The following is a 57,671-nucleotide window of genomic DNA, read 5'->3' on the forward strand; positions in this document are numbered from 1 at the left end:
CCAGCAGGAAGACAAAGCCCAGCGCCCAGACCGCATGGCTCACCAGGCCGAAGGCCCAGGGAGCAAGACGCTCACGCGCCAGCAGGCGCACGCCGGCGCGCACCAGTGGCGCTGCCTGTGGCCCACGCCAGAAGGGCAAGCGCAGCGCGAGCCCGGTCAACAGGCGCCCCAATGACAGCGAAGCGCCGGCCGAACTGCTGGCGGCACGCACCAGCCACACAGAACCCAGCCAGAACAGCAGCGTCAGCAGGTGCAGGCCCAGCGTGGAGACCAAGGCACTCGCCGCATTGATGCTGCGCCCATCGGTCAGTACGGCAAAAAGCAGGCCGTTGGCCAAGGCGAGCACGGCCGCTGCCGCCAACACGATCAGCAGCCAGGCGGCCTCGTGCCAGCGCGTCAGTTGCGCCACCAGCCCAAGGCGCTCGCCCAGCAGCCAGGTGCGCTCGTGCAGCTGTTCCCGAGGCGCGGCATGGCAGCGCTGCGCACGGGCCAGCTCCTGGGAATCGTCAAGCGGGCCATCCTGCTCGATCAGTTGCAGCGCCTCGGCCAACCAAGCCGTGGCAAATGGCGAGTGCGCGATCCGTGTCATGCCGAAAAAATGCGGGCGCCGCTGCCTGGCAAGGCAGCGGCCAGGCGATGTCGCGCCTTCGTCTGACAGGCACTGCGCCGCATCCGGTGTGAAATGAAGGCTCCGGTGCGCAACCGCACCCCCCCACCGGGCCCCATTCCCCACGGAGCACGACCATGAAACGCCTCAGCCCACAACGCTTCGCTCCCAAGCATTCGCTCGTAGCATTCGTGGTGGCGGTGGCCCTCGCCCTGGTCGCCTCTCTGACGCAACTGCTGCCCGACATCACCGCCCAGTCGGCAGACGCCATGTCCAACTTGCCCGACGGGTTGGGCTTGGCGATGCCAGACGCCGGCACCAAATAAGCCTGTCCACCCACGCCTAATCAACGCGGGGCTCCTGGGCTGCGATGGCCGCACGGCGGCGAAGGCGTGCGACCTCGTCCACCTGACCGGCACGCTCGGCAAGCCCGATCTGCACTCCCAGCCAGGCCAGCAAAGGCCGACGCCAACCTTGGTGAGATGCCGTCTCCACCGCCAGTTGCACCACTTGTGGCGATGCGGCCCCGCGCACAAAGGCCGCGCCCGCAGCCACCATGCGCGCAAGCGGCTCTTGCTGCGCCGCAATAGCGGCAGCGACCTGCTGGGGCGCCGCAGCCGCCGCCGCGCGCTGCGCCTTGGGCAGCCGCGCCACATCCGCCGGGCCTGCCTGGCCCGAAAGGTAGCGCGCGTACGCTTGCTCATCGGGCGTGGCATCGACTGCCAAAGCCTGAAACGCAGTGCAAGGCCCTGTCACCAGGCTCGCAACCTGCGCCGCACAGCGCAACAGCTCCAGGCGCGCCAATTGGGCCGCATCGCCCGTACGCGATACCTCACTGCGGGCACGCGCGAACTCAGCGCGCTCAACGCGTTGATTGCCTTCGAGGTACGCCTGCACGCCGCGTTCGGCGGCGCCATGGGCATTCAGCTGCCAATCCGGCGTAGGCGGCTTCGAGCTGCACGCGGCGAGCGCCGACAGCAGGCCAGCAGCGGCAGCGCGAATCCACGGTCTGGCCAACGGCACGCACTTCATGGCAGCACCATCTCTTTCTCGCGCGCAAAAGGCCAGCGCCGGTTGATGTCATTGACCAGGCTGTCCACCTTGCGCAGGCTCGCCTCGACGTCGGCGCGCAGCGCCCCCAGGTCGGTCGTACCCTCACGCACGTTCGCGCCCACGGCCTGGGCCTCCACCAGCACCGCATCCACCTTGGTCAGGCTGGTGCGTGCATCGGCCAGGAGCTTGCGCAATTCGACCACCGTGGCGCGCGCCTCGGGCATCACGCCCTCTTTGCCAAAAACCTGCTCATCGGCGTGGGCCGCCATGCGGTCGATGCGGGCGAGCAAAGCGTTGGTGCGGTCCAGCGTTTGCACAATTTTCTTGGCGTCGGCGTCGCCCCCCATCAGCACGCTCAGTGCCCCGCCTGGGCCTTGCAGGCGCTCGGTCAGCGTGCGCACATTCCCAAGACTCGCACCCAGCGCCGCATCGGGGTCGGTCATGGCGGTCAAGTTGCCGAGCAACTCGCGGGCCGACGCCATCAATTGCGGAATTTCCGCCGTCGCGTCGCCACGCAGGACGGGGCGCTCAGCGCCATCCTGCAGCGGCGGGTCGTTCATGATGCCGGTGTAGGCGCGAATGCCGGTGCCCCCCACGATGCCACGCACCAGGGTGAAGACACTGGACTGGCGCAGCCAGTGGGCATCCTTTTGGGGGACGTCGATCAGAATGCGCGCGCTGCCGTCGGTGGCCAGCTCAATGCGGCGCACGCGGCCGATAGGGAAGCCCGAGAAGGTCATGTCCATGCCGACCACCACGCCTTCAGAGTCGTCGGCCTTCAGTACCAGGCGCTGCGTGGGCTCAAATGCGCCGCGCGCATAGAGCAGGTACAGCGCCGACCCCACCACCAGCAGCAGCGTGAAGACCAGCAAGGCAAAGGCCTTCAGACGCAAATGCGCCACCGGGCGAATCAACTCGTCCTGGTGCAATGCGGCATCTAGTGGCGGGGGTGGGTTCTCAGAGGTCATGCAATACGAAAAATCAATAGTAGTTGCCGACCAGCGACACCAGCTCGATCAACAGCAGCACGGCAAACATGCGCGCCAGCCCTCCGAGCTCGGAACGGCGTTCGCTGGCGCCCAGGTCGTACATACCGGCGGTCATAGGGATCACGGCAATCGCCAGGCTGAAAAACACCGTCTTGAGCACAAACACCAGGGTTACTTCCGGTGAAAAGACATGGCCGAACATGCGGGTGAAACTGACCAGTCCAGCCGTACCCAAGCCAAAGACGCTGAAATAGGCCATGGCAAGCGCCACCACACAGGAGAGCGCCGCCAGCGTCACGCTGGCAAAACCGGCAGCGACCACGCGCGGCAGAAGCTCCATGCGCACCGGGTCGGCACCGGTGCGCTCAAGCACCACCAGTCGCCCACTGCGGCGCAGTTGCGCAAGCTGCGCGCCGCTTGGGATGGCGCAGCGCATGGCAACGAACATGGCCGCGGTGAGCGGAATCAGTTCGAGCACCAGCACGCGAATCACCATCTCCAGTGCATAGCGCGAGAGCCCGTAGCTCAGCGCGGTGACGACCACAATCCGGGTGATGATCAGGCTCAGCAGCGCAGCGAGCGCGGTGAACCCCAGCAGAATGGGCAGGGTGTCCAGGTACATGCGCCGCGCCAACAGGTGCCGGCCCACCCGGCTATAGCTTGATGGAGAAAGCACCAGAACCAGCACCACCGCACCCAGGTAGACAATGCGCCACCAAGCCAGCGCCCAGCCCCAGATCAGCTGCGCAAGGCGCTCGGGCAGGGCATGAACAGGTTGGGGCAACCACATGCCCGCATGATAGCGGTGTCCGGAGAAAAATACGTAAAATTCGGCTCTAGCGCTTATTCATATTGCGCCAGCAGCTACAGATAATGTAGCAAATCGTTCACCCTCATCCTGCTCCCTGGGTTTTCCATGGCAGTAGCGCCCTCCATGACCGGCACTCCCTCGCCTCCTCCAGCGTCCCCTGAAGTGGTCCCACACAGCCTCTTGGAGGATGCCATCGCCATTGCCACGGGGGTGCTCCTGATTTCTGTCGGTATCGCCTTCTTCACCAGCGCCGGACTGCTGACCGGCGGCACCGCAGGGCTTGCGTTTTTGCTGCACTACGCTGCCGGCTGGGGCTTCGGCAAGGTGTTCTTCGTGCTGAACCTGCCGTTCTACTGGCTGGCGCTGCGCAAGTTCGGCAAGCGGTTTACCGCCAAGACCTTTGCCGCCGTAGCGCTGCTCTCGCTGCTGACCGAGCTGCAACCACAATTTCTGAAGTTTTCCTACCTGCAGCCGCTGTATGCGGCGCTTGCGGGGGCCTCATCACCGGCACGGGTTTTCTGGTGCTGTTTCGCCACCGCTGCAGCCTGGGCGGGGTCGGCATTCTGGCGCTGTACTTGCAGGATCGCCATGGCTGGCGCGCCGGGAAAATCCAGATGGGACTCGACTGCACCATCGTGTTACTGGCCCTGTGGAGTGTGGAGCCGGCGCGCGTGGCGCTGTCGGTGGTGGGCGCGGTGGCACTGAACCTGGTGCTGGCCATGAACCACCGGCCTGGCCGCTACATGGTGGTGTAGCGGCTTCGGCCTTGGTTCAGACGCGCCACTTTTCCAATAGTTTTTCTGGATTCAGGCTGTCGTAGGTCTCGAACGGCTGGTGAATCCAGGGGTTGGTGGGCAGGAATTCCACCGAATAATCGGCCTTGAAGGTCGATACGCCCTTGGTCCAGATCACGGCGCTGCGCAGCTCGGTGATCGGGCTGTAATTGGTCTTGAGCATGTTGATCACGGCATGCAGCGTGTGACCAGTGTCCGCCAAATCGTCCACCAGCAGCACCCGGCCCGCAATTTCTCCCTTGGGGGTGGTGATGAAGCGCGCAATATCCAGATGCCCTTGCACCGTGCCTGCCTCGGCGCGGTAGGAACTGGTGGACATGATGGCCAGGGGTTTGTCGAAAATCCGGCTCAGAATGTCGCCCGGGCGCAGCCCCCCGCGCGCCAGGCACAGGATGGTGTCGAACTGCCAGCCGGACTGGTGCACGCGCAGCGCCAGTTTTTCGATGAGGTTGTGGTACTCGTCGTAACTGACGTAGAGGTGCTTGCCGTCTTCGGTCAACATGGGTTTGCTCCTGATAAAATAGCAGCTAAATGAAGCCGGTGTTGCGAAAATCGACGTTTCAGCTTGGAAGAAACGGGTGCTGCATCATGATGGTATGGTCCCGGTCCGGACTGGTGGAAATCATCGCCACCGGCACGCCCGTCACCTGCTCTATGCGCTGCAGGTACAGACGCGCGGCGGGTGGCAGGTCTTCATAGCGTGTTACGCCCACGGTCGACTGCGTCCAGCCCTCCATCACTTCGTACACCGGCGTGCACCGCGAAATATCGTCAGCGCCCATGGGCAGGATGTCCACATGCGCGCCATCGAGTTCGTAGCCGGTGCACAGCTTGAGTTCAGATAGGCCGTCCAGCACGTCCAGCTTGGTGATGCACAGGCCGGTCAGGCCATTGACCTGCGCACTGCGCTTGAGCAGCGCGCCATCAAACCATCCGCAACGGCGGCTGCGGCCAGTCACCACGCCTTTTTCAGCCCCCACCGTGGACATGTGGTAGCCCGGTGTGCCTGGCTTTTCCCACTCGAGTTCGGTCGGGAACGGCCCTCCTCCAACACGCGTGCAGTAGGCCTTGGTAATGCCAAGGATGTAGTGCAGCATGCCAGGCCCCACTCCTGAGCCGGCTGCGGCATTGCCCGCAACGCAGTTGCTCGACGTCACGTACGGGTAGGTGCCGTGATCGATGTCAAGCAAGGTGCCTTGGGCACCTTCAAACAGCAGGTTCGCGCCCGCCTGATGGGCGTCATTGAGCTCGCGCGACACGTCGGCCATCATCGGCTTGAGCTGCTCGGCATCTTCCATGGCCTGGTTATAGACAGCATCGAAATCAACAGCCGGGGCGTGCAGGAAGGTGGTCAGGATGTGGTTGTGCAACTCCAGCAAGACACGCAGCTTGGCGGCAAAACGCTCGGGGTGCTTGAGGTCCTGCACCCGCAGGGCGCGCCTGGCGATCTTGTCTTCATAGGCCGGACCGATACCCTTGCCGGTGGTGCCAATTTTCTCGCTGCCGGCGCTCTCACGGACAGTTTCCCGCGCAGCATCCAGTGCTGCGTGGAACGGCAAAATCAGCGGGCAGGCCTCGCTGACGCGCAAGCGCGAACGCACCTCGACACCCATGGCTTCGAGGCGGGCAATTTCTTTGAACAACTGCTCCGTCGACAACACCACGCCGTTGCCGATATAGCACTTGATGCCGGGGCGCATGATGCCGCTGGGGATCAGGTTCAGCGCCGTCTTGACGCCATTGATGACCAGCGTATGGCCTGCGTTGTGCCCACCCTGGAAGCGGACCACGCCCTGCGCGCTCTCGGTCAGCCAATCCACCAGTTTGCCCTTACCTTCGTCACCCCACTGGGTTCCCACGACAACGACGTTCCGCCCTTTGGTACTGTTCATCTCAGATCCGGTTCAAAAATCACACAAGACGTCAGAGCGCAAGCGCCACCCATTCGCCACCAACGCTCACCAGCTCCCTGTCACAAAGAAACTCGTCCACTTCACTTTCTTGGCCGGGCAACACGCACACCACGGTTTCACCTGCTTGGCGCAATGCCGCAACAGCTGCGCGCACGTCTGCCGCATCGGCCCAGGGCGCGCGAATCGCGCCGCGCAGGCCGCGCGCAGGAACAATGCCAACAAGCTGTTTGAGGTCCAGGCCAAAACCCACCGCAGGGCGCCTGCGACCGAACGCGGCGCCCACGGCGTCGTAGCGCCCGCCTTTGGCGACAGCATCGCTCGCACCATGGGCATAGACAGCAAAATGCGCGCCACTGTAATAGGCATAGCCGCGCAAGTCCGCAAGGTCAAAGCTCAGCCGTGCACCGGCCACACGGTTGGCAAGCCATTTCAGATCATCGAGCGCCACGCCAATCGCCGCAGTGGCAGGCAGCACACGGCGCGCCTCGTCGAGCACAGCACCATCACCATAGAGCTGCGGCAGCGCGCGCAAGCCCTCGCGGGAGGCCGCCGGGAAGTCCCGGGACAAGGACGCGAGTTCGCTCGCATCTTTCGCCGCCAAGGCGGCATAGACAGCCCTCTGGCCGCTCTCATCGAGCTGCACGGGTTCGAGCAAACTGCGAACAATGCGAATGTCGGCCATGTCCACGCAGGCGGTGCGCACCTGCGCTACCTCAAGACAAGCCAGCGCCAGCTCCAGCGTTTCCAGATCGGCTTCGCGGCCTGCATGGCCATAGGTTTCAGCGCCGAACTGCAGTGGCTCACGCGAAACATGCGGGCGATCAGGCCAAGTACGCAACACCGGGCCGCAGTAGCACAAACGTGTGACGCCGCGGCGGTTAAGCAGTTGGGCATCGATACGCGCCGCCTGCTGGGTAGTGTCGGCGCGCAACCCCAGCATGCGACCCGACATCTGGTCCACCAGCTTGAAGGTCTGCAGATCAAGCGCTTCGCCAGTCCCCGTCAGCAGGGAGTCGAGATGCTCCAGCAAGGGTGGCATGATCAGCTCATAGCCATACCCTCGCGCGGTATCGAGCAGGCTGCGCCGCAGTTCTTCGATGTGCCGGGCCTCGGAAGGCAGCACATCGGCAATGTGATCCGGAAGGACCCAAGCAGACATGTAAAGAAGGGAAAGCAGAGAAAGGGTTGATTCTACCGGCTGCACCGCAACCGACAGGCCACCAGCGGCACGGCGCAGTGCAATGGCCCCGCGCCACGGGCACGAGCGCCGTGCCCGCAGTGCAGTCGTTTACTTGCGCGCGCCGCCTGCCGCGCCTGGAGCATCTGGCGTTGGAGAGCGCAGCATGCGGAAGAAGTCCGAGGACGCCGGGTCTATCACCACTACATCGCTTTTCTTGTTCATGGTGGCCTTGTAGGCATCCAGACTGCGGTAGAACTTGGCAAATTGCGGGTCACGGCCAAAGGCATCCGCATAGATTTTGGCAGCCGCTGAATCGCCTTCGCCCTTGACCTTCTGCGCATCGCGGTACGCATTGGCAATGGTGATTTCGCGCTGGCGGTCTGCATCGGCGCGGATCTTCTCGCCCTCGGCCGCCCCTGTCGAACGCAGCTCATTGGCAACGCGCTTGCGCTCGGCCTCCATACGGCGGTACACGGACTCAGTGATCGCCTCGACATAGTCAATCCGCGTGATGCGCACATCCACCACGTCGACGCCCCACGGCTTGGCACCGCCCACCGCCTCCAGGACTTCGCGCTTAACGTCCGCCATCAAGTCTTCTCGCTTGAGCGAAAGCAGCTCCTTGACGGTGCGTTTGTTCACTTCCTCCTGAAGGGAGTTGCGCACCACCCGGGTAAGTTGCATAGCGCCCGCGTTTTCGTCCAAGCCAACGTTGCGAATGTATTGCGAAGGTTCGCTAATGCGCCAGCGCACATACCAATCGAGCACCACGCGCTGCTTTTCTGCCGTGAGCATGGGATCTGAGTCGGTACTGTCAAGCGTCAGCAGACGCTTGTCGATGTACGAGACGTTCTGGAACGGTGGCGGAAGCTTGAAATTGAGCCCCGGTTCCGTAATCACTTCCTTGATCTGCCCCAAGGCGTACAGCACGCCGAATTGGCGTTGATCGACAACAAAAATCATAGAGCTGAGCAAGGCCAGCGCCACGAGGATGGAAGTTGCAATAAAACCGACCCTATTCACTCTACTCTCCTAGCGCGATTCGCGCTCACGCGAACGATTCACATCGCGTACGCGGGAATCACTGGGGATGTTGGAAGCGCCCGCTGACAGCGGCGTGGTGCTTGTCGTGTTGGCTGCTGGTGCCTCTGGCACCACCGCGGCAGCGCTGGCACCCGTGCCCGCCAAAATTTTGTCCAACGGCAAATACAGCAGATTGGAGCCGCTACGCGAATCCACCAACACCTTGGTAACATTGCTGTACACCTGCTGCATGGCATCAATGTACATGCGGTCACGGGTGACCTGGGGCGCCTTTTCGTATTCCGCCAGCACTGCCTGGAACCGTTGCGCGTCACCCTGTGCCTGGGCCACGACACGCGCCTTGTACGCGTCGGCTTCTTCCTTGAGACGAGAAGCAGTGCCCACGGCCCGCGGAATCACGTCGTTGGCATAGGCCTGTGCTTCGTTCTTGGCGCGCTCGCGCTCCTGGCCCGCCTTGAGCACATCATCAAACGCTGCCTGGACCTGCTCAGGTGGGCGTACGCCTCCTTGCTGCAAATTGATGGCCAGGACTTCCACCCCCACTTTGTAGCGGTCGAGCATGGTCTGCATCAGCGTGCGTACACGCGGAGCGATCTGGTCGCGTTCGTCGGCAAGCGCCGAATCCATGCGCATCTTGCCCACCACTTCGCGCACGGCCGTCTCTGCAGCCTGCACCACCGCTTCGCCCGGATTGCGGCTCTCGAACAACCAAGCTCGTGCGTCACTCAGGCGGTACTGCACGGCAAATTTGATTTCAACGATGTTCTCGTCTTCCGTCAGCATAGCGGATTCACGCAGACCAGTGGATTTGATGATGCTGTCACGACCAACGTCTACCGAACGAATTTGGGTGACAAAAACCAACTCATGGCGCTGAATCGGGTAAGGCAGCCGCCAATTGAAACCCGCGCCGACAGTGGACTTGTACTTTCCAAATTGCGTGATAACCGCCTGCTGGCCTTCCTGCACGATAAAGAAGCCCGTTCCCAACCAGATCAGCACCACAATGCCGGCAATCAGACCAATCCCGACACCAGCGTTTTTCATGTCGGGTTGAAAGCTTCCGCCGCCAGGGCCCTTGTTGCCGCCCCCTTTGCCGCCAAACAGACCGCCAAGCCGCCTGTTGAAATCGCGCCAGAGCTCGTCCAGATCGGGCGGCTGGCCACCCGCCTTCGGATCGCGCGCGCGCGGGTCAGGGCGCTGCTCGGAAGCAGGCTCACCCTTTGCTCCTTCGTCCCCTCTGCCCCATCGGGGGTCATTGAGGTTGAAAACGCCAAGAAGACGCAAATACCAGGGCGCCGCGCGCCGCGGCGAAGAAGACGAATTCATGCGCAAAATTCTCGGTTTCTGTGAATTTGGTGATAGGTATGAAAACTGGGACTGAAAACGGAAAAATCAATTGTCTTCTGGAACGGTACTGGAAGAAGCTGTGGCCGCCAATACGATCTCGCTGATTTTCGCTCGCAACGGTGCAATACCAACCGATTTCAATGCACTGACAAATACGCGAGGCACTACACGCCCGCCAAGATCGTAGCTGTCCACCAGATCACTAGGTTGCTGCGCTGGGGGAATTTCATCGAGTTTGTTGAACACCAGCAGTTGCGGAATGTCCTGGGCGCCGATTTCAAGCAATACTTTTTGCACCTGCGCAATTTGCTCGGGAAAACCGGCGTGCGAGGCATCCACTACGTGCAGCAACAGATCGGCTTGGACCGCCTCCTGCAATGTGGCTTCAAACGCCTCGATCAGGCCATGCGGCAGGTCGCGGATAAAACCCACGGTGTCAGACAAGGACACCGTAGTTCCGATATCGGCCAGATAAAGTTGCCTTGTGGTGGTATCCAGCGTGGCGAACAACTGGTCTGCCGCGTAGGCACGCGCCTTGACCAAGGTATTGAACAAGGTGGACTTGCCGGCGTTGGTGTAGCCGACAAGCGAAATATTGAAAACGTCGGCCCGCGAGCGGTGGCGCCGCTGGGTGGTGCGGTGGCGCTTGACCTTGACCAACCGCTCCTTGGTCCGCTTGATGGCCTCGCCTATCATCCGGCGATCGAGTTCTATCTGCTTTTCCCCTGGGCCACCCCGCACGCCGGCACCGCCCGTCTGTCGCTCCAGATGCGACCAGCGCCGCACAAGCCGGGTGCTTAAATACTTGAGCCGAGCCAACTCAACTTGCAGCTTCCCCTCGTGGCTTCGTGCGCGTTGCGCAAAAATTCCGAGAATAAGCAATGTGCGGTCATTGACCGGCAGCTCCAAGACACGCTCAAGATTGCGCTGCTGCGCTGGACTGAGGGACTGATCGAAAAGCACCTCTTGCGCTCCATGCATCTGGGCCAGAAGACGCAACTCTTCTGCCTTGCCGGAGCCAATAAACAATGCGGCATCGGGAGCACTGCGCTTGCACGTGATACGCGCAACAGGGTCGAAGCCAGCCGTCTGCGCCAAAAGACCCAGCTCCGCGAGATCAGCATCGAAATCGGGCAAACCGAGGTCTACCCCGACCAAGAGCACCGGGGTGGCAGACGAAGACGAAATTGCGGGAGAACTCAACGGCGCGCGCTTGCCACATGCGCCAGCGGTCGCGCAAAGGCACCAAGAAAAATCATCGCACGTCGCCTGGCTCGTTCTCGCTCTCTACCGATTCCGCAGTAGTAAAGCTCACGGGTCTGCCGGGGACGATCGTCGAAATCGCATGCTTGTAGACCATTTGCGTCACAGTATTGCGAAGCAGCACCACATACTGGTCAAACGACTCAATCTGGCCCTGAAGCTTGATTCCGTTGACAAGGTAAATGGACACCGGTACATGCTCGCGCCGCAAGGCGTTGAGGAAGGGGTCCTGAAGAAGCTGACCTTTGTTGCTCACGATATTCTCCGTGTTCAAGTTTGTTGTTGTAGACGATCTACCTTACCACACTAGCGCCCTGTTGCCAGATGACTTGGCGGTCGTCATGCGAGCCGATGGGGCTTGGTTGCTGCAACGCTGCTCGGAGCCCACAGCAGCGCCACATCACAAGAAATCACGCCAAGGCTTGCCCCCACGGTTCACGCTTCCCCCTTGTCAGCGTAGGGGTTGTGAGACGTTTTCATCTCTATTCGAAGCGGCGTGCCTACGAGATCGAACTCCTTGCGAAAACGCGCTTCCAGGAACCGCTTGTAGGCATCCGTGACATGCTCCAGCGAGTTGCCATGCACCACAATCACAGGAGGGTTCATGCCCCCTTGGTGCGCATAGCGCAGCTTGGGGCGAAACATACCTGCTCGCTTGGGGCTTTGGAACTGTACCGCCTCAAGCAACAAGCGCGTGAGAACCGGCGTACTCATCTTGCAAGTGGCCGACTTGTGCGCTTGCGTCAATGCAGCCCACAGTGGCCCCAGACCCTGCCGCTTTTTCGCAGAAATGAAATGCAGGGAGGCAAATTTGAGGAAAGCCAGCCGACTTTCAATAGAGCGCTCAAGCAACTGGCGCTGGTAGTCGTCCACCGCGTCCCACTTGTTGACCGCGAGGACGACGGCACGGCCGCGCTCCAGGATATAGCCCGCAATGTGAGCATCCTGATCAGTCACACCCTGCGTCGCATCGAGGAGGAGGAGCACAACGTTCGCCGAATCAATGGCCTGCAAGGTCTTGACCACCGAAAATTTCTCGATCGCTTCGAACACCTTGCCTTTTTTCCGCAAACCCGCAGTATCAATCAGCTCAAAACGCTGGCCATTGCGCTCAAAAGGCACAGCAATCGCATCCCGGGTAGTGCCAGGCAGGTCAAAAGCGACGAGGCGCTCTTCGCCCAGCCAGGTATTAATAAGCGTCGACTTTCCTGCATTGGGGCGTCCGGCCACCGCGAGACGAATCACCGATTTATTGTCCGCGGACAGGGGCGATTCTTCCGGCTCGGGAAGCATCCCAAGAGCCAAATCAACCAAACTACGAATACCCTGGCCGTGTGCGGCCGAAACAGCATGTACCTGACCCAGGCCCAACTCATAGAACTCGGACAGTTGAATGCCTTCGAGCATCCCCTCTGCCTTGTTGGCCACCAGCACGCAGTGCTTGCCCAAGCGGCGCAGGTAATTGGCAATATCATGGTCCTGAGCCGATACGCCCGCGCGCGCATCCACCACAAATATGACCACATCGGCCTCAGCCACTGCCTGGCGAGTTTGCTTCGCCATTTCGCTGTAGATGCCGGCTGACGCCTCGGGCTCAAACCCCCCGGTATCGATCACGATAAATTCACGCGAACCTTGCTTGCCATGACCGTAGTGCCGATCACGCGTAAGGCCAGCAAAATCGGCGACGATAGCGTCACGCGACTTGGTCAACCGATTGAAAAGGGTCGATTTCCCAACATTGGGCCTACCGACAAGCGCGATAACTGGGTTCATGGTGCGCAAACAGCCTCAGTTGGGCCTAAAGCCGAACACGCCACCAGCGCGCGTTACAACGACAAGGGTGTCATTCGATACGACAGGAGCAATCTCAATAGGCGATCCGTCGGTCGCCATGCGGTTCAGAGGACTTGCATCATCACGCGACAAAAAGTGCACGGTTCCAGAATCGTCACCCACGACGACCGATCTGCCAAGCAGCAAGGGAGCGGAAAGCCGCCGATAGCGCAGGCGCTCGCTCGCCCAAATGCGCCTGCCATCTTGACGGCTCCAAGCCACCAGATTTCCGTTGCTTTCAGCGCCGACAACAGTGGTCGCATCACCAGAAATTCCATCTCCTCCGTTGGATTTCTGCACCCATTCAACACGCCCACCTGCCAGGTCCGCGCAAGCCACGCTTGCTTGAAATGCGCGGGCGCACAAGCTGGCCTTCACCCTGCTTACCGGGCCCACCAACTCCACCAAGCGCTCCACATCGTTGGTACCGCGGGCGTTCGCCAACGGAGCATCCCAACGCACACTGCCGGTATCGGGATTAATGCCCACCAGCCTTCCGGAAATACCGGCTACCAATGTATCCCCCACAGCAAGCAAAACGCCAGCCTGCCGCAGCACCAATGGCGCTCCAGTACCCGGCAGAGTCCAAAGCGGAGCGCCATTCGCCGCGTCAAAGGCAGCGATGGACCGATCGGCTGCCATCACGAACACGCGCTCCCCTGCCACCAGGGGCGCAGTAAAAACCTGTGAAGCAAGCCGATGGCGCCAAACCTCTTTCCCAGACTGCAGCACAACCAGGTCGTTCTCGCGCGAGACGATCGCACTCGAGTGCCCGTCACTGCCTACGCCTGCTGCGATTCCATCAGCCACCTTGGTGCGCCAAATGTCAGCTCCTGTTTGCGTATTGAGACTCGCGACTGTTCCATCTGAAGAGGCAAGGGTGACCGCACCGCCATCGGCATGCACCTGCAGAGTAAGCCCTGCCGTGCTTCCAATACGCGCGACCCAAGCCTGCCGCACGCCAAGAACAGGAACATTTGGGCCAAGGTCCGCAGGCTTAGGATGCTCAGCGCCACCTTTCCACAACGAACAAGCAGAGAGCAACGAAACGCACACGAACGCAGCAGAAAACCTGACACTGCGGCCAAAACCAGGGAGCAAGGCAGTCATTTCACCGCATCCTTTGTATCTGCAACCGCAAGCAAATCGGGTCGCACACCTAAAGCATTGAGTTTCACTTCCACTAAGCGCCGATAGTCGGTGGCAGGCTCAAGTGTTTGGTAAGCGAGTGTGTATTGCGCAACCGCTTCGTCCCGCTTGCCCAACAGCTTGAGAGCATCCCCTTTTCGATCAGCCGCCACCGCCGCGAATTCTGGTGCGATGCCCGTCTTGAGCTGGGTAAGCGCCTCTTCGTTGGCTCCTTGCGCGATCAATACACTGGCAAGCCGCAAGCGTGCAACAGATTTGTACCCCTCATCGCTGCCATTCGAAGCCAGCCAAACCAGCGCCTCCTTTGCCGCATCCAGCTTGCCCGACTCTTCCTCTATTTTTGCCACCAAGAGCGCCGCCTGAGAAGCTTGGGTCGTACTGCCGTGTTGGCTGCGCATGTCGCCAAAAGCCTGTTCCAGGCGCTTCACATCTTTTTGCGCTGCAGCGGCTTCTATGGCATCGGACAATGCACTGGCTTGGCTCGCCTGTCTTGTTTGCCAAAACTGGTACCCATTCCATCCCGCCAAGGCCAGAAGAATTGCGGTAAGTACACCCGAAATAAGGGTGCCCCAAGATGCCCAGAAATGCTTGAGCTGGTCCAGTTGTTCTTGTTCTTCGAGATCTAGATGATTTGCCATGGGGTGTAGTCAAGATGTTGCAGGAGGAAGCAGGTGTTCCGCCCATAGGGTAGCGTCCGCCAAGCGCTCTTCCCGTTGCGCGCCTTCGCCATCGCGTAGCGATTTAACAAGGCACGTGCCACGTGCAAACTCGTCGGCGCCAAAAATAATCGCACTGTGTGCGCCGCTTGCATCGGCCCGGCGCAACTGAGATTTCATGCTCCCCATGCCTTCCGAGGCGCCGGAGGGGCTGTGCATCTGCACCCGAACGCCGCTCCCTCGCAACTGCTCAAGCACCACCGATGCGGCGGGAATCATATGCGCATCGGGTACCACGGCATATGCATGCGGTTCGTGCCGACCTAAGCCGAGCACTTGCTGCTCATTAAGGAGTTCGAAGACACGCTCCACCCCCATGGCCCAGCCGACTGCAGGTGCGGGTTTGCCACCGATCTCTTCAATGAGGTAGTCGTACCGACCACCACCACAGATGGTCCCTTGGGAGCCCAATTCGCTCGTAACAAACTCAAAAACAGTGCGATTGTAATAATCCAATCCTCGTACCAAGCGAGGATTGAAAGACCAATCCACGCCATTGGCATCCAGAATTTTTGTCACCAAATCAAAATGTTTCAGCGACTCATCATCCACATAATCGCGCAGACGCGGCGCACCATCAATGACGGGTTGCATCAAAGGGTTTTTGCTATCCAAAATTCGCAAAGGATTGCTGTGAAGACGCCTTTTGGCGTCTTCATCCAAAACATCTGCATGTTTTTCAAAATAGGCGATAAGCGCAGCACGATGAGCTGTGCGCTCCGGAGGTTGCCCTAGCGTATTGAGCTCCAAACGGATATTTTTTAACCCAAGCTCTTTCCAAAGAGCATTTGCCAGCAAGATAAGCTCGGCATCAATTTCGGCACCAGAAAATCCAAGTGCCTCTGCTCCAATTTGATGGAATTGACGGTATCGTCCGCGCTGCGGTCGCTCATGCCTAAACATAGGCCCCATGTAATACAACCGCTTACCACCGTCGTGCAGCAGGGAGTTTTCAACAACCGCGCGCACCACGCCAGCGGTATTTTCTGGTCGTAATGTCAAGTGCTCGCCATTTAAACGATCTTCGAAGGAATACATCTCCTTCTCTACAATGTCTGTTACTTCGCCGAGCCCTCGGACAAAAAGCGCCGTATGCTCTACGATAGGCGTTCGAATATTTCGATACGCATAGCGCGCCATCAGATCACGTATTTTTTCCTCAAACCATTCCAAGCCTGCCGAAGTCGGAGGAAGAATGTCATTCATCCCTTTTACCGACGTTATTTTTTCTTTTTTTGGCTGTAGCATTTTTATATCAAATTTTTCACAATACGAAAGAGCTTGTAGATTCTAGAGATTGCTTGCTCTTCCAAAGCGTTCCTCAATATATTTCTCAACAAGCACACGAAACTGCGAAACGATATCGTCTCCGCGCAAGGTCATCCGTTTTTCACCATCTATATACACAGGTGCCGCTGGAGCTTCACCCGTACCCGGTAAACTGATTCCAATGTCGGCGTGCTTGCTTTCCCCGGGTCCGTTGACGATGCAGCCCATGACCGCCACTTTGAGCGACTCGACACCAGGAAACGATTTCTTCCACTCCGGCATGCGTGCACGCAAAAAATCGTCGATATCTTTTGCAAGTTCCTGAAAAGTGGTACTTGTGGTCCGACCACAGCCTGGACAAGCTGTTACGCTGGGAACAAAGCGTCGCAATTCGAGCGCCTGGAGAATTTCCGAAGCCACCACCACCTCCTGATTTCGGCTCTCGCCAGGTTGCGGGGTAAGTGACACCCGAATTGTGTCTCCAATTCCTTCCTGAAGCAAAATAGAAAGCGCCGAGGCAGAAGCCACCGTCCCTTTGGTGCCCATGCCTGCTTCTGTCAAACCAAGATGCAAGGCATAGTTGCATCGTTTGGACAATTCCCGGTAAACAGCAACCAGATCCTGTACTCCGCTGACCTTGCAGGAGAGAATAATTTGCTCGCCTGCAAGACCAATTTGCTCAGCCCGCTGGGCGGATTCAACAGCGGAGGAAATCAACGCCTCATACATCACCTGCCGCACATCCCACGGAGTGGGGCGGCGGCTGTTTTCATCCATCAAATCAGCAAGCAACTCTTGGTCCAAACTCCCCCAATTCACACCAATCCGCACAGCCTTGTTCCACCGTGCTGCAGCCTCAATCATCATGCCGAACTGACGATCCCGTTTTTCGCCTTTCCCTACATTTCCCGGGTTAATACGGTATTTCGACAATGCTTTGGCACATGCAGGGTAGTCTGTCAGCAAGGTGTGCCCATTAAAATGGAAATCTCCAATTAATGGCACATGAACACCCATGCGGTCGAGCTGCTCCCGGATATAAGGAACAGCCAAGGCAGCCTCGGGCGTATTCACCGTAATACGCACAAGCTCAGACCCTGCCAAGGCCAGTTCCTTAACCTGAATTGCAGTCTCCACTGCATCGACAGTATCGGTATTGGTCATCGACTGAATACGCACCGGCGCATTCCCGCCTACCGTCACCACGTGGCCATTGCACTCAATACGTGCCTGGCGCGTAAGTTTTCTCACTGGCTCAGAAAATGAAATGGGTTGTTTGTCGGACATCTTCTGAATCACGGTTGGATCTCAAACCTTGCCACATTTTCCCGTGCCAAGGATGCAATATCGAACTTCTCTCCCATCACACTTACCTCTGTCGCATCAGCACGCCCTACGACCACGCTCAATCGGCCTGGCTGATTGACGGAGGCAGTTTCTCCCGCGCGCAATGTGCGCTCAAGAAGAATTGCCCCCTGCGCGTCTTTCACCTGAACCCAGGTCTCACCACGTGCAGTCATCATCAGCCGCGGTGTGTTCACGGCGACTGGTTGGTCCGGCTCGGATGCGAGTGTGGTGGGAATCGGTTTCATTGCTGGAGTCACTGGCTCCACGGGCGCCACTGGTGCGGTGGCCTGCGGCGTAGCCGCTGCGGCTTCTATCAGTTTGCCAGCTGCAACAGTGCCAGCAGATGACGGCAATGTGTTGACCACCGCAGATGGCTGTGAGTTGGGGGCATTTGCAAAATCCAGTCGGAGCCATGCGCTCGGCATCCACGCAAGAACGCCAGCCCCTAACAAAAGGACGATGACCAACAACCCAAGTGGCCGGGAAACCCGCGCCAATACGCTCCTCGACCCCGAGCGCTCCGAGCCATCTCGAAAAACTGCATTGACGCCAGCATGATTGGCAGGCAAGAACTGAGCAGCAGCCTGTGGCAGCAACGCAAGCACAGGAGCAGGGTCCATTTTCAACGTCCGGCAAACACTGCTCGTCAACGCACGGGCAAAAACAGCATCTGGCAAAGCCTCTAAATCGTCTCGCTCAAGTGCTTCAATCTTGCTGACCGGGACTTTGAGAGAAAACGCAATTGTCTCGATATGAATACCCGCGGACAACCTGGCCTGGCGCAGCAATTGCCCTGCGGAAGAAGCCGAAGTATTGTCACAAACACCCTCCACCGACTCGTCCCACTCGCCCTTACTCATCAAAAGCACCCCGTTGGAAGTCAGCGAGCTGGCGTGAATCAGGAAAACGGCGACGCAGTTGATCGCCAAGTTGGCGCACAGCTACCGAATCGCCGAGGGCTTTTTCAATTTTGATACCCAGCCAAAGCGATTCTGCATTTGCGAGATTGGTATTGTTAATTCGCCGAATATAGAATTGCGCACTCTTATAATCTCCCCGCTGGAATTTCAGCGCGCCAATGTTGTAGCCAATGAATGGATTTCCTGTATCAAGTTCATAAGCCGCCAGGAGCGTTTTTTCAGCAACCGCCGGATTACCCGCGCGTGCCTGACACAACCCCTGCGTCATAAGGGTTTTACTTCTATCGCTGTATTTTGGATTTGCCAATACAGTCGTAAAAATCTGATCTGCTTCAGTATATTTCTTTAACTGGCACAAAAGCCAGCCACGGTTGTGTAGAATATCTGGATCACCTGGACGCAATGCCAGTGCGCGCTGAAAGCTATCATCGGCCTGCACGAGATCATTGAGCTGCATGAAGACAAGCCCCCGCACGTTGTATGCGTCGGGGTAGCTGGGATCAATTGCAAGCGACTGCTTCACTTCATCCAAGGCCACCTTAGTCTGTCCTAGACCCAAATAGCTGACGGCCAGTTCCAGGCGAATACGTGCGCGGCGTCGCACCTCGGGCTCATCTGACGATGTCAGATACTGCCCTTCCTGCGCTCCAGCCGTCGTTTTTCCGAGCCCGGCGCATCCAGTGAGCCCCGCTCCCATACCCAAGAGCAAGCACAGCGTCAAAAGGGTTTCGATCCAAAATCCCCAACGCACGGAAGACTCAGTCAATGTCGGCCTCCTTAAAAGCGGATGCCGCCTTCTCCGCAAAATGAATGGGCGCAGTGCGACGCACTGCCATACGCTGTATGACGCGCGTGCGATCCTTGACTTCCCCTGCAAGCTGCCCGCACGCCGCATCAATGTCGTCTCCCCTCGTTTTCCTGACGGTGGTCACAATGCCTGCATCATTGAGCATCTGTGCAAATTCAGCGATCACACTTTGCTCTGAGCGAACCAATCCTGATGCAGGAAACGGGTTGAACGGAATCAAATTGAATTTGCACCACTGCCCGACAGGCCCAGCATCGCGCACCAGCGCAATTAATTGCCGTGCGTGCTCAGGACTATCGTTAACTCCATGGAGCATGCAGTATTCAAAAGTAATGAAATCTCGCGGAGCATGCTCGAGATAGCGCACACAGGCGCTCATCAATTCTTGCAGCGGGTATTTGCGGTTCAGCGGCACCAAGCTGTCACGCAGCACATCGCCGGGAGCATGCAAGGAAACCGCAAGCGCAACAGGACAATCGACCGAAAGCCTATCCATGAACGGCACGACGCCTGAGGTGGATACGGTGACCCGGCGACGCGAAAGCCCGTAGGCATGGTCATCGAGCATTGTGCGCAAAGCGGGCACCAATGCTGCGTAATTTTGCAAGGGCTCGCCCATGCCCATCATCACCACGTTGGAGATGACCCGATCAGCGCAACCCAGCGTACGGCGCAGGGTGTGTTCGGCAAACCAGAGTTGCCCGATGATTTCACCTGCCGTCAGATTTCGGCTGAAGCCCTGGTGTCCGGTGGAGCAAAACCTGCAACCCACGGCGCAGCCGGCTTGCGAGGAGACACACAAGGTGCCCCGCCCGTCTTCCGGAATAAATACCGCCTCAATTGCGTTACCGCCTCCCACGTTGAAAAGCCATTTCACCGTACCATCGGTCGAGCGATGTTCACTGGCAATGGGAGGGGCCTGAACATAGGCATGCAACGCAAGTTTTTCGCGAAACCCCTTGGCAATATCGGTCATCTTGCCGAAATCGGTTTCTCCCTGCTGATGAATCCAGCGAAACAACTGAGTGGCGCGAAAGCGCTTCTCCCCAAGGTCTTGGCAAAAATCTGCCAGCCCTGCCAGGTCGTATTCGAGAAGATTCTTTTTCATGCCTATGTGCCCCAGTTCTCAACGTACAAATGCCGCAAACCCAGGGCTTACCAAGCTCTCAACGAGAATACACGGCCATGCCGGGAAAGAAGAAGCCAATCTCCACCTGAGCAGTCTCTAGCGCATCAGAGCCATGGACGGCGTTGGCATCGATGCTGTCAGCAAAATCAGCCCGAATCGTGCCCGCATCAGCCTTCTTGGGATCCGTTGCACCCATCAATTCACGATTTTTCAAAATCGCATTTTCGCCTTCCAGCACTTGAATCATGACGGGACCCGAAACCATGAAATCCACCAGATCCTTGAAGAAAGGACGCTCTTTGTGCACGGCGTAGAACTGCTCGGCCTCACGGCGCGAGAGATGCGCCATACGAGCAGCCACAATGCGCAAACCAGCTGCCTCAAAACGTGCGTAGATTTGACCAATGACGTTCTTGGCAACTGCGTCGGGCTTGATGATGGAGAGGGTGCGTTCAGCAGACATTCTTGAAATTCCTGTAGTAGAAAGAAATCATCTTTTGCCAGTGCGACAAAACTCTTGATTCTAGCTGGCGCTGCGGCAGACGCCGCAAGCGAGGCCAGGTACACCTGGCTCTGCCTTAACGCCCACGCCGACGAGCACCTGAAGCGGAACGGGTGTCGCGGCGCTGCTCTTGGCGCTGACGTTTCAGGCTATCCAAGCCAATGTAGCCAACGGAGGTCTTCAACGGATCGGGTTGCGCTCCCGTAGCTGCGCTCTTGGCATTGGCTGGCTTGCGTCCAGAATTGGGCAGCGCCGCAGCGCCGTCGCGAGATCGGGTGCGTGTGTCGCGCCCTCCTGAACTGCCGAATCGCTGCCCAGGCCCGGCCGGCTGTCTGGGCGCAGTTGCCCCCGCTGCCTGCACCAACGCGCGAATGTCTCCTTCTCCGAGTTCAACAAAAGTGCCTCGGCGCAGGCCTTTGGGCAGCACCATGGCGCCGTAGCGAATGCGGATCAAGCGGCTGACCGCGTGTCCCACGCTCTCCAGCATGCGCCGAACTTCGCGATTGCGCCCTTCCGAGATGGTGACGCGGTACCAGCAGTTGGATCCCTCACCGCCACCTTCTTCGATAGTGCCAAATGCAGCCAAACCGTCGTCGAGCTGGACCCCGGCGAGCAGGCGCTCTTTTTCTTCCGCGCTCAACGCCCCCAGAACGCGCACCGCATACTCACGCTCCAGGCCAAAGCGGGGATGCATGAGCTGGTTGGCAAGCTCACCAGAACTGGTGAACAGTAGCAAGCCTTCTGTATTGAGGTCCAGCCTTCCTACGGATTGCCACTTCCCATGTTGCAGGCGCGGAAGTTTGCGAAAGACGGTTGGACGATTTTGTGGATCGTCGTGCGTTACCACCTCGCCAACGGGCTTGTGGTATGCGATGACACGTGCAGGAGGAGGGTCAATGCGGTAGCGTATCGGCTTGCCGTTCACCTTGACCTGATCGCCATATTGAATGCGCTGGCCAATGTGGGCAGGCTCGTTGTTGACCGAGATTCGCCCCTCTAGGATAAGCTGCTCCATTTCCAGGCGCGAGCCCAAACCCGCTTGCGCCAAAACCTTGTGCAGCTTGGGCGTTTCCGTCTGAGGTGGCAAGACACGCTTGAAAACGGTATCTACCGCTTCGGTCGTGTCGGCGTCAAACTGCCCGGACACCACATCGGCAAAGACATAGCCCTCTGAATCAGGCTGTTGCGCATGCCGAGCACGTTGAACGCCACGCGCTACAGCGTTTCCACCCGCCCTTTTTTGCACGCTCTGCTCCTGTCCGGGCTCGGAATTCCCTAGTGCCGAAGCATCGGAAGAGGAAGGAGCGACAAAAGAGTCTGCCGGAAGTGCGCCCCTGGGGGCCTCGGGATGGTTCATATAGGTACGACGTAGATAACGTGCTGCTTACTGACTGATAGCATCAGCTTGCCTAAACTCAGAAAATTCAGGTTGTTCCAAAGACACTCCCACGTGCGACTGCACCGATGCATCCATGGCACTGAATGCATGTGGAAGATCAAGCTCAGGCAATTGGCTGAGCGACTGTAAGCCGAGATCGTCCAAAAACTGCCGTGTGGTGGCAAGCAATGCCGGCCGCCCCACCGTTTCGCGATGGCCAATCGCTTCAATCCATCCCCGATCCTCAAGCTGCTTGAGAATCAGACTGTTGACCGTGACCCCACGCACCTCTTCGATGTCACCACGCGTCACAGGCTGGCGGTAGGCAATGATGGCCAGTATTTCCAATGCTGCCCGAGAATAGCGGGGCGGCTTTTCTGGATGGAGCCGATCAAGAAATTCGCGCATCGCAGGCCGCGACTGGAAGCGCCACCCAGAAGCGATTTGCACCAGTTCCAGACCACGCTGTGCCCATTCAAGTTGCAGGTCCTCAAGCAATTGCTTGATGGTGTCCGCTCCGATCGCATCGTCGAACAAAATACGCAGTTCGCGCACGCTAAGGGGCTGCTGCGCGCAAATCAGGGCGGTTTCGAGAACCCGTTGGGCGTCCACCGTCATCATGGTCGTCGGCGTCTCCGGGAAATGGCTGCGCAGCGGCAGGTCAAAAAACAAATAGGGAATTTTTTTGGGAGGGGTGAGCGTGGTGCGCACGCACAGTGTGCACTGTGTCAAACCCTGACCTCAAACAAAAAAACCGCTGACATGCAGGCTTGAGGCGCTTAATTGTAGTGCAATGCACCCAGGAACCGACGTGTCACATCCCTTGAAGACCCGCTGCACGCAAGGCACTCTGCATATCTGGGGGAAGGCAGGCGTCAAAAGAAAGCGGGCGCCCTTCCACTGGATGGTCGAACCTCAAATGAAAAGCGTGCAGCGCTTGGCGTGAAAGACCAAGGTCTGGTGTACCGCCATAGAGGACGTCGCCCACGAGCGGTAAGCCGATATGCGCCATGTGCACCCGTATCTGGTGGGTTCGGCCTGTATGCAGGGTGCAGCGCACCAGGCAATGCGCCGGGCCTTGCTCCACCAGGCAAAGGTCGGTTCGCGCCGTCTTGCCCGCCTGCCGCGTCAGATCGACCACCGCCATACGCAGGCGGTTGCGCGGATCGCGGCCAATGGCGGCGTTCTCCTCACGCTCCGCCGGCCCTTGCCAGCGTCCCTGTGCGATCGCAAGGTAGTTCCGATGCACTTGGCGCATGCCAATCATGCGCACCAACACGTCCATAGCAGCGCGTGTGCGCGCCACCACCATCAAACCACTGGTGTCCTTGTCAAGGCGATGCACGATACCAGCGCGCGGCACTTGCGCGGCACTGGCATCACGCCCCAACAAGGCATTTAATAGCGTTCCACTCCAATTGCCGGGGGCGGGATGCACCACCAAGCCTGCCGGCTTGTTGACCACCATCAGATGTGGATCCTCGTAGATCACATCAAGCGCGATGTTTTCTGCACGAAACGCTTGGCTTTCCTGCGTGGGCCGCATTTCCAGTTCAATGCAATCACCCACTTTCACACGCAGTGAAGGTTTGCGCAAAATTTGGTGGTTGACGCACACGGCGCCAGCAGCCACCAATTGCTGCAAGTACGAGCGCGAAAACTCGGGCACCTGCTGCGCCAAAGCCCGGTCAAGGCGCTCGCCATGGTGTGCACTGACTATTGCCAACCTGCGGACCTCAATGGAAGCCGGCGTGTCATCTGCTTCGTCGAGGTCTTCTTGCAAAACACTCGACACGAAAGCGCGCTCGTGCGCCGAAGGGGCCATTCGATCAACGGGCCGGCAGGTAGCGCGCGGGATCGACAGGTTTTCCTTGGCGGCGGATTTCGAAATGGAGTTTCACCCGATCAGAATCTGTGCTGCCCATTTCGGCAATTTTCTGGCCCCGGCGCACTGTCTGGTCTTCCTTGACCAGCAGCGTTCGATTGTGGGCATAGGCCGTAAGAAAAGTATTGCTGTGCTTGAGGATGATGAGGTTTCCATAGCCTCGCAAGCCCGCTCCCGCGTACACCACGCGCCCGTCGGCCGCAGCCAGAATGGCGTCGCCACTCTTACCCCCAATATCCAAGCCTTTGTTGTGTGCTTCGTCAAAACCCGCAATCAAGCTACCGCTCGAAGGCCAGATGAAGCTGGTACCGTCTTCAGCGGCGGCTGCGCCCGCCACCGCAGGCGCTGCAGAAGCAGTAGCTACAGCAGGTGCTGCCGATGCCGATGCCGATGCCGATGCCGATGCCGATGCCGAAGGCGGCTGCGACTGCGCGGGCGCTCCTGCGGCCACCGGGGCGACTGAAGGTGGAGCGACAGGGCGCGTGACCACCCCCGGATTGGCTTGCGCAGCATTTGCGACACCTGGGGGCGTTACCCGAAGCACCTGGCCTACTTCGATCAGATTGGTATTTTCTATCTGATTCCAGCGCGCAATATCTTTCCAGCTTTGGCCCGTGTCGAGGCCAATCCGAATGAGGGTATCCCCCGGTTTGACAATATAGGTGCCAGGACGCGCGACGTTGTCTTGTTGAGTGGTGGTCGTAGGCGAAACCACTACTGCAGCCACGGGAGCAGACGCCGCAGCCGTCCCCCTGTCTTCCACCGGGGCACGCGTCATTCGAGTGCTGCATCCTGCGAGCGTCAAACCGGCAATCAACAGGGAAATCCCTAGAACACGAACACGCGAAACCAGCATAAGTATTTTCCTTCAACCAAGACCCGATTTTAGGGGTACGAAATGCACGGGCTCGAGCAAGGTTTGCGTAAAGCCTTGCGCTGAGCGATCAATGACCAGCAGAGACTGAGTTCCAGAAGCGTCGGCAATCGGCGCCACCAATCGCCCACCCACCGCCAGCTGCTCGCACCAGGCAGGCGGCAAGGCCGCTCCACCAGCAGCCACCAAAATGCCGGCATAGGGAGCGCCAGTGGGGAAACCCAAGGTTCCATCCCCCAAGAGCAGATGCACATTGGCAAGGCGCAACGGCCGCAAGTTGGCACGGGCACGCTCATGCAATCCGCGAAGACGCTCGATGCTGTAGACCTCCCGTGCAAGCCTGCTGAGCACCGCAGCTTGATAGCCACAGCCCGTGCCGATTTCAAGTATGCGGCCTAAGCCATTGGTGCGCGCACCAGGCGCCCCAAGAAGAAGCTCCACCATTCTGGCGACTACGCTGGGCTTGGATATGGTTTGTCCAAGGCCAATCGGCAAACTGGTGTCCTCATAGGCCTGGTTGGCCAATGCAGAATCAACAAAGCGGTGTCGTTCCACCGCGCGCATGGCCTTGAGCACTTCAAGGTTGGCCACGCCCCCTGCCGCAAGGCGCTCAATCATGCGCTCACGTACGGCGGACGAATCGAGGCCGACGCCCGCAGGGGCTACCGTTGACGCCCATGAGGCAATGCGGCGCGGAGCCGCAGTCGAACTGTGTGCTGGCACTGAAGCGCCTTTTGGAGACGCCGCGATGCGTGCAGGGAATCCCGGTCGGCGCTGGTTCATGCCGCTTCCGAAGCACCTGCACCATGCGCGCTGGTACCCCACTGCGCGGCACTCTGGGCCCAATACCGAAGATTGTCATGATCGGTAAGGTCAACCTTCAGAGGCGTCAGCGCCACATGGCCGTGCGCAGTGGCATGGAAGTCGGTCCCTTCGGTATCGTCCTTGGCAGCACCGGCACTGCCGATCCAGTACATCGTGTCGCCGCGAGGGCTCTCTTGCACAATCACGCGCTCAGCGGAATGGCGACGCCCCAGCCGACAAATTTTGAGCGAACGCATGGCATCGAGCGGCAAATTGGGCATGTTCACATTGAGCAGCCAGGGCGGCTGACCCGACAGGCTGCCTGCCGTCAGCTGCTGCACGATCTCAGTTGCCTTGGCAGCCGCTGCCTCAATTTCGCCCCAACCTTTATCGACCTGTGAAAACGCAATCGCCGGGATACCAAACAAGTAGCCTTCCATGGCCGCGCCCACCGTGCCTGAATAAATCGTGTCGTCACCCATGTTGGCGCCGTTGTTGATCCCCGAAACGATGAGGTCGGGCCGATAGTCAAGCAGACCTGTCAGCGCGATATGCACGCAATCAGCGGGCGTGCCATTGACGTAGCGAAAACCGTTCGAAGCGGTCTGCACATACAGAGGCGCGTGCAAAGTCAATGCGTTCGATTTGGCGCTGTTGTTGTGCTCGGGCGCCACCACCTCGACTTGCGCTACGCGCGCCAGCGCCGCATGCAGCGCCACGATGCCGGGCGCCTGAAAGCCGTCATCGTTGGAAATCAGTATCTTTAGGGTGCTGGGCATCGGCTGTGGATTGTAGGCTGCGCACCGCGACCAAAGCCCCACCCCAAACGCCGTCGCTACCGAGACATTCACACCCTCAATGCCCACCCTATCATCGCGATTTGTCGAATCAGGAGACATCCCATGCACGCTTGGCTATGCACCCAACCCACCGGCGTCGAAGCCCTCCAATGGACACAATTGCCTACACCGGTGCCAGGTCCCGGTCAGGTGCTCATCGAAATCAAGGCAGCGAGCCTGAACTTCCCTGATCTGCTGATCGTGCAGAACAAGTACCAGATGAAGCCAGCCTTGCCATTTGTACCTGGCTCGGAATACGCAGGTGTGGTGCAGGCCGTGGGGCCGGATGTCACCCATCTCAAACCAGGACAAAGTGTTGCCTGCCTGTCGGGCACCGGTGGCTTCGGGACCCACACGCTGGCGCCCGCGGCGCTGTGCATGCCCCTGCCCGACGGGTTTCCCCACGTGGACGCGGCGGCCTTCATCATGATCTATGCCACCTCCTGGCACGCACTGGTGGACCGCGCAGCGCTCAAAGCGGGCGAGACGGTGCTGGTACTCGGGGCAGCGGGCGGCGTGGGAACCGCCGCCATCCAGATCGCCAAGGCCATGGGCGCGCGGGTGATCGCAGCAGCCTCCACCGATGAAAAATGCGCCTTGTGCCGGTCACTCGGGGCCGACACCACCATCAACTACAGCACCGAGGACTTGCGGGACGCCATCAAAAAAGCGACCGACGGCAAAGGGCCGGACGTGATTTACGACCCGGTGGGCGGCGACTTCGCCGAACCGGCGTTTCGCTCGATTGCCTGGCGCGGCCGTTACCTTGTGGTGGGCTTTGCCTCGGGTCCGATTCCCTCCCTGCCCCTCAACCTCCCCTTGCTCAAGGGCGCATCGCTGGTGGGCGTGTTCTGGGGCGAATTTGCCAAACGCGAGCCCAAGGCCAATGCGGCGATGATGGGGGAGTTGGCACAGTGGTATGCGCAAGGCCGCATCAAGCCCGTGATCGACCGCACCATGCCGATGGCAGAGCTGCCGGCAGCCTTTGCCCGCATGGGTTCGCGCGCGGTTCAGGGGAAGCTGGTACTGGTGAACTGACGCTTTCCTGCTCCAGAAAGCACGTTGCCCCTTGCGGGCATGTCACACTCGCGTGTCTTTTTTCAGGTGATGGTTCATGGCTGAGCGGAATCCTTCGGACCTTGCGCGCGAAACGTTGAAACAACTCGCTGTTCGACGCATGGCGCCTACGCCAGATAATTTTCGCAATATCTACGACGAAATCGCGGGCGTTCGCAGTCCGGCGCCTTTCCCTGAAGGGCCGCTGCGCCAAATTTTGCGTGTGGTCCCTGGGCAAACCCCAGTGCAGCGACGATTGCTGGACCAGTTTGAAAAGGCGGTCGGCGCAAACGACTGGACGGCGCTCCAGGCCGTCATGGTCGGGTACGCCAAACTCGGTTTGGGCGGAGCTTCGATCGCTGAATCGGCACAGGCAGCCCAGCCAGCAATTGTGCTGCCAGACGATCTTGCCGAGCAGATTGCCCGGATGGTGGACAACACGCTTGCCGGGCTGAGCACGGACGACACGCGGGTCCACCTGCTCGGCGATCAGCTGGTGCAGTTCCTGCGCTCCCCCTCTCCTCCCGCCAGTACCCTGCAGTTGATGCTGGCCAACTTCAGCTTCCGGCTCTCCTTTGCCACGGAAGACCAGGCTGCGGTGCGCAATTTGCTGCTCGAACTGCTGCACATGGTGTTCGAAAACATGGCGGCATTGAGCGTGGACGATCGCTGGCTGGCTGGCCAGACCGAGGCCCTGGTACAAGCCACGGCGCAGCCGCTGACGCTGCGCCGGTTGGACGACGTGCAACGCCGCCTCAAAGACGTCATCTTCAAGCAGACCGAGGCCAAGGGCCGGATGGTGGAAGCGCAGGAGCAGATGAAGGAGATGCTGAGCGCCTTCATCGAGCGCCTGGGCACGATGACCGAAGCCAGCAGCATCTACCATGAAACCATGGAGGGTTGCGCAGAGAAAATTGCCCGTGCCAGCACACTCGAAGAGATTGCACCCGTGCTCAAGTTGGTCATGGGCACCACACGCTCGATGGCGCTCGACAGCCGCGCAGCGCACGACGAACTGCACGAGTTGCGCCAGCGCGCCCAGGACAAGCACGACGAATTGGTGCGCCTGCAGCAAACACTCGACCAGGTGAGCCTGCAGGCACGCCACGACCCCCTTACCGGCTCGCTCAACCGCAAGGGGCTGGACGAAGTGCTCGAGCGTGAAATCTCGCGTGGCCGCCGCGCGGAGACGCCGCTGTGCATAGCGCTGCTCGATGTGGACAATTTCAAGCAGATCAACGACCGCCTTGGCCATGCGACGGGCGATGCAGCACTGGTGCACCTGGCCGATGTGGTGCGCTCGGTCATGCGACCGCAAGACATGCTGGCGCGCTACGGCGGAGAGGAATTCGTCCTTGTGCTGCCTGACACGGCGCTGGCGTCCGGGATTGAGGCCATGCAGCGCCTGCAGCGCGAGCTGACCAAGAATTTCTTCCTCAAGGACAACGAAAAGCTCCTCATCACCTTCAGTGCCGGGGTGGCCGAACTGGCGGCCAGCGAAGACAGCGACGGGGCGATCAAGCGGGCCGACCAGGCGATGTACCTGGCCAAGCGCCAGGGCAAGAACCGTGTCGTTGCCGCTTGACCGCCGTGGTGCATACACCCCTTGATCGGCGGTACTTTCTCGCGCTGGCGGCGCAGACGGCCGTGGCAGGAACCCTGCCACGCTCCGCCTGGGGCGCGCGCGCCTTGCACCACGACCCGTTTGGCCTCGGCGTAGCCAGCGGCGACCCAAGCCCTGACGGATTCATTCTCTGGACGCGGCTGCTTGGCGACGGCGCACCGTTGGCGGACACCGCCCTTCCCGTGCGCTGGGAGGTGGCCGAAGACGCCGCCTTTCGCCGCATCGTGCAGCGCGGTTCCGCCATGGCCATGCCCGAGCTTGGGCACAGCGTGCATGTGGAAATCAAGGGCCTGCCTTCTGGTCGCTGGTACCACTACCGCTTCCACCACGGCGCCGCCACCAGTCGCGTGGGGCAGGCGCGCACCGCACCGGCCCTGCAAGACCTGCCAGCGCGCTTGCGGCTGGTATTCGCCTCGTGCCAGCGCTGGGAGCATGGCTACTACGCCGCCTGGGCGAACGTGGCCCGCGAGGCTCCCGATCTCGTGCTTTTCCTGGGCGACTACATCTACGAATACGCCACACCCACAGACCCCATGGGCCTGGCGCGCGTCCACGCCCTGCGCCACGCCAGCACCCTGGCCGATTTTCGCGACCGGTACGCGCTGCACAAGAGCGACCCGCAATTGCAAACCGCGCACGCAGCGTGCCCATGGGTCGTCACCTGGGACGACCATGAGGTTCAAAACGACTGGGCGGGAACCACCGGCCGTTGGGACCGCGCTGGCTTTGCAGATTTGCGCAACGCGGGCTTTCAAGCGTTTTATGAACACATGCCGCTGGGCGCCGCCAGGCTCGCGGGGCCGGGCTTTGCCGCACTGCAGCTCTACAGACGCCTGGCCTGGGGCCAACTCGCCCAGTTGCATGTCCTCGATGGGCGCCAATACCGCGACCGGCAGGCCTGCCGCCGTGCCAACGCATCCGGCGCTGGCGCCGTGCCAGCGGGGCAATGCGCAGAACTTGAACAGGCCACACGCAGTTTTCTTGGTGGCACGCAGGAACGCTGGCTGGATGCGGGCTTGGCACAGGATGCTGCGCGCGGCGCGCGCTGGAGCGTGCTCGCTCAGCAGACGCTGTTCTCACCGCGCCACTACCCTTCTGGCATACAGTCCACCGACACCTGGGACGGCTACCCCGCAGCGCGCGAGCGCCTGACGGCCAGCATCGCGCGGCACACGCCGGCACGCACGGTGGTGCTGGGGGGCGACATTCACCAGAACTACGTCTGCCGGGTGCCCAAGAAGGCGCAAGCGTTGGAGGGGCCGGCGGTAGCGAGCGAGTTTTGCGGCACCTCGATCTCCTCGCGCTCCGGTGCCACGCAGGTAAAGCTCGATGCCATCGTGCGGCGCAATCCGCATATCTTGCTGGCGCGCTGCGGTGAGCGCGGTTACGGCCTGGCCGAGATCACGCCCACGCTCTGGACCACCCACCTGCAGGTGGTGCAGGACCCGATGCGGATGGACAGCACCGTCCACACACTGGCGAGCTTTGTCGTCGAACCCGGCCAGCCTGGGCCGGTTCGAGAGGCGTAGGCTGGGCCGAAAAACTATCGAAATAGTAGCTGCTGGCGCATACTGGATAAGCGCTAGAGGCCAAAAACACCAATATTTTTAGCCTCTTGATTTGGGACTGACAAACAGATCGAGACGTCAGACGTCGATGGCCGCCGCCGACCCAGCTTGCTTGCGCAACTCGAACTTCTGGATTTTTCCGGTACTGGTCTTGGGCAACTCGCCAAACACCACGGCACGTGGCACCTTGAAGCCGGCCAGGTGCCGCTTGCAGTGGGCGACGATGTCCTCCTGCGTGGTCTGGGCGCCCACCTTGAGCTCCACGAAGGCGCACGGCGTTTCACCCCACTTCGGGTCTGGCCGGGCGACCACGGCAGCGGCAAGCACGTCCGGGTGGCGGTAGAGCACGTCTTCGACCTCGATGGACGAGATGTTCTCGCCGCCCGAGATGATGATGTCCTTGCTGCGGTCCTTGATCTTGATGTAGCCGTCGGGGTACTGCACGGCCAGGTCGCCGCTGTGGAACCAGCCACCGGCAAAGGCTTCTTCGGTGGCCTGTGGGTTCTTCAGGTAGCCCTTCATGGCGATGTTGCCCTTGAACATGATCTCGCCCATGGTTTCACCGTCCTGTGGCACGGGCTGCATGGTTTCGGGGTTGAGCACACGCACATCGCGCTCAAGGTGGTAGCGCACGCCCTGGCGGGCGTTGAGGCGGGCGCGCTCGCCGATGTCGAGCCCGTCCCAAGCGGCGTGCTTGGCGCATACCGTCGCGGGGCCGTACACCTCCGTCAGGCCATAGACGTGGGTCAGGTCAAAGCCCATCTTTTCCATGCCCTCGATCATGGAAGCCGGCGGCGCCGCGCCCGCCACCATCGCCTTGATGCCGGAGGGCACGCCAGCCTTCATGGCGTCGGGCGCGTTGACCAGCAGGCTGTGCACGATAGGCGCGCTGCAGTAGTGCGTGACGCCGTGCTCGCGCATGGCATCGAAAATGGACTGCGCATCCACGCGGCGCAGGCACACGTTGACACCCGCGCGCGCCGCCACCGTCCACGGAAAGCACCAGCCGTTGCAATGGAACATCGGCAGCGTCCACAGGTAGACCGCGTGCTTGGGCATGTCCCACTCCAGCACGTTGCTGATGGCGTTGGCCGCCGCACCGCGGTGGTGGTAGACGACGCCCTTGGGGTTGCCCGTGGTGCCGCTGGTGTAGTTCAGCGCAATGGCATCCCATTCGTCGCCCGGCAGTTCCCAGGCGAAATGCGGGTCGCCAGCGGCCAGGAAAGTCTCGTAATCGGTGCCACCCAGCGGGTGCGCAGCCGGTCCGTACAGCGCGTCCTGCACCTCGATCAGGATAAGCGGCTGCTTTGAGCTGCGCAGCGCCAGCGCCTTGGCAAGCACGCCCGTAAATTCCGGGTCCACGATCACCGCCTTGGCTTCGCCGTGGTCCAGCATGAAGGCGATGGTCTCCGGATCGAGCCGGGTGTTGAGCGCGTTGAGCACGGCCCCGGCCATGGGCACACCGAAATGCGCTTCCACCATAGGCGGCGTATTGGGCAGCAGCACCGCCACCGTGTCGTTCTTGCCAATGCCCAGCCGTTGCAGGCTGCTGGCGAACTGGCGGCAACGCGTGTAGGTCTGTGCCCAGGTCTGGCGCAGGTTCCCGTGCACGATGGCAAGCCGGTCTGGGTAGACCTCGGCACTTCGCTCCAAAAACCCAAGTGGCGAGAGCGGGGCGAAATTGGCTGGGGTGCGCGGCAAATGCTGGTCGAATACGGATGTCATGGAACCCCCGGAAAAGTAGGTAAAAAAAGCGCCAAGCGCACACAATTCAATCACAGCATGCCCAGCTTGCGCCGTGCTGTCACGCGCCGCGGGTCCGCTGCTTGGCGCGGTACATGGCGGCATCGGCGGCAGCCATCAGGCCGCCAGCATCCTTGGCATCGCGCGGAAAGAGCGCAAACCCCACACTCGCGCGTATGGGCTGCACCCGCCCATTCAATTCAAGCGGCTGCGCCAGGGCCTGTTCAAGTTTCGCTGCCACCTGGGCAGCCTGCTCTGGTGTGTCGAGGTTCTCGCAGAGCACGGTAAATTCATCTCCCGCAAGCCGTGCCACGGTATCGCTCTGGCGAACAGTCTGCGTTGTCGTCCACGCCACGGCCTTGAGCACGGTGTCGCCAGCAGCATGCCCCAAAGCATCGTTGATCGCCTTGAAGTCATCCAGATCCACGAACAGCAACGCACACAGGTGCCCGGTTCGTTTCGCCATGGCGAGCGCCTGGGCAAGACGCTGCTCGAACATGCGGCGATTGGGTAGGCCCGTGAGCGGATCGTGGTACGCCAGATGCGCCATGTCGTGGTGGCGGGCGCTCAGTTCGTCGAGTTGCCGTCCGATCTGCTGCTCCATATGATTCAGGCTGCGCGCCAACTCACCCAGTTCATCACCCCGATCCACCGGCAACGTCCCGTGGCTGCGGCCTGCCGCAAAAGCCTGGGTCGCACGCACCATGGTCTTGATGGGGCCAGTGGCCACGCGCGAGACCAGCGCCGCCAGCAGCGCGGCTGCCGCACTGAGCACCACCAGCAGCCACAAGATGCGCCGGCCGAAATTCAAAACCTCGTTCTGCACCACGTTCAGCCGCTGCGAGAGGCCCACGACCATGAAGCGCCCATCTTCCTGCCCACCGTAGGGCAAGCGGGCAAAGGCATAGGCCTGGCGCACGGTGCCGCCGTCGTCCTGGCTGAATACCTGCTCACTCTGCTTGCCCTCCAACAGCGCTCGCACCGAGGGAAAGCGCTCCTGAATCAGAATGCGCTCGCCCTGGTTCTCGGCACCCAACACCTGCGCGGCGTCGGGGTGGTCAAGAAAATCACCCCATTGGTTGCTGAGATAGAAATCCAGCCCTTTGGGCAGAGTGGCACGGAAAATAGCAAGAAATGTGGGGGCACTCACATCCACCACCAAAACGCCGAGCAAATGCCCGCCGCTGGTGACAGGCATCGACAAATGGAAAACTGCTTCGGACGAGGTAGCTGCCTCGTCGAATGGCGTCGCCAGATTGATCTCCGATATGTAACTGGCGTCTACCGGCAAGCGCAATGCCTCAAAAAAGAAAGGCCGGTAGGCCTGCTCATGGAGTTCGGCCTGCTTGGCCTGCACGATGGATTCGCCCTGACGGCGCACCCGCACCAGTTCAAGTCCATGGTCGGCAACGCCGATGAGCCGGATCTGGCGATAGGCCGGCCTGGCCCCCAAGGTGGCCTTGAACGCATCGGCTATTGCAACACGCTGCTGCGCGTTCAACGGCTTTGCGCCGTGCGCCAGTGAAGACGCCACCGTTGTCAGCATTTGGGCATCGCGCGTAACGGACCCAAGCCCCGTCTGAAGGTAGCGCACCAACAAGCGTGTGGTGCCAAGCAATGCACTTTCTGCACGTGCCTGCAGCAGACTGCGTCCGGCATCAAAGGTGTAATAGGCAGCAAACGACGCCGCAAGTACGCTGAAGCTGGCAAGCAATAGCCCGAGGCGAAAGGCAATGCTGGTGCGCATGGTCAGAAACGCTCCGGCCGCTCGCCCGAAACGATGCGGCGCCACAGCCGTGAGCGCAGGGCTTCGTCTTCCAGCGGCTCCAGCCACAGAATTTTGGGGCTGGCTGCGCCTGCCTCAAGGCCTGGCGCTGGCTCCAAGGTGTTGGCCAACCCCTGGCGCAGCGTCAACGTATGGCTGACCGAGGGCTCGAGCATGTAGTTGATCCATTGGTGGGCCAGCAGTGGTTCTCGTGCCCCTGCCGGCACCGCCCAGCAATCGAGCCAGGCCAGAGCACCTTCACGGGGAATCACGTAGCCGACATCAATTCCCGCATCGCGCAGGAGCTTCAATTGCTGCTGCCCATAATTGGCAAACAGCAGCGCGGCCTTGTGGTCCCGAAACAATCGTACGGCTTCTTCAGGCAAGTTGTAGAACGCCAGCAGATTGCGGCGCAGTTCCACCAGATCGAGCGCCAGGCCTCGCATCTTCTCTGGAGGGATATGAAACGGCGGCAGGCCACGGTGCAGCGCGGCAAGGGAGAACCCATGGTCTGCGCTGTCAAACTCCAGCACCCGGCCGTGCCATTTCGGGTCCCACAGCGCTGCCCATGAATCCGGCGGAGCAGCCCATTGCGTGCGGTCATAGATCAAGCCCATTTCTGACCAGGTATAGGGCACTGCATAGACCCGCTGGGCATCCGAAATTCCGGCAATGGCCGAGAGCGGGTGAAACCTCGGCAACTGGTGGGCAAGATTGGGAATGGCCTGCACATTCAACGGCTGCAACTTCTTCGCATCCACAAGCCGTGCGATCTCTACCGTATTGGCGGCCACCACGTCAAACGCCGGCCGTGCACTCGCCATCTGGCTGCGCAAGGCTTCATCCGAGCTGACGATGGTCACTTCGACGCGCACACCATGGCGCTTTTCGAATTGCGCCACGACATCCGCGTCGGCATACCCCGGCCAAGCCAGAACACGCAGCAGCGGTGCGGCCTGCGCCGACACCGCAAACGCGCATGTTCCCAGCCAGCAGATCCATACCCATCGGAACTTGGCAAGCAGGTTCCATAGAGCCATTCGACCACCCATTGCCACCACGCATTGCCCTTTCCCTAAAACGTAACAAACAGTTTACGCGGGACAATGGCGTCGTGAGCATCCCCCAAACTTTTATCCAGGAGCTCCTCTCGCGTATCGACGTGGTTGAGGTGGTAGGCCGCTACGTTCCGCTGCGCAAAGCGGGCGCCAATTTCATGGGTCTTTGCCCGTTTCACGGGGAAAAGTCGCCTTCCTTCAGCGTAAGCCCGTCGAAGCAGTTCTTTCACTGCTTTGGCTGCGGCAAAAGCGGCAACGCCATCGGTTTCCTGATGGAGCACGCCGGTATGGGCTTTGTGGATGCTGTGGAAGACCTTGCGCGCCAGGTCGGTCTCACCGTGCCGGACGACCATGCCACTGCGGCAGACAAAGAGCGCGCGGCAGCGGCACGCCAGCACCAGGCTACGCTGAGCGAAGTGCTGGAAAAGGCGGCACAGGACTACCGAAAGCAGCTGCGCCAGTCGTCCAAAGCGATCGATTACCTCAAGGGCCGGGGCGTTTCGGGAGAAGTGGCTCAGCGCTACGGCCTGGGCTATGCACCGGAAGGTTGGCGGCACCTGGCCAGCGTTTTTCCACAGTACGACGAGCCCTTGCTTGCCGAAAGCGGCCTGGTGATCGTGGGCGAAGAAGATGGCAAACGCTACGACCGGTTTCGCGACCGCGTGATGTTCCCGATTCGCAGCGTCAAGGGCGAATGCATCGGCTTCGGCGGCCGGGTGCTCGGCGACGACAAGCCCAAATACCTCAATTCGCCCGAAACCCCAATATTCCACAAAGGCAACGAGCTCTACGGCCTGTTTGAGGCGCGCACCGCCATTCGCGAATCCGGTTTCGCACTCGTCACCGAAGGCTACATGGACGTGGTGGCGCTGGCCCAGCTAGGTTTTGAAAATGCGGTGGCCACGCTGGGCACGGCCTGCACCGCCGAGCACATTGCCAAGCTGCTGCGCTTTACCGACGGCGTGGTGTTCAGCTTCGACGGCGATGCCGCCGGCCGCCGCGCAGCGCGCAAAGCCCTGGACGCAGCCATCGCGCACGCAAGCGACACCCGCAGCATCAAGTTTCTGTTCCTGCCGAGTGAACACGACCCCGATAGTTTTGTGCGTGCGCATGGTGCCAGTGCGTTTTCACGCCACATTGCCGACGCCTTGCCCCTGAGCCGCTTCTTGATCGAAGCCGCCAGCGATCAGTGCGATCTGGGCACGTCAGAAGGCCGTGCCCGCATGTCCAGCAATGCGCGCGCCCTATGGGAGCCCTTGCCGGACGGTGCGCTCAAGCGCCAGTTGCTGGGCGAACTGGCAAGCCTCGCCCAACTCGACCCGCTGGATTTGCAGGAAGTGTGGCAGCAGGCTGCCGCTCGCACACGACCCCCTGCACCAGCGGCGCAGCGCGCGGGCGCTAGCGCTTCGCGCAGCAAAGGGCGCGAGGCCCCTGACATGGCCTTTGCCCCCTCCCCCGGCACACGGCGCGGGCGCGGAGCGCCCGCCAGTCGCAGCGACCATGCGGCGCGCCTGCTGCTCTCGCATATGGATTTCATCGATTCGCTCTCGCATGAAGACAATGCCTTGCTGTGTGCCCAGGCCGCGCCCCACGGCCCCCTGTTTGCCTGGATCGAAATGCAGTTTCACGAGCACGGCGCCTTGCCCTGGGCAGTGCTGCGCGAATCCTTGCGCGGCCATGCCTGCGAGCCCCTCGCAGCGCGCGTAATGACGGGAGCCCATGCGCAGACCGAGGGAGACACCCATGAACTGCAGCAGGAACTGCGCGGCCTGCTCAACCGCATGCTGGTAGACCAGATCAAGCTGCAGGAAAGTGCCGCCATCGCCGATTCAGCAAGCGACCCACAAGCCCTGCAACGCTACCGCGCACTGCAGGCCAGACGTCTCGCACTGGAGCGTCTGGCTCCGTCATCGTCTTGAAAAACGCAATATCGGTATAATGTAAGGTTCACTGGCAAGAGCGACAGCAACACCTCCGGGCCGGGCAACCGTGACAAACGCGCACGACCGCCCCCTTACCGCAAGGATTGCACACCAAATGATCGCCCAGACATCTTGCCTCGGAGCCCCATGGCTCCAAGGGTAAAGCTCAGCTTTTCCCTGTCACCCGCGCCGGGATTTCAGGCGCTTGTGTTGTCTTTGTTTCTTCTTGACCCGAGGTTGTCCATGCCCGCTCAAAAGCCAGCGAAGTTGCCCAAGTCCGCTCCCGCCAAGACCTCGCCCGTTTCTGCCAAGAAACCCGCTACCAAGGCTGCCGCCAAGGCAGCCGAGACGCCGACCGCCAAGAAAGCTCCTTCCGTGCCCATGACTGCCGCCAAGACCTCTGCTCCCGAAAAAAAGAAAACCACTGCCCGCGCAAAGGCCGGCGGCCCTGAGACCGAAGAGCCGGAAGTGACCAAAAAACCCGCGGTCCGCGCGACCAAGGGCGCAAGCTCTGCCAAGGCCGACAAGGCACCCAAGGCAACTGCTCGCAGCAAGAAGGGCAAGGCCGACGCCGACAGCGACGACGCCGACCTGTCGGACATTGAATCGGATCTGGAAGGTGAAGTCGAAGAGACAAGCGACGCAGCAACGACCGAGACCCCGGTCGAAAAGGTCAAGCCCCTGCGCATGAAGATCAGCAAGGCCAAAGAACGCGCCTTGATGAAAGAATTCGGCCTGGACGAAACCGTCCTCTCCGAAGAAGACTTGGCCAAGCGCCGCTCGCGCCTCAAGACCCTGATCAAGCTGGGCAAGACCCGCGGCTACCTCACACACGGTGAAATCAACGACCACCTGCCCGACAAGCTGGTCGATCAGGAGACGCTGGACGTCGTGATCTCCATGCTCAATGACCTGGGCGTGGCCGTCTACGAGCAGACACCCGACGCCGAACAACTGCTGGTCACCAACACGGCCCAGACGGCTGCCACCGAGGAAGAAGCCGAGGAAGCCGCCGAAGCCGCTCTGTCCACCGTGGACAGCGAATTCGGCCGCACCACCGACCCGGTGCGCATGTACATGCGCGAAATGGGCACCGTGGAATTGCTCACGCGCGAGGGCGAAATCGAAATCGCCAAGCGCATCGAAGGCGGCCTGATGGCCATGATGGAGGCCATCAGCGCCTCGCCGGCGACGATCGCCGAAATTCTCAATATGGGTGAGGAGATTCGCGAAGGCAAGGTCGTCATTTCGACCATCGTGGACGGTTTCTCCAACCCCAACGAGGCCGACGACTATGTGGCCGAGGAAGACTTCGACGAATTCGACGAGGACGACGACGACGACGGCAAAGGCGGCAGCAAGGCACTGACCAAGAAGCTCGAAGAACTCAAAAACGAGGCGCTGCGCCGCTTCGACAAAATGCGCGAGCTGTTCGAGAAGGTGCACAAGATCTACGACCGCGACGGCTACGGCACACCTGCGTACGTCAAGGCACAGCACGCCCTGTCGGCCGAGCTGATGACCATCCGCTTCACCGCCAAGACCATTGAAAAGCTGTGCGACATGGTGCGCAGCCAAGTGGACGACGTGCGCAAGAAAGAACGCGAACTGCGCCGCATCATCGTGGACAAGTGCGGCATGCCGCAGGAAGCCTTCATCAAGGAATTTCCGACCCACCTGCTCAACCTGGACTGGGTCGAGAAGCAGGCGCAGGCGGGCAAGCCCTGGAGCGCGGTGATGGCACGCAACATCCCGCCCGTGCAGGACTTGCAGCAAAAGCTGATGGACTTGCAGTCACGTGTGGTAGTGCCGCTCTCTGAGCTCAAACTTATCAACCGCCGCATGAACGAAGGTGAAGCCAGTTCGCGCGACGCCAAGAAGGAAATGATCGAGGCCAACCTGCGCCTGGTCATCTCGATTGCTAAGAAATACACCAACCGCGGCCTGCAGTTCCTCGATTTGATCCAGGAAGGCAACATCGGCCTGATGAAGGCGGTGGACAAGTTCGAATACCGCCGCGGGTACAAGTTTTCGACCTACGCCACCTGGTGGATTCGCCAGGCCATCACGCGTTCGATTGCCGACCAGGCACGCACCATCCGCATTCCGGTGCACATGATCGAGACCATCAACAAGATGAACCGCATCTCGCGCCAGCACCTGCAGGAGTTCGGCTTCGAGCCCGATGCGTCCGTGCTGGCCGAGAAGATGGAGATCCCGGAAGACAAGATCCGCAAGATCATGAAGATCGCCAAGGAGCCGATCTCCATGGAAACCCCCATCGGCGACGACGACGACAGCCACCTGGGCGACTTCATTGAAGACGGCGCCAACACCGCGCCGCTCGAAGCGGCCATGCAGGCCGGCCTGCGCGACGTGGTCAAGGACATCCTCGATGGCCTGACCCCGCGCGAGGCCAAGGTGCTGCGCATGCGTTTCGGCATCGAAATGACCAGCGACCACACGCTGGAAGAAGTGGGCAAACAGTTCGACGTCACGCGCGAGCGCATCCGCCAGATCGAAGCCAAGGCACTGCGCAAACTGAAGCACCCCAGCCGCAGCGACAAACTGCGCAGCTTCATCGACTCGCTCTGAGTCGCCTCTCCTCTCGCAAAGCCCCGGTCCGCATCAGCAGGCCGGGGCTTTTTGCTGGGCGCGCTGCATGGGGGTCGGAAACATCTCGGGACGGCAACAGACAAGCCAGGCGGGAGATTGCCGGCACCCGGACACAATCCGGCCACCTGGAGGCTAAGCGCTCAGGTGGCTTCGCCTTTTCTTGCACTTTCCACGGCTGTAGCGACCGCGCCCTCACCCTCCAGCGCCTTAATCTCTGCCATGGCGTACCCCAAACCTCCCAGCACTTGCACAGTATCTGCGGCAAAGCGCGGCGCATCGGCCCGCACCCCCAGACGCTCGCCACCCATGCGCAGCGGCAGCAGCGCGACCAGGGCATCTTCGCCTGCGCGCTCGCCATCGGGCAGCTTCATGCTCTGCAGGCCGCCCGAGGCCAGGAGGTGCGGATCGTGCAGCAGGTTCTCCGGTTTTTCGATGCGGGCAAACGGCAAACCTTCTGCCTCGAAGCGCGCAGCGAGCGCAGCCGCGTCCAGTTGTCCAAAACGCTCGCGCAACAGCGGAATCATCCGCTCCCGGGCGCGCACGCGGTCGTTGTTGCTGCGCAGGCCTTCGTCCTGCAGCAAATCATCGAATCCGAAGACGGTGCACAGCCGCACCCATTGCGGATCGCTCACGGCCGCAAGAAACACCTGTTCACCATCGCCAGAGGTGAAGATGTCGTACACGCCCCAGGAATGGATGCGCTCCGGCATGGGCGCGGCGGGCTGGCCGGTGACGGCAAATTGCATCATGTGCTGCGCGACCAGGAACACGTTGTTCTCAAACAGCGCCGAATCAATTTCCTGGCCCTGCCCCGTCTGGTTGCGCTGCATCAGCGCCGCAAGCGCCCCAATGGCGCCAAACATGCCGCCCATGATGTCGTTCACGCTCGCACCCGCCCGCAGCGGATCGCCCGAGCGGCCCGTCATGTAGGCCAGGCCGCCCATCATCTGCACCACTTCGTCGAGCGCACTGCGGTGCTCATACGGCCCGGGCAAGAAGCCGGTGTGGTTCACATAAATCAGGCCGGGGTTGGTCTGGCGCAGCGTGGCGTAGTCCAGCCCGAGCTTGGCCAACGAGCCGGGTTTGAAGTTTTGTACCACCACGTCGGCCGAGCCGGCCAACCGCAGGGCCGCTTCCAGCCCGCGCGGGTGGCGCAAATCGAGTGCCACGCTCTTTTTGTTGCGGTTGAACAGCGGGAAGAAACCAGCGCCGGCGCCTAGCAAATGGCGGGTTCTGTCGCCATCCACCGGTTCCACCTTGATCACCTCGGCCCCCAGATCCGCCAGCACCAGGCCGCATGTCGGGCCCATGACCATGTGGGAAAACTCGACCACCCGCAGGCCCGCCAGCGGCAGCTTCGGGCCTTCGGCAGCAGGCGAAACGATGGATTCTGGGGTGGTTTTGGCGGGCATCGGTCAGATTGGGAAGGCGAGGTGGGGCGCGCAGCATGATGCCAGAGCATTTCGTGGTGCACTTGCAACAAATCGGCGCAAAACGCGTTTCTTGCCATCCTCGCATGAAGGGTCTGGTTTTGGAGCTATTAAACTTGTAGCAAATTCGGTTCAGCGCTATATTGGCCTATCCGCCCGGCAGGCGCTGACCCGGCACCGAACCAAGGCCCTAACCACCGCGAGGAGAAAGCCGCATGAGCTCAAAGGAAAACGTCGCCATCAACCAGTTGTTCGAACGGCTTGAATGCCGTTACGCCCTGCGCGTACTCTGGGCACTGCGCGACGGCCACCCGCAAACCTTCCGCCTGCTGCAAGACAGCGTAGGCGGCATCACGCCCAATACCCTGAACACCCGCATCAAGGAAATGCGCGAAGCGGGTTTTCTGGACCACGGCAGCGACGGCTATATTGTCACGCCGTCGGGCGCCGACTTGCTCAAGCGCCTCTCCGACGTGCAGGCCTTCGCCAACCGCTGGGTGGCTGGGCGCAACAAGAAGTGACGCGCCATGGCGTGACGCCTGGCTTTACAAGATATTAGATGAAAATAGCGGTTAACGCTTGATACATAAGCGTTGTAAGCTATTACTTTAGAAGTATTTTCGAGAAATTTTATGGCACTCACCACCACCAGCTCCGGCTTGCAGTACGAAGACACCACCCTGGGCGAAGGCGCCGAAGCTACGAGCGGAACGCCGGTATCGGTCCACTACACGGGTTGGCTCTACAACGATGGCGTCCAGGGCGCAAAGTTTGATTCCAGCCGTGACCGCAACGCCCCCTTCGCCTTCAATCTGGGCGGCGGCATGGTCATCAAGGGCTGGGACGAAGGCGTGCAGGGCATGAAGGTGGGCGGCCAGCGCACACTCATTATTCCGGCCAGCCTGGGCTATGGCGCGCGCGGCGCCGGTGGCGTAATTCCGCCCAACGCCACGCTCAAGTTCGACGTCGAGCTGCTCAAGGTCGGCCACTGATTCCATTTCTCAATCAAACGATTACTTTGTCGGCTTCGCTTCGCCAGTACGCCTGTACTGTCTGCGCTTCGCCTTCGCGTACTCGATTGATTGAGAAACCGAATCAACAGTTCACATTTCTGTTTTGGGCTGCGGGCGCAACGGCGCCGGCCGGGTCATCCAGCTCACGACGATGGCCGCTATCAACCCGGCCGGCACCCCGAATACGCCAGCCGATACCGGCTGAATGCCCCACCATAGACCATCGGCCAGCAGCCAGGCGGGCAAGTTCACCTGAAGGACCGGCACGTGGGACAGCAGGTAGTACGCGGCAATGCCCAAGCCGCTGAGCATGCCGGCAACGGCACCCTGGCGTGTGGTGCCGCGCCAAAAAATACCCAGCACCATCACGGGCACAAAGGCCGAGGCTGCCAGGGAAAACGAGGCCGAGACCAGCGGCAGAATGTCTGCCGGCTTGAGCGCAGCGATGAAGGCCGCCGTCAGCGCCACGGCCAGCAACGCGAACTTGCTGAGAATCACGCGCTGCTCGGGCGAGGACTTGTTCGGCCGCTCGCGGAAGTACAGGTCGCGCACCAAAGCATTGCTGATGGTCAGCAGCAAACCGTCTGCCGTGGAGAGCGCCGCCGCGAGCCCGCCTGCGGCCACCAGGCCCGACACCACATACGGCAGACCGCCGAGTTCGGGCGTTGCCAACATGATCAGATCGGCACCCAGCCGAATTTCACCAAACTGCACAATACCGTCGCCGTTCATGTCCTCGACCGACAGCAGCGAAGCGTCCACCCGCGTCCATTGCGCCATCCAGTTGGGCAGCGCATCGAAATGGCTGCCCACCAAATTGTTCATGACCTCGAATTTCACCAGCACGGCCAGTGCGGGCGCGCTGAGGTACAGGAGTGACACGAAAAACAGCGTCCAGGCGACAGAGCTGCGTGCTCCGGCCACCGTGGGCGAGGTGTAGTAGCGCGTGAGCAGATGCGGCAGGCCGGCCGTTCCGACCATCAGGCAGAACATCAGCGCCAGAAAATTGCGCCGCGAATTGGTGAAGGCCGCCTGCATTTGCGGCGAACCGTTCGGGTCGCCGGCATAGGGCTGGGCATGTGGCGGCAGACCGCCCAGCGGCAGTGCGCGGGCATAGTTTTCCCGCATCTGCCGCTCCCACAGCAGACGGGCCGCTGCGGCATCGCGCGGCAGGGCGGCCAGTTCCCGGCTGGCCGCAACGATGAGGCCGACGTCGGCATTTTGCGCACGCAGGCGGTGTATCCGCTCCTGCAGGTCTGTGCGTTCATCCTCCAACGCCTTGTCCACATTGCCCAGGCGCGCTTCGTATTCCTGGGCGCGGTGCAGATACGCTTGCACCACTTGCTGCTCCAGGGGCGAAGCGAGCAGCCCGGCCTCCAGATCGGCGATCTTGCCAATCTGCTTGCCGTACACCACCAGCGCAACCGGATTGCCAAGCTGCTTGTACGCCAGCCAGGACACCGGGATCAGGAACGCCAGCAGCAGCATCACGTACTGCGCCACTTGCGTCCAGGTGATGGCGCGCATGCCGCCCAGGAATGAGCACAGCAGCACGCCTCCCAGGCCGAGCATGATGCCGATTTCGAACTGAACGCCGGTCAGGCGCGAGGCAATCAGGCCGATGCCATAGATCTGCGCCACCACATAGGTGGACGAACACACCACGGCCGACAATGCCGCGATCACGCGCGGCCAGCGCCCACCAAAGCGTACATGGAAGAAATCGGGCACCGTGTACAGGCCCATGGCGCGCAAATGGGGTGCCACCAGGATGGCCACCAGGCAAAACCCCCCTGTCCAGCCCAGCAGGTAGGCCAAGCCTCCCGCCTGGCCTGGCGTGCCCGAGTAGCCTTGCAAATACAGCGCGCCTGAAAGACTGATGAACGACGCAGCGCTCATCCAGTCGGCCGCAGCCGCCATGCCGTTGTACATGGGCGGAATGCGCCGCCCCGCCACGTAGTACTCAAGAGGATCGGTGGTGCGGCTGTACACCCCAATTGCGGCATACACCATGACCGAGAGAAACAAAAAAATCGGTCCGATCCAGTAGCGCGAGAGGCCATGCTGCTCCGCCCAGGTCATCAGGGCGAGAAAAGCGAGCACGCCGGCCACGTAGAGCGCAAGAATTCGGTGCAAGCGCCGCGCATAGCCGCGCTCGTCGGCCGCCTGCGGGGTCAGTGGCTCAGCCAAGCTCTCGCTCCCCATCCAGCGCCTGGGCCGCGCGCGCATCTTCGCGTTCAAACCGGCTCATGGCCCAGGCATAGACCACGACGATGGCAATGAACACGAACACCGCCCCTTGCGACGCCATCCAGAAACCGACCGGCCAGTCGCCCACGGAAAACAGCAGGTCGCGCGCAAAAAAACAGACGCCAAACGAGGTAAGCGCCCACACAACGAGGAGCGCCGCCTTCAGCCGAAGGTGCCGCACATCGTGAAGATCGGGCGGAAAGGCATGCGGGGCGCCCTCTTCTCCTGGGTCGGGTGCCCCGCGTGGCGGCAGCATGGCCTCAGTGCGCTGCGGCCAGTTGCTGCCAGGTGGCGACCACGCTGTCTGGGTTCAGCGAGATCGACGAAATGCCCTCGTCGGCCAGCCACTGCGCGAAATCTGGGTGGTCGCTGGGCCCCTGGCCACAAATACCGATGTACTTGCCCTGCGCCCGGCAGGCCTTGATGGCCATGTGGATCAGCGCCTCGACGGCCTTGTCGCGCTCGTCGAAATCCTTGGCCAGCAGTTCCAGGCCCGAATCGCGGTCCAGACCCAGGGTGAGCTGCGTCAGGTCGTTGGAGCCAATCGAGAAGCCATCGAAGAAGGCGAGGAACTGCTCGGCAAGCAAGGCGTTGCTGGGTATCTCACACATCATGATGAGCTTGAGCCCATCCTTGCCACGCTGCAGTCCGTGCTGCGCCAGCAACTGCGTGACACGCTCGGCCTGGCCCAGCGTGCGCACAAAGGGCACCATCACCTGCACGTTGGTCAGGCCCATGTCGTTGCGCACGCGCTTGATCGCCTCGCATTCCATGGCGAAGGCTTCACCAAACTCGTCGCTCACATAGCGCGCGGCGCCACGGAAACCCAGCATCGGGTTTTCTTCCTCGGGCTCGTAACGGCTGCCGCCGATCAGCTTGCGGTACTCGTTGCTCTTGAAGTCGGACAGCCGCACGATGACCGGCTTGGGCCAGAAGGCAGCGGCAATCGTGGCCACTCCCTCGGCCACCTTGTCAACATAAAAGGCCCGTGGACTGGCATGGCCACGCGCCACAGATTCGACGGCTTTTTTCAGATCGGAATCGATGTTCGGGTAGTCGAGGATGGCCTTGGGGTGCACGCCGATGTTGTTGTTGATGATGAATTCGAGCCGCGCCAGGCCCACACCCTGGTTGGGCAGTTGGCAGAAGTCAAAGGCGAGCTGCGGGTTGCCCACGTTCATCATGATCTTGGTGGCAATCTCGGGCATCTCGCCACGCTGCACCTCGGTGACTTCAGTTTCCAGCAGGCCGTCGTAGATGTGGCCGGTATCGCCCTCGGCGCAACTCACGGTCACCAGGGTGCCGTCCTTGAGCCGCTCGGTGGCATCCCCGCAGCCCACCACGGCCGGAATGCCCAGCTCGCGCGCAATGATGGCGGCGTGGCAGGTACGCCCACCACGGTTGGTGACGATGGCCGAGGCACGCTTCATCACCGGCTCCCAGTTCGGGTCGGTCATGTCGGTGACCAGTATGTCGCCGGGCTGTACCTTGTCCATCTCGCTGATGCTGTGCACCAGGCGCACCGGGCCGGTGCCGATCTTTTGCCCAATGGCACGGCCTTCGGCCAGCACGGCCCCCCTGCCCTTGAGCTTGTAGCGCATCTCGGCCTGATTGCCCGCCTGGCTCTTCACCGTCTCAGGCCGGGCCTGCAGGATGTAGAGCAGGCCGTCCTGGCCATCCTTGCCCCACTCGATGTCCATGGGGCGGCCGTAGTGCTGCTCGATCACCAAGGCGTACTGCGCGAGCTGCTCGACGTCGGCATCGGTCAGCGAATAGCGGTTGCGCTGCTCGGCCGGCACGTCGATCGTCTTGATGAGTTTGCCCTTGAGCGCGCCTTCGGCCTTTTCTTCCGCTGTGGTGAACACCATCTGAACCAGCTTGGAGCCCAGGTTGCGGCGAATCACGGCCTTGTTGCCGGCGCGCAGCATGGGCTTGTGCACATAGAACTCGTCGGGGTTCACTGCGCCCTGCACCACCGTTTCGCCCAGACCGTAGCTGCTGGTGATGAACACCACCTGGTCGAAGCCCGATTCGGTGTCGATGGTGAACATGACCCCTGCCGCGCCCAGGTCCGAACGCACCATGCGCTGTACCCCGGCCGACAGCGCCACCACGTCGTGCGCAAAACCCTTGTGCACGCGGTAGGAAATCGCCCGGTCGTTGTAGAGGCTGGCAAACACCTCTTTCATCTTGTGCAGCACCTCGTCAATGCCATGCACATTCAAGAAAGTCTCTTGCTGGCCAGCAAAAGAGGCGTCGGGCAGGTCTTCCGCCGTCGCCGACGAGCGCACCGCAAAGGTGGCATCGGCGTTGCCAGCGGAGAGCGTGGCAAACGCGTCGGTAATGGCCTTTTGCAGATCGGCCGGGAAGGGCTGGGCCTCCACCATGGCGCGAATCTCGGCGCCCGCAACCGCCAGGGCGCGCACGTCTTCGGTGTCCAGCGCCGCCAGGCGCTTGCTGATCTTGTCGGACAGGCCATCGTGCGCCAGAAACTGGCGGAAGGCGTGCGCCGTCGTGGCAAAGCCGGTGGGCACGCGCACCCCGTGCGGCAATTGCGAAATCATCTCGCCGAGGCTGGCGTTCTTGCCGCCAACGACCTCGACGTCGCTCATCCTCAGGTTTTCAAACGGTACGACCAAGGCGGTCGCGTCAAAGCGTGCAGACATGGGAGGGCTCCAGAAGTTAAAAGCGGCTCAGTGCACGCGTCGACCTGCGCGGTCGGACGGGCGACCATGCGATGCTGCGTGCGCTGTATTTGTGCTTGTGGGCGGCAGGAAGGCATGGGATGAATTCGGATAATCGGCGACATTGTAGGTCCGCCCTCCTGTCACCCTCCTGTCTAGCTTCCCATGCACACACGCACCGTCTACTTCGTCTCCGACGGAACCGGCATCACCGCCGAAACCTTTGGCAACGCGATCCTCGCGCAATTCGAGCTGACGCCCCGGCGCCTGCGCGCGCCTTTTACCGATACCGTGGACAAAGCGCACCAGGTGGTGCGGCAAATCAACCACACCGCAGACCTGGAGGGCAGCAAGCCCATCGTCTTCACCACGCTGGTCAACATGGAGGTGTTGAAAGTGCTGCAAGAAGGCTGCAAAGGCATGCTGCTGGATATGTTTGGCACCTTTGTGCATCCGCTGGAGCAGGAGCTGGCCCTGAAGTCGCACCACCGTGTCGGGCGCTTCTCGGACATCAGCCGCAGCAAGGAATACACCGACCGCATCGAGGCCATCAACTTCAGCCTGGCGCACGACGACGGCCAGAGCCACCGCGACCTGGCCGGCGCCGACGTCATCCTGGTGGGCGTGAGCCGCAGCGGCAAAACCCCCACCACGCTCTACCTGGCCATGCAGCACGGCCTCAAAGCCGCCAACTACCCGTTGATTCCCGAAGATTTCGAGCGCCACCAACTGCCGCCCGCGCTGATGCCTTACCGCAAGAAAATCTTTGGCCTGACCATCAGCCCCGAGCGCCTGTCGGAAATCCGCAGCGAGCGCCGCCCTGACTCGCGCTACGCCAGCCTGGAAAACTGCCGCATGGAAGTGCACGAGGCCGAGTCCATGATGCGCCGCTCGGGCATCCGCTGGCTTTCGACCACCACCAAGTCGATCGAGGAAATCGCCACCACCATCCTGCAGGAGCTGCAGCCGGAGCGGCTGGTGTATTGAAACGGCAGCGCGGGAGGGGCGCAGACGGTGACGAGGGGCAACGGGTGCGAGACGCGCGCTGCGGGTGTGCAGCGGCCCCAGGTAGTTTCCTGGAAAATTTTAGATAAAAATAGCCTCTGGCGCTTATCCATTAAGCGCTAAAAGCTATCGATATAAGAGCAATTTGGAGATTCCAAGGTGGCATCCTGAAACGGTGTCATCCAGAAGTCTGGCGATGAACGAGGCCTGTCCGTCAATCGGCTGTGGGGCTGGATTCGACCCGCTGGAGCTATTCTGCGTCGGTAAGGCGGTGACTCATTGCAGCGGTTGCGGTCTGTCAGCTATGGTAACGGCTTCAAATCCAGTTCTCTCAGGAAAGCGTTGTGCTTGTCCTTCGCAGCTGCAATCGCTTTTTCGATCTCCAGCAACTCACGGTGGGTGGCAGCAAGGTCAATCTCGGCCTCGCCCACTGCCGTGCTGATGTAGCGCGAGATATTCAGGTTGAAGTCGTTCTTCTCGATCTCGGCCATTTCCACCCGGCGTGAGTAGCGTGCTTCTTCCTCGCGGTACTGGTAGGTCTTGATGATCTTGGCAATGTGCTCATCCGTCAGCTGGTTCTGGCGCTTGCCCTTGGCAAAATGCTCGGCCGCGTTGATGAACAGGACATCGTCCGGCTTCTTGCACTTTTTCAGCACCAGGATGCAGACCGGAATGCCCGTGGAATAGAACAAGTTGGACGGCAAACCAATCACCGTGTCGATGTGGCCGTCCAACAATAGCTTCTTGCGAATGCGCTCTTCCGCCCCACCCCGGAACAACACCCCATGCGGCAGGATGATGGCCATCACGCCTTCGTCCTTCAGGAAGTGAAAGCCATGCAGCAAAAAGGCGAAGTCTGCCGCCGACTTGGGCGCGAGGCCGTGGCTTTTGAAGCGCACATCGTCCGCCATGGCCTCGTTGGGCTCCCAGCGGTAGCTGAACGGCGGGTTGGCCACGATGGCATCAAACGCAGGCTTCTTGGCCGGGTTCAGCTCGCGCAGCATGTCCCAGTCGTTGGTCAGCGTGTCGCCGTGGAAGATTTCAAACTCCGTGTCCTTCACCCCGTGCAGCAGCATGTTCATGCGCGCCAGGTTGTAGGTGGTGATGTTTTTCTCTTGCCCGTAAATCTTGCCAATGCCATGCGGCCCCATGCGCTTGCGCACGTTCAGCAGCAGCGAACCCGAGCCACAGGCAAAGTCCATCACGCTGTCCAGCCGTTGCCGCGCGCCCGTGCGCGGCTCCTGGCTGTCCAGCGTCACGATGGTAGAGAGGATGTCCGAGATTTGCTGCGGCGTGTAAAACTCGCCCGCCTTCTTGCCCGAGCCCGCCGCAAACTGGCCAATCAGGTACTCATACGCATCGCCCAGCGCATCCATCTCCTTGGAGAACTCCGCCAGCCCATCGGCGATCTTCTGGATGATGGAGCACAGTTTGGCATTGCGCTCCGTGTAGTTTTTGCCCAGCTTGGGCGAGGCCAAGTCAATCTCGGAGAACAAGCCCTGAAACGTGCTCTGAAACGATTCGGTTTCGATGTATTTGAAACCCGTTTGCAAGGTGTGCAGCAACTCGGCATCTTGCGTTCGGGCCATGTTGGCAATGCTGCTCCACAGGTGCTGCGGCTCAATCACGTAATGCACCTTGCGGCGCATCTGCTTTTCAAATTCGGGCACATCGTCCAGGTTGCCCTCGTACCAAAGCTGCAAGGGTGTCGATACGGAGCTGTCAATCTGGGTCGGGTAGTCGCTGCCCAACTCCTTCTTTGCTGCAGCCTCGTAGTTGTCCGACAGGTAGCGCAAAAACAGGAACGACAGCATGTAGTCGCGGAAATCGTCCGCGTCCATCGCCCCGCGCAGTTGGTCGGCAATCGCCCACAGGGTATTGCCCAGTTTCTTTTGGCTTTGTTCAGTCATGTTGTTGTTTGTGTGCAGAAGGCTCAGTGCAGCTCAGACGGCGCACCACAGCATTTTTTGAACTTCTTGCCACTGCCGCAGGGGCAGGGCTCGTTGCGGCCCAATTTGATGCTCATGCGTTGTGCCTGCTGGCGCCCTGCCACGGCGTGCCGCAGTGGAAGCCAAAACGCATGAATTTGCTGCACGCTGTGCGCAATCTCCCCCGCAAGGGCTTGGCGTTGCTCAGGGGTACGCGTCAGCGCGTCTTTATCGGGTGAAAAGTCATCTTCGCCCAGCAAACCGATAGGGCGATACCACTGCTTGCCTTGTGGGTCATTCAACAGCGCTTGCCACGCCGTGCGGTTGAGGTTGACGCCCTCAGAAAAACCATAGGCCCACATCTCTGGGTCCTCAAACTCCCCCAACTCCCCATATTGCGTCGTTCCCCACAGCGGCTCCACAAACGGCGGGCGCTGCCCAAAGCCGAAGACGATGCTGTTGAAGTGGCGCATCACCAGACTCAGCACGCGCTCCATTTGGTCGGCGTCCACACCGGGAAGCACCATGCCGCCGTCAGCCTGCCCCCAGACCTTGGGCAACCAACGGCTCGGCATTACCGTTTCCGGCCCAATGGCAATGGCATGCAGAAAGCCGTCGAGCGTATCCAAGGTCATGCTCTCTTCTTCATCCAGGTAGAGCAAAAACTGGTCTAGCTCATCCAGCTCTGCTTCAGACAGAGGCCCAATCATCATGTTGTACTTACCGCCAAGCACCGACTGCTCCAGCTTGCGCAGCAACTCTGGCGCCGCAGCCTTGGCCGCTTGCTGAGCCTGGGTCACGAAGCTCGCGATTCCTTCTTCTTCAATCGCCAAAAAGGCCGCCTCCAGCGCCGCCTTGTCGGTTTCAAACGGGTCGTCCCAAACCGTGGACGTACCGTGCCCGTCCACCACCTCCAGAATCCAGGCGCTGTCAGGGCTGCGGTAAATCTGGATGCTCAGCGTATGCCCGTCGGCGCGGTAGGTTTGCTGCAGCGGGGAGTAAATGATTTCAATGTCTTCCGCCATGGTTCACAAATCCTCGACCCGGTACTCGCTATAGCCTTCGTAGTAGTAGCTCACGTCGATGCCTTTCATGTACAGCTCGCGGTCGTTTATCTTGTCGGTCAATGCATTTTTGAGCAGGTGTTTGATTTCCAAATCCTTGACCACGCTACGCTCCATGGCCGACAAATACTCCGCCTTGTCCACTGCGTTCCAATCAATGACCTGCTGGAGTTCCTTCTTCAGTATCAAGTCCAGCCAGATGCGCGTTGCGCGTCCGTTGCCCTCTCTGAAGGGATGGGCCACATTCATTTCCACGTATTTTTCAATGATCTGATCAAAATTCAGCTGCGGCATGGCGCTGATATGCGCCAGCGCCTGCTGCAAATACATGACCGGGGCAAACCGAAAATTGCCCTTTGCCAAATTGACGTCACGCACTTGCCCCGCAAACGCATACACCTCACCAAACAGATACGCATGGATATACGCCAGCCCGGCAAAGGTGCCCACTTCCACGTGGTCGATATCACCGCTTTCAAACAACTGCTTGGCCTTTTGCTTGCTCAGTTTTTCTTCTGCCCGGTTGAGTTCAACCTGGCTTGTCAGCTGCAGTTTGTTGCCTAAGACCATGGTGTGACCTTTGCGTTAGAAGTTGATCGGGTGTGAAGCGTCATGGTTTAGAGCGATTCTTGAGGGTGTTTTCCAGTGCCTTCAAATCGGCTTCATCCTGCGCGTCCGCTGCGCGGGCTTCCTCAGCCTTGCGGCGTTGGTCAAAGTCCAGATACAGCGGCTCCAGCTTTTGCTCCATGCGGGCGTGGCTTACCATGCCTGCCCCGCTTAGCAGTGGAAAGCCGTTGGCGACGATGATCTGCCCCACGTTCTCGCGCCAAAAGCCCATGCTGGTGATGGTTTGCCGCTTGGCGCGCAGCTCTGCGGTTTCCAAGAAGATCACCACCAGCCGGTTCAGGGTGTCCACTTCGTCTTCGGTCAGGTAGTTTTTGGCCACCAGAATGTCCTGCTTACGCACCTGGGTGCCCTTCCAGGTCAGCAGGCCGAAATGCGGGTCGGCAGGGTTGGCGCGGCTCACGATGAGTTCTGCCGCCGTCTTTTGCGTTACCGCATACAACAGCAGGTTTTGCACCGTGGCAAAAAAGGTCTGCGTGGCCTCATCCGTCTTGTCGTAGTCTGCAGCCAGGGCAAACAGGTCGCGCACCTTTTGATAGAAGCGCTTTTCCGAGGCCCGAATGTCCCGGATGCGCGCCAGCATCTCGTCAAAGTAGTCCGGGCGGCCATCCGGATTCTTCAGCCGCTCGTCGTCCATCACAAAGCCCTTGACCAGGTACTCCTTGAGCACCGTGGACGCCCAGCGGCGGAACTGCACGCCACGCGGCGAGCGCACGCGGTAGCCCACGGCCAGGATGGCGTCGAGGTTATAAAGCGTGACGGGCCGCTGCACCTGGCGCGTGCCCTCGGTTTGAACTACCGAGGATTCCTCGGCAGTTGCCTCCCGACTCAGTTCGCCATCTTCATAAATGTTCTTGAGGTGCAGCCCGACGTTGTCCGCACTGACATCGAACAGCTCGGCCATTTCCCGCTGGGATAGCCAGACGGTTTGATCTTTGGCGCGCAGTTGAATCTGGCTCTTGCCATCATCTGTGGTGTAAAGAATCAAATTATTCATGGCATCTGGGGCACGGCAGCTCTGTGGGCGGGCTGTCCAAACATCTCTGGCAGCGCAAACTCATAGCGCCCCAGAAATGCTTGGAGAATTTCTTTGAACAGCTTCTTGTTGTCGTCCACCATCTCCGAAGGCTGGTAAATGTCGTACTTTCCATGGCTCAGCAAATTGAGCGCGCGGGAGAACAAATCCGCATCGTCCAGCCCGTGGATGCAGGTCGAGAAATCATCCCGCCCAAAAAAGGTGGCCGTCTTCTCCAAAATGCTACGCAGCATATTGAAGTGGTAGGTATAGAGCTTGCCGCTTTGGGCGGCCTTTTGCAGTTCGGCCAACATGGACACATGGTGGAAAAACGGTGTGTCGTCCGTCGCACGCAGCGTGTACACCGTGCCGCGTTCAGGCCGCTGCAACAGGTATTTTTTGTGCGCGTCCTTCTTCAGCTCATTGCACACCACGTTAAAGAAGAGCGAATGGTGGGAAGACACTACGGCTTTGATGGGCGCGGGCACCGAGCGTGGTGCGTTCTCCGCACCCGCAGGGCCATCAACCGCCACGGCATCTTGTCGGGTTCTGCTTTTGGCCTTGCGCAGCAGCTTGGCCAAATCGCTGGCGACTGCAATCGCGTTGTTGTCGTCCAGCGAGGTGATCGGGTCGTCAATGTAGAGGTACTTCACCCACGCATAGGCTTCCAGCCCGTCAATCACCCGCTCGCAAATGGCGATGAACAGGCACCAGATGAAGATATTCTCCTCACCACGAGATACCTTGATATGGCGCTCATCGTCACTTTTGCGGAAGCTGATGGACCACTGGTCGTAATCAATATCGAAAAGAAAATCGGCGTAGCGGCCCAGGTAGTAGCCAATCCGCTCGTCCAACGCCAAATCCTTCAGTCCCTTGAAGAATTTTGAATCTGCATTGATATGTAGCCGCCGCTCTTTGTCTTCCTCCAAGTCGTTGTCCCAAGAGAACAAGTCTTCGGTAAAAGCGTTGAAATACAACGTGTCTGGCTGGCCCTTGTTTTTGCGCTTACCCGCATCCTTGAACTCCATGGACAGCCGAGTTTTACCCGTGCCGTTGTAGGCGTAGAGCAGCACAAACTCTTGATTGCCGCTGTTGAGGTCATCGCGCAATCTAGTTGCAAGCCCCCTCAGGCTGGTGAAGCGATGAATCTTCGGTTTCTCGCTCATGCCTCAACCACCTCTGGCGGAGGGAAAAGCTTCTGCATCAGCCCTTTTTTGTGAGTCTTGAGGATTTCGAGTTCTTGAGAGGCGGTGGTGATGAGGGTGTTGAGGGCGGTGAGGCAGTCGGCTATGCGTTGTTGCTCAGCCAAACTTGGAACATGTATAGGCAGAGTCTTTAGTTCACTCGCCAGAATGTGTTTAATAGTGTTTCCGGTCGTAATCTGGAATATGGCTAATTTTCCGATTGGCGCATAAAAATACTGCCCAAAAAATTCAGAACTTAGCTTCTTCCTCGGAGTAAGAATGACTAATGCGTGGCAATTGGCGCCATCGAAATCAGGACCAACGACTGCACACTCTCCGACATGTCCTGATTGAACCATCAAGATATCACCTGTCTTGAGATGTGACTTGCGTTGCCGGTTGTGGAAGTCATTGGTAATAAAAATGAGGTTGTCGGCATCAATCATCCCCTGCTTAATATTCCGGCCTTGCAAGTATCGGACACCTTCGCTCGTCGTGTAATACGGGGTCGCTGTGCCGACAAAACCATTTCGGATAGGGTCGAAATATGCTCCAAGAGTTGTCTCCTCCCACTCCCCCGCATCCCGAAACTCAGCAAACCTCAAACGCGGTTGGGTTTCGCCTTCACGGGGGAAAAGCTGCTGCATCAGCCCTTTTTTATGGGTCTTGAGCGCATCAAATTTGCGCGCTTGCGCGGCGATCAGCTCGTCCAAGGAACTCAGGCAGTCGGCGATTTTTTGTTGTTCGGCAGGTGACGACACGGGCAAAGGCATTGCCATGAAGTCGTCACTTGAAATGGCCATTCGATCATGCCGTGCGCCTGTGCTGGATGCCTGCCGAATATAGGTGTGCCAGCCTGTCGTCTTAAAGTAATGCTCATAAAACTCGTTGCTATCGTTTTCGAACTTGAATACGGTATACAACGGCGACATGACGCCCGTTTCGATTTTATTTTTCGAAATCGGACCGACGGGTGCCGTTGTAGAAATGCGTGGGTTATAAACATAACTCCCGATCTCAACGATGAAATAGCTTTCGAGGTTTCCTTGTATAGCAATGTCTTTATCAAAGAAGTCCCGTTGATCTACCACTCCAAACTCGGCAGAGTTAGTTAATACGCGGGTAATTTTTTGATCGCGGTTTTTCTTCTTGGTGCGCCTTGCCAATTGACTCAGAGGCACTACCCGCCACCCCTCAGCCGCTAAAAAATCAGGAAATCGCAGCTTAGGCATCAGCGGTTTTGTTTGCTTATTGCTCATACGCACTCAGCCCCGAAATCTCCCGCCCCTGCGCACGCTTTTGCAGCAAGGGCACCAACTCTTTCATCAACGCCGTTTCTGCCTGCGCCCGCGCCTTCCAGCCCAAGTCCAGCGGGGCCATCAAATCACTGAGCGCCTCACCATCAAAAATCATGCGCTGCAAGATACCGTCCACAAAGGCTTGCAGCGCAGCGGGGGCCAGTTGGTGGCGGGCGGCGATGTCGGCAAGCTCGGCGCTGTCTTTTTCCTTCTTGAACTTCGTGTAGCCCTCGCGGATGGCGGCCTCGCTCAGGCCCTCGCCTACCTTCAGGGTGTGGATGTAGGCGGCGATGTCTTCGCGCTCGTTCATGAATTTGGCGTCGGACAAGATCAAGCCCAGCAGCTCCTCCTTGGTCATCTTTTGCTTGCCGCCGCCTTGCAGCCCCTGCTGTGAATAGCGGGACATGAGGCCCATGATGTAGTCGTAGTCGATCACGCTGCTGGCAAACAGCACGAATTCAAAGTCGAGCTGGTCCACCTCATCGGATGCACCGCCCTGCTCCGTGCCGCTTTGGTCGTGCTGGGCTTGTTGCGCTTTGAGGCGCTGGGCGGTTTCCAGGTAGGCACCGCGAAAGGCTTGCAGTCGCTCGGCGGGCAGGATGTGTTCGATGGCTACTGTGTTGTCTGCAGTGAGGTCGGTGTATTGGTCGAGCTGGGTTTTCAGGCGCTGCACTTCTTTGAAGTTTTGGATAAAGGCGGCGCGTGCATCGTCGCCCTTCAGGCTGTGCACGGCCTCGGGCGTGCAGGCCAGGCCCTGGCTTTGCATGAAGTCGGCCAGTTTTTGCACAGCGGCGTCCAGCTTTTGGATGACCACCGGCGCTTTGTCTACCAGCCAAATCTCCCGTGCTTGTTCGCCCGTTTTTTCGCCGGAGAACAGGGCAATGGCGGCGTCCACATTGGCTTGCTGTTGTCGAAAGTCCAGGATATTGCCGTAGGGCTTGGTGCCGTTGAGCACGCGGTTTGTGCGAGAGAACGCCTGTATCAAGCCGTGGTGCTTGAGGTTCTTGTCCACGTACAGGGTGTTGAGGTATTTGCTGTCAAACCCGGTGAGCAGCATGTCCACCACGATGGTGATGTCGATTTTTTTGGCCGCCGGGTAATCCGCATTGGGCCACTGGTGGTCTTTGATGCGCTTTTGTACGTCTTGGTAGTACAGGTCGAACTCGCCGATGCTGTGGTTTGTGTCGTAGCGGGTGTTGTAGCGGGCCAAAATGGCTTTGAGGGCGGCTTTTTTGCCTTCGGGGTCCACCTGGTTGTCTGCTTTTTCTTGGGGCAGGTCTTCTTGAATTTGCCGCACATCGGCATCACCCTCTGCCGGGGGCGAGAACACGCAGGCGATGTTGAGCGGCACAAAGGCGGGGTCTGCCGCTTGTTTGGCTTGTTGAATCTCGTCAAACAGGCGGTGGTATTCAATGGCGTCGTTGATGCTGGCGGTGGCCAGCACGGCGTTGAAGCGGCGGTGGGCAGTGGCGGTGTCGTGCTTGGCCAGTATGGCTTCGATGACGGCCTTTTTGGCCAGGGCCTCGCCGGGCTTGGGTGGATTTTTACCCTCAGGCTTGTAGTAGTCCACATGGAAGCGCAGCACGTTGGCGTCTTCAATGGCGTGGGTGATGGTGTAGGCGTGCAGTTGTTTTTGGAACAGGTCTTCCGTGGTCTTCATGGAAGCCTGCTCGTCCTCAATCTGCGTGCGGCTGGAGTTGGCTTCAAAAATGGGCGTGCCGGTAAAGCCGAACAGTTGCGCCTTGGGGAAGAACTCTTTGATGGCCTGGTGGTTGTCACCAAACTGCGAGCGGTGGCATTCGTCAAAGATAAAGACGATGCGCTTATTGGCCAGCGGTGCCAGTTGCTCTTTGTAGGTGGCCTTGCCGTCTTTCTTTTGCTGCTTGTTGCGCTTGCTGTTCTCATCCAGCGCCAGGCCCAGCTTTTGGATGGTGGTGACGATGACCTTGTCGGCGTAGTCATCCGACAGCAGGCGGCGCACCAGGGTGGCGGTATTGGTGTTTTCTTCGACGCAGCCTTCTTGAAAGCGGTTGAATTCCTCGCGGGTCTGGCGGTCCAGGTCTTTGCGGTCCACCACAAAGAGGCATTTCTCAATATCAGGGTTGTCTTTAAGCAGGGTGGACGCCTTGAAGGACGTGAGCGTTTTGCCGCTGCCCGTGGTGTGCCAGATGTAGCCGTTGCCGCTGTTTTGGTGAATGCACTCGACGATGTGCTTGACGGCATAGACCTGGTAGGGCCGCATCATCAGCAGCTTTTGCTCTGATGCCACCAGCACCATGTAGCGGCTGATGGTCTGGCCCAGGGTGCACTTGCCCAAGAAGTTGTCGGCAAACTCGTCGAGCTGGGTGATCTTGTGGTTGG

General features: G+C 60.1%; 49 protein-coding genes and 1 pseudogene (2 of these 50 only partly in view). 10 read left to right on the forward strand and 40 right to left on the reverse strand.

The window, feature by feature from the left end; translation table 11 throughout:
• A protein-coding gene (locus tag D3F03_RS03570) for a DUF2868 domain-containing protein (RefSeq protein WP_119107954.1) crosses the window boundary here: on the reverse strand, nt 1-589 show its beginning. It extends 836 nt beyond the left edge of the window; only the first 589 of its 1,425 coding nucleotides appear in the window; it begins with the start codon at nt 587-589; the stop codon falls past the left edge of the window.
• Between the two features lie 155 nt (nt 590-744).
• Between D3F03_RS03570 and D3F03_RS03575 the strand changes: the two genes are divergently transcribed.
• On the forward strand, nt 745-933 hold the full coding sequence (locus D3F03_RS03575) for a hypothetical protein (protein ID WP_119107955.1): 189 nt from the start codon (nt 745-747) through the stop codon (nt 931-933).
• A gap of 16 nt (nt 934-949) precedes the next feature.
• Here the strand turns inward: D3F03_RS03575 and D3F03_RS03580 are convergent, their stop codons facing one another.
• The 3 genes from D3F03_RS03580 to D3F03_RS03590 are packed head-to-tail and all read right to left on the reverse strand — an operon-like array spanning nt 950 to nt 3,439.
• Complete coding sequence (locus tag D3F03_RS03580; protein WP_119107956.1) at nt 950-1,639, reverse strand: hypothetical protein; 690 nt, start codon at nt 1,637-1,639, stop codon at nt 950-952.
• Nucleotides 1,636-2,628 (reverse strand): MlaD family protein, encoded by a 993-nt coding sequence (locus tag D3F03_RS03585; RefSeq protein ID WP_119107957.1) that lies wholly within the window; start codon nt 2,626-2,628, stop codon nt 1,636-1,638. Before D3F03_RS03585 ends, D3F03_RS03580 begins: the two co-directional genes overlap by 4 nt.
• A gap of 13 nt (nt 2,629-2,641) precedes the next feature.
• Nucleotides 2,642-3,439 (reverse strand): MlaE family ABC transporter permease, encoded by a 798-nt coding sequence (locus D3F03_RS03590; RefSeq protein WP_119107958.1) that lies wholly within the window; start codon nt 3,437-3,439, stop codon nt 2,642-2,644.
• Between the two features lie 144 nt (nt 3,440-3,583).
• Here D3F03_RS03590 and D3F03_RS03595 point away from each other — a divergent pair.
• Nucleotides 3,584-4,215, forward strand: a pseudogene (locus D3F03_RS03595) (YitT family protein).
• Between the two features lie 16 nt (nt 4,216-4,231).
• On the opposite strand, the gene D3F03_RS03600 reads toward D3F03_RS03595, so the two are convergent.
• From D3F03_RS03600 to surE, 22 genes are all read right to left on the reverse strand, one after another.
• Nucleotides 4,232-4,756 (reverse strand): phosphoribosyltransferase, encoded by a 525-nt coding sequence (locus D3F03_RS03600; protein WP_119107959.1) that lies wholly within the window; start codon nt 4,754-4,756, stop codon nt 4,232-4,234.
• Between the two features lie 58 nt (nt 4,757-4,814).
• Nucleotides 4,815-6,146: an adenylosuccinate synthase gene (locus D3F03_RS03605; RefSeq protein WP_119107960.1), complete on the reverse strand. Its 1,332-nt coding sequence runs from the start codon at nt 6,144-6,146 to the stop codon at nt 4,815-4,817.
• Between the two features lie 31 nt (nt 6,147-6,177).
• Nucleotides 6,178-7,326: an ATP phosphoribosyltransferase regulatory subunit gene (locus tag D3F03_RS03610; RefSeq protein ID WP_119107961.1), complete on the reverse strand. Its 1,149-nt coding sequence runs from the start codon at nt 7,324-7,326 to the stop codon at nt 6,178-6,180.
• 129 nt (nt 7,327-7,455) lie between these two features.
• A complete protein-coding gene (gene hflC / locus D3F03_RS03615) occupies nt 7,456-8,370 on the reverse strand; it encodes a protease modulator HflC (RefSeq protein ID WP_119107962.1) in 915 nt (304 codons plus the stop codon).
• Between the two features lie 9 nt (nt 8,371-8,379).
• Nucleotides 8,380-9,720 (reverse strand): FtsH protease activity modulator HflK, encoded by a 1,341-nt coding sequence (hflK, locus tag D3F03_RS03620; RefSeq protein WP_119107963.1) that lies wholly within the window; start codon nt 9,718-9,720, stop codon nt 8,380-8,382.
• A gap of 66 nt (nt 9,721-9,786) precedes the next feature.
• A complete protein-coding gene (hflX, locus tag D3F03_RS03625) occupies nt 9,787-10,944 on the reverse strand; it encodes a GTPase HflX (RefSeq protein ID WP_119107964.1) in 1,158 nt (385 codons plus the stop codon).
• Between the two features lie 52 nt (nt 10,945-10,996).
• The gene (gene hfq / locus D3F03_RS03630; RefSeq protein ID WP_119107965.1) at nt 10,997-11,260 is read right to left on the reverse strand and encodes an RNA chaperone Hfq; all 264 of its coding nucleotides are present in this window, start codon (nt 11,258-11,260) and stop codon (nt 10,997-10,999) included.
• 179 nt (nt 11,261-11,439) lie between these two features.
• Entirely contained in the window at nt 11,440-12,780 is a 1,341-nt protein-coding gene (gene der / locus D3F03_RS03635) for a ribosome biogenesis GTPase Der (RefSeq protein ID WP_119107966.1), read from the reverse strand.
• A gap of 15 nt (nt 12,781-12,795) precedes the next feature.
• Nucleotides 12,796-13,950, reverse strand: a complete 1,155-nt coding sequence (bamB, locus tag D3F03_RS03640; protein ID WP_119107967.1) for an outer membrane protein assembly factor BamB — start codon at nt 13,948-13,950, stop codon at nt 12,796-12,798.
• The gene (locus tag D3F03_RS03645) at nt 13,947-14,627 is read right to left on the reverse strand and encodes a YfgM family protein (RefSeq protein WP_119107968.1); all 681 of its coding nucleotides are present in this window, start codon (nt 14,625-14,627) and stop codon (nt 13,947-13,949) included. The genes bamB and D3F03_RS03645 overlap by 4 nt, the downstream gene beginning before the upstream one ends.
• Before the next feature lie 9 nt (nt 14,628-14,636).
• Nucleotides 14,637-15,953: a histidine--tRNA ligase gene (hisS, locus tag D3F03_RS03650; protein WP_119107969.1), complete on the reverse strand. Its 1,317-nt coding sequence runs from the start codon at nt 15,951-15,953 to the stop codon at nt 14,637-14,639.
• 42 nt (nt 15,954-15,995) lie between these two features.
• On the reverse strand, nt 15,996-17,261 hold the full coding sequence (gene ispG, locus D3F03_RS03655; RefSeq protein WP_199665417.1) for a flavodoxin-dependent (E)-4-hydroxy-3-methylbut-2-enyl-diphosphate synthase: 1,266 nt from the start codon (nt 17,259-17,261) through the stop codon (nt 15,996-15,998).
• A gap of 8 nt (nt 17,262-17,269) precedes the next feature.
• On the reverse strand, nt 17,270-18,250 hold the full coding sequence (locus tag D3F03_RS03660) for a helix-turn-helix domain-containing protein (RefSeq protein ID WP_158606128.1): 981 nt from the start codon (nt 18,248-18,250) through the stop codon (nt 17,270-17,272).
• Nucleotides 18,174-19,007 carry a type IV pilus biogenesis/stability protein PilW gene (pilW, locus tag D3F03_RS03665; RefSeq protein ID WP_245960483.1) on the reverse strand — a complete coding sequence of 278 codons (834 nt, stop codon included), beginning with the start codon at nt 19,005-19,007 and terminating at the stop codon, nt 18,174-18,176. Before pilW ends, D3F03_RS03660 begins: the two co-directional genes overlap by 77 nt.
• Nucleotides 19,000-20,157 carry a dual-specificity RNA methyltransferase RlmN gene (gene rlmN / locus D3F03_RS03670; protein WP_119107972.1) on the reverse strand — a complete coding sequence of 386 codons (1,158 nt, stop codon included), beginning with the start codon at nt 20,155-20,157 and terminating at the stop codon, nt 19,000-19,002. The genes pilW and rlmN overlap by 8 nt, the downstream gene beginning before the upstream one ends.
• 58 nt (nt 20,158-20,215) lie before the next feature.
• Complete coding sequence (gene ndk / locus D3F03_RS03675) at nt 20,216-20,641, reverse strand: nucleoside-diphosphate kinase (RefSeq protein ID WP_119107973.1); 426 nt, start codon at nt 20,639-20,641, stop codon at nt 20,216-20,218.
• 115 nt (nt 20,642-20,756) lie between these two features.
• A complete protein-coding gene (locus D3F03_RS03680) occupies nt 20,757-22,037 on the reverse strand; it encodes a pseudouridine synthase (RefSeq protein WP_245960484.1) in 1,281 nt (426 codons plus the stop codon).
• 27 nt (nt 22,038-22,064) lie between these two features.
• The gene (scpB, locus tag D3F03_RS03685) at nt 22,065-22,679 is read right to left on the reverse strand and encodes an SMC-Scp complex subunit ScpB (protein WP_119108554.1); all 615 of its coding nucleotides are present in this window, start codon (nt 22,677-22,679) and stop codon (nt 22,065-22,067) included.
• 193 nt (nt 22,680-22,872) lie between these two features.
• Nucleotides 22,873-23,883, reverse strand: coding sequence for an RluA family pseudouridine synthase (locus D3F03_RS03690; RefSeq protein WP_119107975.1), 1,011 nt, complete (start codon nt 23,881-23,883; stop codon nt 22,873-22,875).
• Nucleotides 23,884-23,887: 4 nt separating this feature from the next.
• Nucleotides 23,888-24,799, reverse strand: a complete 912-nt coding sequence (locus D3F03_RS03695; RefSeq protein ID WP_119107976.1) for a peptidoglycan DD-metalloendopeptidase family protein — start codon at nt 24,797-24,799, stop codon at nt 23,888-23,890.
• Nucleotides 24,800-24,811: 12 nt separating this feature from the next.
• Nucleotides 24,812-25,600 (reverse strand): protein-L-isoaspartate(D-aspartate) O-methyltransferase, encoded by a 789-nt coding sequence (locus D3F03_RS03700; RefSeq protein WP_119107977.1) that lies wholly within the window; start codon nt 25,598-25,600, stop codon nt 24,812-24,814.
• On the reverse strand, nt 25,597-26,400 hold the full coding sequence (gene surE / locus D3F03_RS03705; RefSeq protein ID WP_119107978.1) for a 5'/3'-nucleotidase SurE: 804 nt from the start codon (nt 26,398-26,400) through the stop codon (nt 25,597-25,599). Before surE ends, D3F03_RS03700 begins: the two co-directional genes overlap by 4 nt.
• 123 nt (nt 26,401-26,523) lie before the next feature.
• Here surE and D3F03_RS03710 point away from each other — a divergent pair, with 123 nt between their 5' ends.
• From D3F03_RS03710 to D3F03_RS03720, 3 genes are all read left to right on the forward strand, one after another.
• The gene (locus D3F03_RS03710; protein WP_119107979.1) at nt 26,524-27,498 is read left to right on the forward strand and encodes an NADPH:quinone oxidoreductase family protein; all 975 of its coding nucleotides are present in this window, start codon (nt 26,524-26,526) and stop codon (nt 27,496-27,498) included.
• Between the two features lie 76 nt (nt 27,499-27,574).
• On the forward strand, nt 27,575-29,101 hold the full coding sequence (locus tag D3F03_RS03715) for a GGDEF domain-containing protein (protein WP_119107980.1): 1,527 nt from the start codon (nt 27,575-27,577) through the stop codon (nt 29,099-29,101).
• Entirely contained in the window at nt 29,098-30,669 is a 1,572-nt protein-coding gene (locus D3F03_RS03720; RefSeq protein ID WP_425453068.1) for an alkaline phosphatase D family protein, read from the forward strand. Before D3F03_RS03715 ends, D3F03_RS03720 begins: the two co-directional genes overlap by 4 nt.
• 117 nt (nt 30,670-30,786) lie before the next feature.
• Here D3F03_RS03720 and D3F03_RS03725 read toward each other — a convergent pair whose 3' ends face one another.
• The 3 genes from D3F03_RS03725 to D3F03_RS03735 all read right to left on the reverse strand — a co-directional run bounded on the left by D3F03_RS03725 (nt 30,787) and on the right by D3F03_RS03735 (nt 35,256).
• Entirely contained in the window at nt 30,787-32,433 is a 1,647-nt protein-coding gene (locus D3F03_RS03725; RefSeq protein WP_119107981.1) for an acyl-CoA synthetase, read from the reverse strand.
• Nucleotides 32,434-32,512: 79 nt separating this feature from the next.
• Nucleotides 32,513-34,198, reverse strand: a complete 1,686-nt coding sequence (locus D3F03_RS17485) for a GGDEF domain-containing protein (RefSeq protein ID WP_119107982.1) — start codon at nt 34,196-34,198, stop codon at nt 32,513-32,515.
• Between the two features lie 2 nt (nt 34,199-34,200).
• Nucleotides 34,201-35,256 (reverse strand): ABC transporter substrate-binding protein, encoded by a 1,056-nt coding sequence (locus tag D3F03_RS03735; RefSeq protein WP_119108556.1) that lies wholly within the window; start codon nt 35,254-35,256, stop codon nt 34,201-34,203.
• Nucleotides 35,257-35,330: 74 nt separating this feature from the next.
• Here D3F03_RS03735 and dnaG point away from each other — a divergent pair, with 74 nt between their 5' ends.
• Nucleotides 35,331-37,193, forward strand: coding sequence for a DNA primase (gene dnaG, locus D3F03_RS03740; RefSeq protein ID WP_119107983.1), 1,863 nt, complete (start codon nt 35,331-35,333; stop codon nt 37,191-37,193).
• Nucleotides 37,194-37,439: 246 nt separating this feature from the next.
• Nucleotides 37,440-39,791, forward strand: coding sequence for an RNA polymerase sigma factor RpoD (gene rpoD, locus D3F03_RS03745; protein ID WP_119107984.1), 2,352 nt, complete (start codon nt 37,440-37,442; stop codon nt 39,789-39,791).
• Nucleotides 39,792-39,952: 161 nt separating this feature from the next.
• On the opposite strand, the gene D3F03_RS03750 is transcribed toward rpoD, so the two are convergent.
• Entirely contained in the window at nt 39,953-41,224 is a 1,272-nt protein-coding gene (locus D3F03_RS03750) for a CaiB/BaiF CoA transferase family protein (protein WP_119107985.1), read from the reverse strand.
• A gap of 233 nt (nt 41,225-41,457) precedes the next feature.
• Between D3F03_RS03750 and D3F03_RS03755 the strand changes: the two genes are divergently transcribed.
• The gene (locus D3F03_RS03755) at nt 41,458-41,763 is read left to right on the forward strand and encodes a winged helix-turn-helix transcriptional regulator (RefSeq protein ID WP_119107986.1); all 306 of its coding nucleotides are present in this window, start codon (nt 41,458-41,460) and stop codon (nt 41,761-41,763) included.
• Nucleotides 41,764-41,874: 111 nt separating this feature from the next.
• Nucleotides 41,875-42,234, forward strand: coding sequence for an FKBP-type peptidyl-prolyl cis-trans isomerase (locus D3F03_RS03760; protein ID WP_119107987.1), 360 nt, complete (start codon nt 41,875-41,877; stop codon nt 42,232-42,234).
• A gap of 111 nt (nt 42,235-42,345) precedes the next feature.
• Here the strand turns inward: D3F03_RS03760 and D3F03_RS03765 are convergent, their stop codons facing one another.
• From D3F03_RS03765 to ppsA, 3 genes are read right to left on the reverse strand one after another with little or no spacing between them, the layout of a single operon-like run.
• Complete coding sequence (locus tag D3F03_RS03765) at nt 42,346-44,460, reverse strand: VC_2705 family sodium/solute symporter (protein ID WP_119107988.1); 2,115 nt, start codon at nt 44,458-44,460, stop codon at nt 42,346-42,348.
• Nucleotides 44,438-44,761, reverse strand: a complete 324-nt coding sequence (locus D3F03_RS03770; protein WP_119107989.1) for a DUF4212 domain-containing protein — start codon at nt 44,759-44,761, stop codon at nt 44,438-44,440. The genes D3F03_RS03765 and D3F03_RS03770 overlap by 23 nt, the downstream gene beginning before the upstream one ends.
• Before the next feature lie 4 nt (nt 44,762-44,765).
• Nucleotides 44,766-47,171 (reverse strand): phosphoenolpyruvate synthase, encoded by a 2,406-nt coding sequence (gene ppsA, locus D3F03_RS03775; RefSeq protein ID WP_119107990.1) that lies wholly within the window; start codon nt 47,169-47,171, stop codon nt 44,766-44,768.
• Between the two features lie 183 nt (nt 47,172-47,354).
• On the opposite strand from ppsA, the gene ppsR reads away from it, so the two are divergent.
• Nucleotides 47,355-48,176, forward strand: a complete 822-nt coding sequence (gene ppsR / locus D3F03_RS03780) for a posphoenolpyruvate synthetase regulatory kinase/phosphorylase PpsR (protein ID WP_119107991.1) — start codon at nt 47,355-47,357, stop codon at nt 48,174-48,176.
• 320 nt (nt 48,177-48,496) lie between these two features.
• Here the strand turns inward: ppsR and D3F03_RS03785 are convergent, their stop codons facing one another.
• The 7 genes in view from D3F03_RS03785 to D3F03_RS03815 are tightly spaced (at most 40 nt apart) and all read right to left on the reverse strand, a layout consistent with a single transcriptional unit that may run on beyond the window.
• Complete coding sequence (locus tag D3F03_RS03785; protein WP_119107992.1) at nt 48,497-50,104, reverse strand: type I restriction-modification system subunit M; 1,608 nt, start codon at nt 50,102-50,104, stop codon at nt 48,497-48,499.
• A 23-nt stretch (nt 50,105-50,127) separates the two neighbouring features.
• The gene (locus tag D3F03_RS03790) at nt 50,128-51,147 is read right to left on the reverse strand and encodes a UPF0149 family protein (RefSeq protein WP_147414706.1); all 1,020 of its coding nucleotides are present in this window, start codon (nt 51,145-51,147) and stop codon (nt 50,128-50,130) included.
• Nucleotides 51,148-51,150: 3 nt separating this feature from the next.
• Complete coding sequence (fic, locus tag D3F03_RS03795; protein ID WP_119107993.1) at nt 51,151-51,756, reverse strand: protein adenylyltransferase Fic; 606 nt, start codon at nt 51,754-51,756, stop codon at nt 51,151-51,153.
• A gap of 40 nt (nt 51,757-51,796) precedes the next feature.
• Nucleotides 51,797-52,807 (reverse strand): virulence RhuM family protein, encoded by a 1,011-nt coding sequence (locus D3F03_RS03800; RefSeq protein WP_119107994.1) that lies wholly within the window; start codon nt 52,805-52,807, stop codon nt 51,797-51,799.
• Nucleotides 52,804-53,994 carry an AAA family ATPase gene (locus tag D3F03_RS03805; protein ID WP_119107995.1) on the reverse strand — a complete coding sequence of 397 codons (1,191 nt, stop codon included), beginning with the start codon at nt 53,992-53,994 and terminating at the stop codon, nt 52,804-52,806. Before D3F03_RS03805 ends, D3F03_RS03800 begins: the two co-directional genes overlap by 4 nt.
• Complete coding sequence (locus D3F03_RS03810; RefSeq protein WP_119107996.1) at nt 53,991-55,271, reverse strand: restriction endonuclease subunit S; 1,281 nt, start codon at nt 55,269-55,271, stop codon at nt 53,991-53,993. Before D3F03_RS03810 ends, D3F03_RS03805 begins: the two co-directional genes overlap by 4 nt.
• Nucleotides 55,261-57,671: the 3' portion of a type I restriction endonuclease subunit R gene (locus D3F03_RS03815; protein ID WP_119107997.1), read on the reverse strand. Its footprint extends 670 nt past the window's final position; 2,411 of the gene's 3,081 nt are visible here — the last part of the coding sequence; its start codon lies beyond the right edge, outside the window — the gene reads right to left on this strand; the stop codon is at nt 55,261-55,263. Before D3F03_RS03815 ends, D3F03_RS03810 begins: the two co-directional genes overlap by 11 nt.

Origin of the sequence: Simplicispira hankyongi, assembly GCF_003570885.1 — a bacterium.
In the GTDB taxonomy this organism is placed as follows: domain Bacteria; phylum Pseudomonadota; class Gammaproteobacteria; order Burkholderiales; family Burkholderiaceae_C; genus Simplicispira; species Simplicispira hankyongi.

What these genes read in the sequence shown, in the direction of transcription:
- D3F03_RS03710 (WP_119107979.1), top strand. Translation starts at nt 26,524, where the DNA reads ATGCACGCTTGGCTATGCACCCAACCCACCGGCGTCGAAGCCCTCCAA.
- D3F03_RS03700 (WP_119107977.1), bottom strand. Translation starts at nt 25,600, where the DNA reads ATGAACCAGCGCCGACCGGGATTCCCTGCACGCATCGCGGCGTCTCCA.
- D3F03_RS03695 (WP_119107976.1), bottom strand. Translation starts at nt 24,799, where the DNA reads ATGCTGGTTTCGCGTGTTCGTGTTCTAGGGATTTCCCTGTTGATTGCC.
- ppsR (WP_119107991.1), top strand. Translation starts at nt 47,355, where the DNA reads ATGCACACACGCACCGTCTACTTCGTCTCCGACGGAACCGGCATCACC.
- hflK (WP_119107963.1), bottom strand. Translation starts at nt 9,720, where the DNA reads ATGAATTCGTCTTCTTCGCCGCGGCGCGCGGCGCCCTGGTATTTGCGT.
- D3F03_RS17485 (WP_119107982.1), bottom strand. Translation starts at nt 34,198, where the DNA reads ATGCGCACCAGCATTGCCTTTCGCCTCGGGCTATTGCTTGCCAGCTTC.
- D3F03_RS03750 (WP_119107985.1), bottom strand. Translation starts at nt 41,224, where the DNA reads ATGCCCGCCAAAACCACCCCAGAATCCATCGTTTCGCCTGCTGCCGAA.
- D3F03_RS03805 (WP_119107995.1), bottom strand. Translation starts at nt 53,994, where the DNA reads ATGAGCGAGAAACCGAAGATTCATCGCTTCACCAGCCTGAGGGGGCTT.
- rlmN (WP_119107972.1), bottom strand. Translation starts at nt 20,157, where the DNA reads ATGAAAAAGAATCTTCTCGAATACGACCTGGCAGGGCTGGCAGATTTT.
- D3F03_RS03590 (WP_119107958.1), bottom strand. Translation starts at nt 3,439, where the DNA reads ATGTGGTTGCCCCAACCTGTTCATGCCCTGCCCGAGCGCCTTGCGCAG.
- D3F03_RS03760 (WP_119107987.1), top strand. Translation starts at nt 41,875, where the DNA reads ATGGCACTCACCACCACCAGCTCCGGCTTGCAGTACGAAGACACCACC.
- D3F03_RS03770 (WP_119107989.1), bottom strand. Translation starts at nt 44,761, where the DNA reads ATGCTGCCGCCACGCGGGGCACCCGACCCAGGAGAAGAGGGCGCCCCG.
- D3F03_RS03645 (WP_119107968.1), bottom strand. Translation starts at nt 14,627, where the DNA reads ATGGCAAATCATCTAGATCTCGAAGAACAAGAACAACTGGACCAGCTC.
- D3F03_RS03610 (WP_119107961.1), bottom strand. Translation starts at nt 7,326, where the DNA reads ATGTCTGCTTGGGTCCTTCCGGATCACATTGCCGATGTGCTGCCTTCC.
- D3F03_RS03810 (WP_119107996.1), bottom strand. Translation starts at nt 55,271, where the DNA reads ATGAGCAATAAGCAAACAAAACCGCTGATGCCTAAGCTGCGATTTCCT.
- D3F03_RS03680 (WP_245960484.1), bottom strand. Translation starts at nt 22,037, where the DNA reads ATGAACCATCCCGAGGCCCCCAGGGGCGCACTTCCGGCAGACTCTTTT.
- D3F03_RS03735 (WP_119108556.1), bottom strand. Translation starts at nt 35,256, where the DNA reads ATGGCTCTATGGAACCTGCTTGCCAAGTTCCGATGGGTATGGATCTGC.
- D3F03_RS03690 (WP_119107975.1), bottom strand. Translation starts at nt 23,883, where the DNA reads ATGGCCCCTTCGGCGCACGAGCGCGCTTTCGTGTCGAGTGTTTTGCAA.
- D3F03_RS03585 (WP_119107957.1), bottom strand. Translation starts at nt 2,628, where the DNA reads ATGACCTCTGAGAACCCACCCCCGCCACTAGATGCCGCATTGCACCAG.
- scpB (WP_119108554.1), bottom strand. Translation starts at nt 22,679, where the DNA reads ATGATGACGGTGGACGCCCAACGGGTTCTCGAAACCGCCCTGATTTGC.
- D3F03_RS03580 (WP_119107956.1), bottom strand. Translation starts at nt 1,639, where the DNA reads ATGAAGTGCGTGCCGTTGGCCAGACCGTGGATTCGCGCTGCCGCTGCT.
- D3F03_RS03765 (WP_119107988.1), bottom strand. Translation starts at nt 44,460, where the DNA reads ATGGGGAGCGAGAGCTTGGCTGAGCCACTGACCCCGCAGGCGGCCGAC.
- D3F03_RS03800 (WP_119107994.1), bottom strand. Translation starts at nt 52,807, where the DNA reads ATGAATAATTTGATTCTTTACACCACAGATGATGGCAAGAGCCAGATT.
- ispG (WP_199665417.1), bottom strand. Translation starts at nt 17,261, where the DNA reads ATGTCCGACAAACAACCCATTTCATTTTCTGAGCCAGTGAGAAAACTT.
- bamB (WP_119107967.1), bottom strand. Translation starts at nt 13,950, where the DNA reads ATGACTGCCTTGCTCCCTGGTTTTGGCCGCAGTGTCAGGTTTTCTGCT.
- D3F03_RS03785 (WP_119107992.1), bottom strand. Translation starts at nt 50,104, where the DNA reads ATGACTGAACAAAGCCAAAAGAAACTGGGCAATACCCTGTGGGCGATT.
- D3F03_RS03605 (WP_119107960.1), bottom strand. Translation starts at nt 6,146, where the DNA reads ATGAACAGTACCAAAGGGCGGAACGTCGTTGTCGTGGGAACCCAGTGG.
- surE (WP_119107978.1), bottom strand. Translation starts at nt 26,400, where the DNA reads ATGCCCAGCACCCTAAAGATACTGATTTCCAACGATGACGGCTTTCAG.
- D3F03_RS03575 (WP_119107955.1), top strand. Translation starts at nt 745, where the DNA reads ATGAAACGCCTCAGCCCACAACGCTTCGCTCCCAAGCATTCGCTCGTA.
- D3F03_RS03600 (WP_119107959.1), bottom strand. Translation starts at nt 4,756, where the DNA reads ATGTTGACCGAAGACGGCAAGCACCTCTACGTCAGTTACGACGAGTAC.
- ndk (WP_119107973.1), bottom strand. Translation starts at nt 20,641, where the DNA reads ATGTCTGCTGAACGCACCCTCTCCATCATCAAGCCCGACGCAGTTGCC.
- D3F03_RS03725 (WP_119107981.1), bottom strand. Translation starts at nt 32,433, where the DNA reads ATGACATCCGTATTCGACCAGCATTTGCCGCGCACCCCAGCCAATTTC.
- fic (WP_119107993.1), bottom strand. Translation starts at nt 51,756, where the DNA reads ATGGTCTTAGGCAACAAACTGCAGCTGACAAGCCAGGTTGAACTCAAC.
- rpoD (WP_119107984.1), top strand. Translation starts at nt 37,440, where the DNA reads ATGCCCGCTCAAAAGCCAGCGAAGTTGCCCAAGTCCGCTCCCGCCAAG.
- ppsA (WP_119107990.1), bottom strand. Translation starts at nt 47,171, where the DNA reads ATGTCTGCACGCTTTGACGCGACCGCCTTGGTCGTACCGTTTGAAAAC.
- D3F03_RS03715 (WP_119107980.1), top strand. Translation starts at nt 27,575, where the DNA reads ATGGCTGAGCGGAATCCTTCGGACCTTGCGCGCGAAACGTTGAAACAA.
- der (WP_119107966.1), bottom strand. Translation starts at nt 12,780, where the DNA reads ATGAACCCAGTTATCGCGCTTGTCGGTAGGCCCAATGTTGGGAAATCG.
- hisS (WP_119107969.1), bottom strand. Translation starts at nt 15,953, where the DNA reads ATGCTACAGCCAAAAAAAGAAAAAATAACGTCGGTAAAAGGGATGAAT.
- D3F03_RS03790 (WP_147414706.1), bottom strand. Translation starts at nt 51,147, where the DNA reads ATGGCGGAAGACATTGAAATCATTTACTCCCCGCTGCAGCAAACCTAC.
- D3F03_RS03755 (WP_119107986.1), top strand. Translation starts at nt 41,458, where the DNA reads ATGAGCTCAAAGGAAAACGTCGCCATCAACCAGTTGTTCGAACGGCTT.